The organism is Marinomonas sp. TI.3.20 (assembly GCF_038155025.1).
Classification (GTDB): domain Bacteria; phylum Pseudomonadota; class Gammaproteobacteria; order Pseudomonadales; family Marinomonadaceae; genus Marinomonas; species Marinomonas flavescens.
The window spans coordinates 1-56,627 of sequence record NZ_JBAKAS010000014.1 but is presented as its reverse complement, the minus strand read 5'-3'; the positions used below and the strand labels follow the sequence as shown (position 1 = coordinate 56,627).

General features: G+C 41.9%; 60 protein-coding genes, 5 tRNA genes and 1 rRNA gene (1 of these 66 running past the window's edge). 34 read left to right on the top strand and 32 right to left on the bottom strand.

Going from position 1 to position 56,627, the window contains the following annotated elements:
- Positions 1-1,477, bottom strand: partial view of a bifunctional tRNA (5-methylaminomethyl-2-thiouridine)(34)-methyltransferase MnmD/FAD-dependent 5-carboxymethylaminomethyl-2-thiouridine(34) oxidoreductase MnmC gene (mnmC, locus tag V6259_RS14020; RefSeq protein WP_341585038.1) — the 5' portion only. Its footprint begins 560 nt before the window's first position; the window shows 1,477 of its 2,037 coding nt (coding positions 1-1,477); its start codon is at positions 1,475-1,477; its stop codon lies off the left edge, out of view.
- Positions 1,467-2,018 carry a peptidylprolyl isomerase gene (locus tag V6259_RS14015; protein WP_133011723.1) on the bottom strand — a complete coding sequence of 184 codons (552 nt, stop codon included), beginning with the start codon at positions 2,016-2,018 and terminating at the stop codon, positions 1,467-1,469. The genes mnmC and V6259_RS14015 overlap by 11 nt, the downstream gene beginning before the upstream one ends.
- A 101-nt stretch (positions 2,019-2,119) precedes the next feature.
- Here V6259_RS14015 and V6259_RS14010 point away from each other — a divergent pair, with 101 nt between their 5' ends.
- On the top strand, positions 2,120-2,407 hold the full coding sequence (locus tag V6259_RS14010; RefSeq protein ID WP_341585037.1) for a SelT/SelW/SelH family protein: 288 nt from the start codon (positions 2,120-2,122) through the stop codon (positions 2,405-2,407).
- 55 nt (positions 2,408-2,462) lie between these two features.
- On the opposite strand, the gene V6259_RS14005 is transcribed toward V6259_RS14010, so the two are convergent.
- Positions 2,463-2,765, bottom strand: coding sequence for a YciI family protein (locus tag V6259_RS14005; RefSeq protein ID WP_341585036.1), 303 nt, complete (start codon positions 2,763-2,765; stop codon positions 2,463-2,465).
- 2 nt (positions 2,766-2,767) lie between these two features.
- Complete coding sequence (locus V6259_RS14000) at positions 2,768-3,304, bottom strand: septation protein A (protein ID WP_341585035.1); 537 nt, start codon at positions 3,302-3,304, stop codon at positions 2,768-2,770.
- A 66-nt stretch (positions 3,305-3,370) separates the two neighbouring features.
- On the opposite strand from V6259_RS14000, the gene V6259_RS13995 reads away from it, so the two are divergent.
- The 6 genes from V6259_RS13995 (at position 3,371) to V6259_RS13970 (ending at position 8,726) form a co-directional block, all read left to right on the top strand.
- Positions 3,371-4,222: a PHP domain-containing protein gene (locus V6259_RS13995; RefSeq protein ID WP_341585034.1), complete on the top strand. Its 852-nt coding sequence runs from the start codon at positions 3,371-3,373 to the stop codon at positions 4,220-4,222.
- 92 nt (positions 4,223-4,314) lie between these two features.
- Positions 4,315-4,935, top strand: coding sequence for an L-threonylcarbamoyladenylate synthase (locus V6259_RS13990; RefSeq protein ID WP_133011718.1), 621 nt, complete (start codon positions 4,315-4,317; stop codon positions 4,933-4,935).
- 108 nt (positions 4,936-5,043) lie between these two features.
- Positions 5,044-5,937 carry a 23S rRNA pseudouridine(2605) synthase RluB gene (gene rluB, locus V6259_RS13985; RefSeq protein WP_341585033.1) on the top strand — a complete coding sequence of 298 codons (894 nt, stop codon included), beginning with the start codon at positions 5,044-5,046 and terminating at the stop codon, positions 5,935-5,937.
- 29 nt (positions 5,938-5,966) lie between these two features.
- Positions 5,967-6,422, top strand: coding sequence for a DUF1499 domain-containing protein (locus V6259_RS13980; RefSeq protein ID WP_341585032.1), 456 nt, complete (start codon positions 5,967-5,969; stop codon positions 6,420-6,422).
- A gap of 65 nt (positions 6,423-6,487) precedes the next feature.
- A complete protein-coding gene (locus tag V6259_RS13975; protein WP_133011715.1) occupies positions 6,488-7,210 on the top strand; it encodes a winged helix-turn-helix domain-containing protein in 723 nt (240 codons plus the stop codon).
- A 7-nt stretch (positions 7,211-7,217) separates the two neighbouring features.
- On the top strand, positions 7,218-8,726 hold the full coding sequence (locus V6259_RS13970; RefSeq protein WP_341585031.1) for an ATP-binding protein: 1,509 nt from the start codon (positions 7,218-7,220) through the stop codon (positions 8,724-8,726).
- 23 nt (positions 8,727-8,749) lie between these two features.
- Here V6259_RS13970 and V6259_RS13965 read toward each other — a convergent pair whose 3' ends face one another.
- On the bottom strand, positions 8,750-9,676 hold the full coding sequence (locus V6259_RS13965) for a LysR family transcriptional regulator (RefSeq protein WP_341585030.1): 927 nt from the start codon (positions 9,674-9,676) through the stop codon (positions 8,750-8,752).
- 88 nt (positions 9,677-9,764) lie between these two features.
- Entirely contained in the window at positions 9,765-10,670 is a 906-nt protein-coding gene (gene argF / locus V6259_RS13960) for an ornithine carbamoyltransferase (RefSeq protein ID WP_133011712.1), read from the bottom strand.
- A 222-nt stretch (positions 10,671-10,892) separates the two neighbouring features.
- Here argF and grxD point away from each other — a divergent pair, with 222 nt between their 5' ends.
- Positions 10,893-11,222: a Grx4 family monothiol glutaredoxin gene (gene grxD / locus V6259_RS13955; RefSeq protein ID WP_341585029.1), complete on the top strand. Its 330-nt coding sequence runs from the start codon at positions 10,893-10,895 to the stop codon at positions 11,220-11,222.
- A 72-nt stretch (positions 11,223-11,294) separates the two neighbouring features.
- Positions 11,295-11,918 (top strand): peroxiredoxin, encoded by a 624-nt coding sequence (locus V6259_RS13950; RefSeq protein ID WP_341585028.1) that lies wholly within the window; start codon positions 11,295-11,297, stop codon positions 11,916-11,918.
- Positions 11,919-11,983: 65 nt separating this feature from the next.
- On the opposite strand, the gene gloA2 is transcribed toward V6259_RS13950, so the two are convergent.
- Positions 11,984-12,376 (bottom strand): SMU1112c/YaeR family gloxylase I-like metalloprotein, encoded by a 393-nt coding sequence (gene gloA2 / locus V6259_RS13945; protein WP_341585027.1) that lies wholly within the window; start codon positions 12,374-12,376, stop codon positions 11,984-11,986.
- Positions 12,377-12,384: 8 nt separating this feature from the next.
- On the bottom strand, positions 12,385-13,338 hold the full coding sequence (locus V6259_RS13940; RefSeq protein WP_133011708.1) for a LysR family transcriptional regulator: 954 nt from the start codon (positions 13,336-13,338) through the stop codon (positions 12,385-12,387).
- Positions 13,339-13,612: 274 nt separating this feature from the next.
- Between V6259_RS13940 and V6259_RS13935 the strand changes: the two genes are divergently transcribed.
- The gene (locus V6259_RS13935; protein WP_165942884.1) at positions 13,613-14,005 is read left to right on the top strand and encodes a GFA family protein; all 393 of its coding nucleotides are present in this window, start codon (positions 13,613-13,615) and stop codon (positions 14,003-14,005) included.
- A 33-nt stretch (positions 14,006-14,038) separates the two neighbouring features.
- Here the strand turns inward: V6259_RS13935 and V6259_RS13930 are convergent, their stop codons facing one another.
- Positions 14,039-14,917 (bottom strand): LysR substrate-binding domain-containing protein, encoded by an 879-nt coding sequence (locus tag V6259_RS13930; protein WP_341585026.1) that lies wholly within the window; start codon positions 14,915-14,917, stop codon positions 14,039-14,041.
- A 41-nt stretch (positions 14,918-14,958) separates the two neighbouring features.
- The gene (locus tag V6259_RS13925) at positions 14,959-15,954 is read right to left on the bottom strand and encodes a 2-hydroxyacid dehydrogenase (protein WP_341585025.1); all 996 of its coding nucleotides are present in this window, start codon (positions 15,952-15,954) and stop codon (positions 14,959-14,961) included.
- 352 nt (positions 15,955-16,306) lie between these two features.
- Between V6259_RS13925 and V6259_RS13920 the strand changes: the two genes are divergently transcribed.
- The 4 genes from V6259_RS13920 (at position 16,307) to V6259_RS13905 (ending at position 19,558) form a co-directional block, all read left to right on the top strand.
- Complete coding sequence (locus V6259_RS13920) at positions 16,307-16,516, top strand: cold-shock protein (protein WP_024024079.1); 210 nt, start codon at positions 16,307-16,309, stop codon at positions 16,514-16,516.
- Positions 16,517-16,680: 164 nt separating this feature from the next.
- Complete coding sequence (locus tag V6259_RS13915; RefSeq protein WP_341585024.1) at positions 16,681-17,232, top strand: DUF2058 domain-containing protein; 552 nt, start codon at positions 16,681-16,683, stop codon at positions 17,230-17,232.
- Positions 17,233-17,679: 447 nt separating this feature from the next.
- On the top strand, positions 17,680-18,579 hold the full coding sequence (locus V6259_RS13910) for a porin (protein ID WP_341585023.1): 900 nt from the start codon (positions 17,680-17,682) through the stop codon (positions 18,577-18,579).
- A 271-nt stretch (positions 18,580-18,850) separates the two neighbouring features.
- Complete coding sequence (locus V6259_RS13905) at positions 18,851-19,558, top strand: fumarylacetoacetate hydrolase family protein (protein WP_341585022.1); 708 nt, start codon at positions 18,851-18,853, stop codon at positions 19,556-19,558.
- On the opposite strand, the gene V6259_RS13900 is transcribed toward V6259_RS13905, so the two are convergent.
- A complete protein-coding gene (locus V6259_RS13900; protein ID WP_341585021.1) occupies positions 19,548-20,027 on the bottom strand; it encodes a tRNA-uridine aminocarboxypropyltransferase in 480 nt (159 codons plus the stop codon). The genes V6259_RS13905 and V6259_RS13900 overlap by 11 nt on opposite strands.
- A gap of 277 nt (positions 20,028-20,304) precedes the next feature.
- On the opposite strand from V6259_RS13900, the gene V6259_RS13895 reads away from it, so the two are divergent.
- On the top strand, positions 20,305-20,517 hold the full coding sequence (locus V6259_RS13895) for a cold-shock protein (RefSeq protein ID WP_133011700.1): 213 nt from the start codon (positions 20,305-20,307) through the stop codon (positions 20,515-20,517).
- A gap of 121 nt (positions 20,518-20,638) precedes the next feature.
- Complete coding sequence (locus tag V6259_RS13890; protein ID WP_341585020.1) at positions 20,639-21,295, top strand: glutathione S-transferase; 657 nt, start codon at positions 20,639-20,641, stop codon at positions 21,293-21,295.
- A 67-nt stretch (positions 21,296-21,362) separates the two neighbouring features.
- On the opposite strand, the gene V6259_RS13885 is transcribed toward V6259_RS13890, so the two are convergent.
- Positions 21,363-22,205: an outer membrane protein assembly factor BamD gene (locus V6259_RS13885; protein ID WP_341585019.1), complete on the bottom strand. Its 843-nt coding sequence runs from the start codon at positions 22,203-22,205 to the stop codon at positions 21,363-21,365.
- A gap of 158 nt (positions 22,206-22,363) precedes the next feature.
- Between V6259_RS13885 and rluD the strand changes: the two genes are divergently transcribed.
- From rluD to clpB, 3 genes are all read left to right on the top strand, one after another.
- Positions 22,364-23,347, top strand: coding sequence for a 23S rRNA pseudouridine(1911/1915/1917) synthase RluD (rluD, locus tag V6259_RS13880; RefSeq protein ID WP_341585018.1), 984 nt, complete (start codon positions 22,364-22,366; stop codon positions 23,345-23,347).
- Between the two features lie 91 nt (positions 23,348-23,438).
- Positions 23,439-24,197 (top strand): peptidoglycan editing factor PgeF, encoded by a 759-nt coding sequence (gene pgeF / locus V6259_RS13875; protein WP_341585017.1) that lies wholly within the window; start codon positions 23,439-23,441, stop codon positions 24,195-24,197.
- A 117-nt stretch (positions 24,198-24,314) separates the two neighbouring features.
- Entirely contained in the window at positions 24,315-26,897 is a 2,583-nt protein-coding gene (clpB, locus tag V6259_RS13870) for an ATP-dependent chaperone ClpB (protein ID WP_341585016.1), read from the top strand.
- Positions 26,898-26,980: 83 nt separating this feature from the next.
- On the opposite strand, the gene V6259_RS13865 is transcribed toward clpB, so the two are convergent.
- The 13 genes from V6259_RS13865 to V6259_RS13805 form a co-directional block, all read right to left on the bottom strand.
- The gene (locus tag V6259_RS13865; RefSeq protein WP_341585015.1) at positions 26,981-27,658 is read right to left on the bottom strand and encodes a TIGR04219 family outer membrane beta-barrel protein; all 678 of its coding nucleotides are present in this window, start codon (positions 27,656-27,658) and stop codon (positions 26,981-26,983) included.
- 156 nt (positions 27,659-27,814) lie between these two features.
- A tRNA-Gln gene (locus V6259_RS13860) sits at positions 27,815-27,889 on the bottom strand.
- A 20-nt stretch (positions 27,890-27,909) separates the two neighbouring features.
- A tRNA-Met gene (locus tag V6259_RS13855) sits at positions 27,910-27,986 on the bottom strand.
- 30 nt (positions 27,987-28,016) lie between these two features.
- Positions 28,017-28,091, bottom strand: a tRNA-Gln gene (locus tag V6259_RS13850).
- A 12-nt stretch (positions 28,092-28,103) separates the two neighbouring features.
- Positions 28,104-28,180 (bottom strand) — tRNA-Met (locus V6259_RS13845).
- A 9-nt stretch (positions 28,181-28,189) separates the two neighbouring features.
- Positions 28,190-28,264: transfer RNA gene (locus V6259_RS13840), tRNA-Gln, on the bottom strand.
- A gap of 112 nt (positions 28,265-28,376) precedes the next feature.
- Positions 28,377-29,468: a redox-regulated ATPase YchF gene (gene ychF, locus V6259_RS13835; RefSeq protein ID WP_133011694.1), complete on the bottom strand. Its 1,092-nt coding sequence runs from the start codon at positions 29,466-29,468 to the stop codon at positions 28,377-28,379.
- Between the two features lie 26 nt (positions 29,469-29,494).
- Complete coding sequence (gene pth / locus V6259_RS13830; RefSeq protein WP_133011693.1) at positions 29,495-30,079, bottom strand: aminoacyl-tRNA hydrolase; 585 nt, start codon at positions 30,077-30,079, stop codon at positions 29,495-29,497.
- A 25-nt stretch (positions 30,080-30,104) separates the two neighbouring features.
- Positions 30,105-30,677 (bottom strand): 50S ribosomal protein L25/general stress protein Ctc, encoded by a 573-nt coding sequence (locus V6259_RS13825; RefSeq protein WP_133011692.1) that lies wholly within the window; start codon positions 30,675-30,677, stop codon positions 30,105-30,107.
- A gap of 68 nt (positions 30,678-30,745) precedes the next feature.
- The gene (locus tag V6259_RS13820) at positions 30,746-31,693 is read right to left on the bottom strand and encodes a ribose-phosphate diphosphokinase (RefSeq protein ID WP_133011691.1); all 948 of its coding nucleotides are present in this window, start codon (positions 31,691-31,693) and stop codon (positions 30,746-30,748) included.
- Positions 31,694-31,763: 70 nt separating this feature from the next.
- Positions 31,764-32,618, bottom strand: a complete 855-nt coding sequence (ispE, locus tag V6259_RS13815) for a 4-(cytidine 5'-diphospho)-2-C-methyl-D-erythritol kinase (RefSeq protein ID WP_341585014.1) — start codon at positions 32,616-32,618, stop codon at positions 31,764-31,766.
- A gap of 5 nt (positions 32,619-32,623) precedes the next feature.
- The gene (gene lolB / locus V6259_RS13810) at positions 32,624-33,202 is read right to left on the bottom strand and encodes a lipoprotein insertase outer membrane protein LolB (protein WP_240537021.1); all 579 of its coding nucleotides are present in this window, start codon (positions 33,200-33,202) and stop codon (positions 32,624-32,626) included.
- Positions 33,202-34,992 carry a hypothetical protein gene (locus V6259_RS13805; RefSeq protein ID WP_341585013.1) on the bottom strand — a complete coding sequence of 597 codons (1,791 nt, stop codon included), beginning with the start codon at positions 34,990-34,992 and terminating at the stop codon, positions 33,202-33,204. The genes lolB and V6259_RS13805 overlap by 1 nt, the downstream gene beginning before the upstream one ends.
- Before the next feature lie 224 nt (positions 34,993-35,216).
- On the opposite strand from V6259_RS13805, the gene hemA reads away from it, so the two are divergent.
- The 3 genes from hemA to prmC are packed head-to-tail and all read left to right on the top strand — an operon-like array spanning position 35,217 to position 38,458.
- Positions 35,217-36,485 (top strand): glutamyl-tRNA reductase, encoded by a 1,269-nt coding sequence (gene hemA, locus V6259_RS13800; protein WP_341585012.1) that lies wholly within the window; start codon positions 35,217-35,219, stop codon positions 36,483-36,485.
- A gap of 2 nt (positions 36,486-36,487) precedes the next feature.
- A complete protein-coding gene (gene prfA / locus V6259_RS13795) occupies positions 36,488-37,576 on the top strand; it encodes a peptide chain release factor 1 (RefSeq protein WP_133011687.1) in 1,089 nt (362 codons plus the stop codon).
- Positions 37,577-37,618: 42 nt separating this feature from the next.
- Positions 37,619-38,458, top strand: a complete 840-nt coding sequence (gene prmC, locus V6259_RS13790) for a peptide chain release factor N(5)-glutamine methyltransferase (RefSeq protein WP_341585011.1) — start codon at positions 37,619-37,621, stop codon at positions 38,456-38,458.
- Between the two features lie 48 nt (positions 38,459-38,506).
- Here prmC and yaaA read toward each other — a convergent pair whose 3' ends face one another.
- Positions 38,507-39,289, bottom strand: coding sequence for a peroxide stress protein YaaA (gene yaaA / locus V6259_RS13785; RefSeq protein ID WP_341585010.1), 783 nt, complete (start codon positions 39,287-39,289; stop codon positions 38,507-38,509).
- Positions 39,290-39,380: 91 nt separating this feature from the next.
- Between yaaA and V6259_RS13780 the strand changes: the two genes are divergently transcribed.
- From V6259_RS13780 to V6259_RS13770, 3 genes are all read left to right on the top strand, one after another.
- Positions 39,381-39,566, top strand: a complete 186-nt coding sequence (locus tag V6259_RS13780) for a hypothetical protein (protein WP_133011684.1) — start codon at positions 39,381-39,383, stop codon at positions 39,564-39,566.
- A 49-nt stretch (positions 39,567-39,615) separates the two neighbouring features.
- Complete coding sequence (locus V6259_RS13775) at positions 39,616-40,521, top strand: hypothetical protein (RefSeq protein WP_341585009.1); 906 nt, start codon at positions 39,616-39,618, stop codon at positions 40,519-40,521.
- Between the two features lie 98 nt (positions 40,522-40,619).
- Positions 40,620-42,170 carry a methyl-accepting chemotaxis protein gene (locus V6259_RS13770; protein WP_341585008.1) on the top strand — a complete coding sequence of 517 codons (1,551 nt, stop codon included), beginning with the start codon at positions 40,620-40,622 and terminating at the stop codon, positions 42,168-42,170.
- Between the two features lie 101 nt (positions 42,171-42,271).
- On the opposite strand, the gene V6259_RS13765 is transcribed toward V6259_RS13770, so the two are convergent.
- From V6259_RS13765 to hemC, 4 genes are read right to left on the bottom strand one after another with little or no spacing between them, the layout of a single operon-like run.
- Entirely contained in the window at positions 42,272-43,510 is a 1,239-nt protein-coding gene (locus V6259_RS13765; protein ID WP_341585007.1) for a heme biosynthesis HemY N-terminal domain-containing protein, read from the bottom strand.
- Entirely contained in the window at positions 43,507-44,808 is a 1,302-nt protein-coding gene (locus V6259_RS13760) for a uroporphyrinogen-III C-methyltransferase (RefSeq protein WP_341585006.1), read from the bottom strand. The genes V6259_RS13765 and V6259_RS13760 overlap by 4 nt, the downstream gene beginning before the upstream one ends.
- Positions 44,792-45,562 carry a uroporphyrinogen-III synthase gene (locus V6259_RS13755; RefSeq protein ID WP_133011679.1) on the bottom strand — a complete coding sequence of 257 codons (771 nt, stop codon included), beginning with the start codon at positions 45,560-45,562 and terminating at the stop codon, positions 44,792-44,794. The genes V6259_RS13760 and V6259_RS13755 overlap by 17 nt, the downstream gene beginning before the upstream one ends.
- Positions 45,563-45,595: 33 nt before the next feature.
- A complete protein-coding gene (gene hemC, locus V6259_RS13750; protein WP_133011678.1) occupies positions 45,596-46,519 on the bottom strand; it encodes a hydroxymethylbilane synthase in 924 nt (307 codons plus the stop codon).
- Positions 46,520-46,679: 160 nt separating this feature from the next.
- Between hemC and argH the strand changes: the two genes are divergently transcribed.
- Positions 46,680-48,080 (top strand): argininosuccinate lyase, encoded by a 1,401-nt coding sequence (argH, locus tag V6259_RS13745; RefSeq protein WP_133011677.1) that lies wholly within the window; start codon positions 46,680-46,682, stop codon positions 48,078-48,080.
- A 49-nt stretch (positions 48,081-48,129) separates the two neighbouring features.
- Here the strand turns inward: argH and V6259_RS13740 are convergent, their stop codons facing one another.
- Positions 48,130-48,930, bottom strand: a complete 801-nt coding sequence (locus V6259_RS13740; protein ID WP_341585005.1) for a hypothetical protein — start codon at positions 48,928-48,930, stop codon at positions 48,130-48,132.
- A gap of 202 nt (positions 48,931-49,132) precedes the next feature.
- Between V6259_RS13740 and lptM the strand changes: the two genes are divergently transcribed.
- The 6 genes from lptM (at position 49,133) to trxA (ending at position 53,169) form a co-directional block, all read left to right on the top strand.
- Entirely contained in the window at positions 49,133-49,252 is a 120-nt protein-coding gene (gene lptM, locus V6259_RS20055; RefSeq protein ID WP_133011675.1) for an LPS translocon maturation chaperone LptM, read from the top strand.
- A 10-nt stretch (positions 49,253-49,262) separates the two neighbouring features.
- Positions 49,263-50,516: a diaminopimelate decarboxylase gene (gene lysA, locus V6259_RS13735; protein WP_341585004.1), complete on the top strand. Its 1,254-nt coding sequence runs from the start codon at positions 49,263-49,265 to the stop codon at positions 50,514-50,516.
- A 10-nt stretch (positions 50,517-50,526) separates the two neighbouring features.
- The gene (gene dapF, locus V6259_RS13730) at positions 50,527-51,357 is read left to right on the top strand and encodes a diaminopimelate epimerase (RefSeq protein WP_133011673.1); all 831 of its coding nucleotides are present in this window, start codon (positions 50,527-50,529) and stop codon (positions 51,355-51,357) included.
- Between the two features lie 7 nt (positions 51,358-51,364).
- Entirely contained in the window at positions 51,365-52,030 is a 666-nt protein-coding gene (locus V6259_RS13725) for a DUF484 family protein (RefSeq protein ID WP_341585003.1), read from the top strand.
- Positions 52,027-52,740, top strand: a complete 714-nt coding sequence (locus tag V6259_RS13720) for an HAD family hydrolase (protein ID WP_341585002.1) — start codon at positions 52,027-52,029, stop codon at positions 52,738-52,740. Before V6259_RS13725 ends, V6259_RS13720 begins: the two co-directional genes overlap by 4 nt.
- A 102-nt stretch (positions 52,741-52,842) precedes the next feature.
- Positions 52,843-53,169 carry a thioredoxin TrxA gene (trxA, locus tag V6259_RS13715; protein WP_341585001.1) on the top strand — a complete coding sequence of 109 codons (327 nt, stop codon included), beginning with the start codon at positions 52,843-52,845 and terminating at the stop codon, positions 53,167-53,169.
- 99 nt (positions 53,170-53,268) lie between these two features.
- Here the strand turns inward: trxA and V6259_RS13710 are convergent, their stop codons facing one another.
- A complete protein-coding gene (locus V6259_RS13710) occupies positions 53,269-54,723 on the bottom strand; it encodes a peptidoglycan DD-metalloendopeptidase family protein (protein WP_341585000.1) in 1,455 nt (484 codons plus the stop codon).
- Positions 54,724-54,827: 104 nt separating this feature from the next.
- Here V6259_RS13710 and tyrS point away from each other — a divergent pair, with 104 nt between their 5' ends.
- Entirely contained in the window at positions 54,828-56,132 is a 1,305-nt protein-coding gene (tyrS, locus tag V6259_RS13705) for a tyrosine--tRNA ligase (RefSeq protein ID WP_341584999.1), read from the top strand.
- Positions 56,133-56,551: 419 nt separating this feature from the next.
- Positions 56,552-56,627 (top strand): 16S ribosomal RNA (locus tag V6259_RS13700); the annotation flags it as partial.

Here is a 56,627-nt window from a genome sequence, read left to right as displayed (position 1 = left end):
GTAAGTACGATACTTGACCACGAATAGGGTAAGCCGGTGTTTTTGGTAAGAAGCTCAAATCATGAGTGTCATTGGCAGTACAGATAACCACATGAGAGAAACGTTCTTGCGGTATTTTATCATTGGCTGGCTGATGACTGGCTAACCACGGGTGAGGCGCGTTATCGTCTTTCTCTAATCCTTCTAAACGTGTCATTAATCGCACATTAATTAAAGGATGATCAAGCAGTTTTTGGCAGAGGTCGGTTAGTACAACCCAACCAGATAAAGGTAAGAATAAGCTGCCGTTCTCACCGTGTTTATGCACGATAGAGGCTGGGTAAAGTTTGTTTTCTAGCAAGTTGGTGAAACGTTGCTTTTCTTTCTCGTTTGTTGGGCGTTGCTCTAGGCCGCATTGCTGCCAAAAGACCGCGCTATCATCAAGCTTAGAGTAGAGTTTGCTTGCGTATAAATAAGAACTTAAATAAAAACGATTTACCGGAGTGTCCTGACTGGCAAGCTTAGGGTAAAGCATGCCTTGAGGGTTACCAGAGGCTTTACAAGCAACGGTTTTACCTTGTTCCCACACTGTCACCTTAATACCTTGTTCAGCGAGTGCGTGAGCTGTGGTGGCGCCTGCGAGCCCAGCGCCAACCACCAATACGTGTTTTGGATGGTGCTCTTCATGGCCACTGTGCTGGGATGGATTTTGTCGTACATTAAACCAAGCTTCGCCTTGTGCCATGCGTTCAGTAAACGTTAGAGGTTGTTCGTTCAGCTCACCAACAACCATTTCTCGCTTTTGGCCAAAACCTTTTACTTTTTTAACCTCAAAGCCGACGTCTTTTAGGCCTCGACGCACTATGCCAGCAGCGGTAAATGTTGCACACGTAGTGCCTTGGTGGCTGAGTCTATGGATGTGCTTAAATAAGTTTGGTGTCCACATTTCTGGGTTTTTGCTGGGAGCAAATCCGTCTAAGAACCAAGCATCTACGCTAGCATTTAATGCCGCAAAGCCCTCTTCCGCTTCGCCAAACCATAGGGTCAGCTGAATACGACCTTGAGCTAATTCAATACGATGAAAGCCATGGGTGAGCTCAGGGTAATGGGCAATCAACTGTTGGCTGTATTCTTTTAGAGACGGCCACATAGTTAGCGCGTTAGTGAGCATATCTTTTGTTAAAGGAAACTTTTCAACGGAAACGAAATGCAGGGTGGTATCGGTGGGGGCGTCTTCTAAAAAAGCTTTCCATGCGCAGAGAAAATTTAACCCTGTACCGAATCCAGTTTCTGCAATGGTAAAGTGATCTTGACAAGGCTGAGCGCTGGATAGGTTTTTCCAACGCTCATTTAAATGGTTATTTTGAAGAAAAACATACCGTTTTTCTTCAAGCCCAGCGTCTTTATCAAAATACACATCGTCAAACTTTTCAGAGTGAGGGGCACCATCTTCCCCCCAATTTAGCTTGGGTGTTTCTAAACAATAACTAGTTAACACGTTTGATGCTCTCAATCACAATAGGGGTAGAGGGAACATTTTGGTAGGGACCCATAGAATGAGTAGGAAGCTTAGTAATATTGTCTACTACGTCCATACCAGAAATTACATGACCAAAGACGGTATAGCCAGGAGCGCCGCGAGCGCCATCGTTTAGAAAACTGTTGTCCGCTTGGTTTATAAAAAACTGAGACGTGGCACTGTCGGGGTTTTGAGTGCGGGCCATGGCAATAGTGCCTCGATTATTCGCTAGACCATTGTCACCTTCATAAGGAATCGCTGCATGGGTTGGTTTTTGTGTCATGTCAGGAGTAAAACCACCGCCCTGAATCATAAAACCTGGAATGACGCGGTGAAAAATAGTGCCATTATAAAAACCTTCTTCCACATAACTTAGAAAGTTTTTAACCGTATTAGGAGCCGCTTTATCATTCAAATCGATGCGAATAGCGCCTTGATTCGTTGTAATATCCACTTCTGTTGCATTGGCTTGAGAGCAAAGTGCGGTAAACATAAGGCCAGCAATGAAAATTTTACGCATAATAGGATTTCCTTAAAGAATGAATGGCCCAATAGTATTGGGAGCATGGCTGCAGGCCAAGTGGTTTTGACGTATTTATAGACATTATACAGGAGAGATTGATGCGAACGGCGGTTATAGAGATTGAATATTGTACATTGTGTCGCTGGATGTTGCGTGCGGCATGGCTGTCTCAGGAATTACTGACGACCTTTGATGATGACATTAAAAGTGTCACCTTGATTCCTACGCAAGGCGGGATTTTTAAAGTTAGAGTAAACGGTGAAGAGGTATGGTGCCGTAAAGCGGAGAATGGTTTTCCAGAGGCAAAAGTGCTTAAGCAAAGAGTGCGAGATGTCATCGATCCGGAGCGAGATTTAGGTCATTCTGATGTGAAAACAGACGCATAATAAAAAACCGCTCGTTGCAATGGAGCGGCTTTTAAAATACCGGAGATGAAAGTGATCAGTTCGGAAAGACTTGTTTGAAAGGCTTCACTGTTACATTTTCGTAAACTCCAGCAGCTATGTAAGGGTCTGCATCGGCCCATGCTTGTGCTGCTTCTAAAGAGGAGAATTCTGCGACGACAACGCTGCCAGTGAATCCCGCATCACCAGGGTTATCTGAGTCTATTGCAGGGTTTGGCCCTGCCAAAACTAACTTACCGTCATCTAAAAGTTGCTGTAAGCGCGCAAGATGGGCTGGACGTGCTTGTTGGCGTGCCGCTAAGCTATTTTCTACATCGTTACTAATGATGGAGTAAAGCATGATTATTCCTTGTTTTGAATTTGTGATGAAAGGTAGATGCCTTGTAAAATGATAAAGACAATCGTCATACCAAGTAGGCCAAATAGTTTGAAATCTACCCAGGTTTCTTCGCTAAAAGAGAAGGCGACGTAAAGATTTACAACACCTGAAAGAATGAAAAAGGCGACCCAAGCAATATTCAGCGTACGCCAAACTTTAAATGGTAGCTCGATTTTATCTCCCATCATTCGTTCAATGATGTTTCTTTCGCCAATAAACTGGCTTCCTAAGAAAGCGAGAGCAAATAAACCATTTACAATGGTTGGCTTCCATTTGATGAACTCGCTGTTACCAAATATAACCGTTGCGCCACCTAATAAAATAACCAATGCCAAAGAAACAAGGTGCATTTTTTCCACTTTTTTATAGCGGAGCCAATTATAACCAACTTGTAATATGCTGGCAGGAATCAAAACAGCGGTAGCGAGTATGATGTTTCCAGAGAGTTTGTAGACTACGAAGAAAACAAGGATAGGAAGAAAGTCGAATAATATTTTCATATAAAAACCAATTTATGTATGCTGAACCCATGATAACCACCATTTCTTTTAAAGAACAGCCTATCTATGCCTGAAGCCGCTTGTTACCGTAAAGTTGATCTACATTCTCATTCCAATTTCTCAGACGGGCGATTATCGCCAACTGAATTAGTGGATTTAGCCGTTGAGCAAGGTGTTACGCTCTTCTCACTTACAGATCACGACACCTTAGATGGATTGCCTGAAGCGCGTCAGAGGGCAAAAGAACATCAGTTAAGCTTTTTGAATGGCGTTGAGCTTTCTACACAGTGGAAGGGGATTCCTCTTCACATGGTGGCGTTGAATTTTGATCCAAATAATGCCGCCTTATTATCTATCGTTCAGAAAAACCAACATATTCGTTTAGACCGAGCCCGTTGTATCGCTGACTTATTAGTGAAGCAAGGATTGCCTGACTTATTTGATGAGGCTGTTGCATTGGCGGGAAATAGCCAACTAGGGCGACCTCATTTCGCGACCTTGATGGTAGAGAAAGGGCTAGTGAAAGATGCGAATAAAGCTTTTGACCGTTATTTAGGCAATAAACGTCTTGGTAGTCTTAGAGATGTTTGGCCAGAGCTGGATGTTGTCTTAGGTGTGTTGAAAGATGAAAATATGGCTTTGATATTAGCTCATCCCAAACGCTATCCGTTAACGGTGACTAAATTAAAACGCTTATTAGCAGACTTTAAAGCATGGGGTGGTACGGCAATGGAAGTTGCCTCAGGTAATGAACGCCCGGATCACGTTCGCCTTATGGAACGACTTTCTCAAGAGTTTGCTTTGAACGCCTCAGTGGGGAGCGATTATCACGGGCCCTTTGGTCCTTGGACGCAGGTAGGGCGCTTTACTCAGATACATGAAAGTGAAGTGGATCTAGTGTGGCGAGATTGGGTTTAGTTTTTTGAGTTGAGTCTTATGCCTCGAATGGTCTAGTATGTTGTTGATATGGCGTATTTTTAAACGCCTTCTTATTATAAATGGAGTGTATTTTGAGTCAGTTTTTTCAAATTCATCCAGAAAATCCACAAACACGTTTGGTGAAACAAGCTGCTCAAGTTATTCGTGATGGAGGAGTTGTTGCCTATCCTACAGATTGTGGTTATTCATTAGGGTGTCGTTTAGGTGATAAATCGGCAATGGATAAGATTAAAGCCATTCGTCGTTTGGATGATAAACATAATTTTACATTGGTATGTCGAGATTTGTCTGAGATATCGACTTACGCCCGTTTTGATAACCATCTTTATCGTTTGCTTAAAAATAATACGCCTGGGCCATATACTTTTATTTTCCACGCAACGTCTGTTGTTCCTAGGCGTTTAATGCACCCTAAGCGTAAAACGATAGGGATTCGGATTCCTGATAGTCGCATCGTTTCTGCGTTATTGGATGAACTAGGAGAGCCTTTGATGAGCGTGTCTCTTATTTTACCAGGTGAAACTGAGCCGATGACAGATCCTTATGACATTCGCGACACGCTAGAATACGCTTTAGATTTGGTTATTGATGGCGGTTTTTGTGGCTTAGAGCCAACCACTGTCGTGATGATGGATTCAGAAAAAATAGAGGTTGTACGCATTGGCGCGGGTGATCCTGCGCCTTTTATGTAAATAGTTAGGAATGTCGCTGTCAAGCACCGCTATGTATGACTATAATGCCCAAAATTTTGTGTTTAAAAAACTGGGTTGCTGAGAAGCATTCCCTCTAAGAGGTTCGTAATGGACGAGAAGTTACAAAAAGTTTTAGCTAGAGCGGGTCAAGGCTCACGTCGTGAAATGGAAACCCGTATTCGTGACGGGCGTGTCATTGTGAATGGCGCTGTTGCGACGCTGGGCGACCGAGTTAGCGTTAGTGATATTATTGAGCTGGATGGTTATCCTGTAAAACTGACCGAAGCAGGCGAAGGCCGTCGAGTCATTATTTATAATAAGCCAGAAGGTGAGGTATGTACTCGCAAGGATCCAGAAGGCCGTCCTACTGTCTTTGATAACCTTCCTAAATTACGTGGTGAACGCTGGATTGCGGTTGGCCGACTAGACATTAATACCTCTGGTTTGTTGTTATTCACCACTGATGGTGAATTAGCCAATCGATTGATGCACCCTTCAACAGAGATTGACCGTGAATATTTGGTCCGTGTAATGGGTGAAGTCACTGAAGAAAATATAGCGACCCTTAAAAAAGGCATCAATTTAGACGAAGGTATCGCTAAATTCACTGACATCGTTGATGGTGGTGGCGAAGGTATTAACCGTTGGTTTTACGTTTGCTTGATGGAAGGTCGTAACCGTGAAGTTCGACGTTTGTGGGAATCTCAAGGCGTAAAAGTAAACCGTTTGAAACGAGTGCGTTTTGGCCCTGTCTTTTTACCTTCTAAAGCCAAAGTTGGCCGTTGGGTAGAAATGGAAGAAGCTGACGTTAATTCACTGTGTGCCATGGTAGATCTGAAAGTATCTGCTATTGCGCAAAAAACACAGCAGCAAAAGCTGGATGTGAAGCGTACTAAGAATAAGCATACTGGTGGCGCTCGTCGTCCAAAAGGCTTTGACTGGCAGAGTACAGACAAGCCTGAATTCAAGCCTAAAAAGCCAGGTAAACGTACATTTAGGTAGTAGTCACATTTTTTAGGAGTCGTACTGGCATGGTTCGTTGGATAAGCCTTTTTGTTGTTGTTTTAGTAATAGGTTTTTTTGCTTACATCAAAATAAATAATCGGCCACCTGAGGGTTTAGGGGTGACTGCGGAATTATTAAAACCGTGCCCTACGTCTCCTAATTGTGTTTCTAGTCAGGCAGAAAAAAGTGATGCAGCGCACTATATAGAGCCAATTATTTATCATGGAAGCCGTATGGATACACAGCTTTCTATTGAGTCTTACTTTCTAAATCAGGGTAATGCTCAGATTATTAATAGCCAATTAGGGTATGTTCATATTCAAGTTAAAAGCCGTTATTTAGGTTTTATTGATGATGTTGAATTTTATTTGCCTGAGGCTGATAGCATAGTTGATGTTCGCTCTGCTTCGCGTGTTGGTTACTCTGATTTGGATGTTAATCGCGATCGTATTGAAAAACTTAGAAGCTATCTTGCTCATTAGTTTTTACAGAAAGATGCATTTATTTATATAAAAATAGAGAACATATATTAGGAAGAGGATTGCTTATGAATACGGATGACAACTACTCAATTTTAATTGTTGAAGACGATGAGCGGCTAGCCTTACTTACTCAAGAGTATTTAATTAAGAATGGTTTCTTGGTTAATGTTGAGTCGGATGGACGAGCGGCTATCTCTCGTATTATTGAAGAACAACCCTCTCTTGTTATTTTGGATCTTATGCTTCCTGGTGCTGATGGTTTTACTGTCTGTCGTAGTGTGCGTAATGATTACAAAGGTCCTATTCTAATGCTGACCGCGCGCAGTGATGATGTAGACCAAATACTTGGCTTGGAAATTGGCGCTGACGATTACGTCTCTAAGCCAGTAAAACCACGAGTGTTATTAGCTCGAGTTCAATCGCTGTTACGACGTAGTACACAAGATGTAGATTTATTGGCTGCAGCAGAGAAGAAGCCAGAACAAACGTTAACGTTTGGTCCTTTGGTTATTGATAACTCGCGCCGTGAAGCTTGGCTTTCTACTGAAGAAGTTGAATTAACAAGTGCAGAGTTTGATCTTCTTTGGTTGCTTGCTAGTCAAGCGGGAAGAATTCTAAGCCGAGAAGAAATTTTTGGTGAATTACGTGGTATTGAATACGATGGACAAGATCGTTCAGTAGATGTTCGTATTTCTCGCATTCGTTCTAAAATAGGGGATGATCCTATTCATCCTCGCCGGATTAAAACAATCCGCAGCAAAGGTTACCTTTTTGTAAAAGAGGTTTAATCGTCCAATGCAAAAAGAAATATGGCGGTTATTTCAACACCTGATTGTGGGTTGTTTAATCATACTCGTTTGTTGTTATGCCGCCGTTGAATTTGCAGATTATCGTTTTAGTCAAGCAAAGCGTGATCAGCTTTTATGTGTTGATGCTGAGCTCAGTGTTGCAGTACTGGCAAGTGGCATCACAAGGTCACTCCCAGATTCTCAATTTAATTGGAAATCGGCTAATTTATCCCTTAACGCTCCTCAAGTGACGGCTTTGTTAGCGACAAAAAGAGGGGCTTATTTGCCAAATGGGGACTATCAGCTGTCATTTGGTCCGCTCTCACATCCCAGTTTAGTCGGTGTTGTTTCAGCAAAAAGTTATATGTTTCATCTAGAGGCATTACTTAAAACACTGCTTCTTTCCCCTCTTTCATATGCAGATAAGCAATCTTTATTGAAAAGCATATCGTGCTTGAAGGTAGAGAAAATCTCTTCTCCAATGACGCTTACAGTCGATGACGTTACCTTAGTTCACGCAGAACATAACTATTATGGCTTTTTGTGGAAGGGGGAAGTATCAGGTGATGTAAATTACATTTCTATTGATCACGTTAGCCCTGTCTCTTTAACGTTTATTGTTGTTGTTATTGTTGCCATTGCAATTATCGCTATGCTTATTTTAATTTGGCGAGAGCTGTTTTATCTCGATGAAAAAAGAGAAATATTTGAGGATATGACTCGTCAGATTGCACGAGGGCTAAGTGGTTTGCCTACAGAAATATCTGACAGTAGTGGAACATTAAAAGAGTTGGCGTATTCTTTTGACTCTATGTCGTCGCATATTCAAAGATTGCTTAAAGTACAAAGAGACATGATCAATGCCATTTCACATGAGCTGAGAACGCCAATTGCTAGGCTTCGATTTGGCTTAGAAGTTGTCAAAGACGAAGTCGATCCATCCGTTGTGCACACTGTTATTGCTCTAGAAGATGATGTAGAAGAGCTAAATACATTAGTGGATGAAGTACTGACCTATGGAAAATTAGAAGAAGGTACGCTAGCGCTAAATTTCCACCCATTCGGGATTAAGCAATTAGTAGACTCTATTTTGCAGAATAATGAGTCGTTACTAAAACACTTGAAAGTAAATGTGGATATTTCTGAAAAAGATGTCGTCATTGCTGATGAACATCATTTGCATAGAGCACTGCAAAACTTAATCCTAAATGCTTCAAAATATGCCACCAGTCAAATTGCTATTATTTTTTCATACGATGAGGATCGCTGGCAGCTTGATATCGAAGACGATGGGCCAGGAATTTCTTTTGAAGATCGTGATAAGGTATTTATTCCATTTCAGCGCTTAGATAACAGTCGGACGCGCGCTTCGGGTGGCTATGGATTAGGGTTAGCAATCGTACAACGCATCGCTTTTTGGCATGGTGGTGCAGTGCTGGTGGATGAAAGCAGTCTTGGTGGGGCTAAATTTAGTTTGATTTGGTCCCGTAATCAACGTCAGGATAATTTGTCCTGATGTTGATTACGGGCTTTGTAAAATTAAAGGTCTGGCGATAAGATGCCTTTTAAGTTTTTAAAGCATGTTTTCGATGCGGTATTAATCAAGTCTTCCATATAGGCATTATTGCGCTGATCTTTTCTTATTGCTAAGTAAAGCTTGCACCAAACACCTTCTTCGCCCAATGATTTTGTAATTACATATTGTCTATTTGAATACTCGGTTAACGCCCAATTAGGGATGCAACAAACGCCACGGCCACTGGCCACTAACTGCATCATCATTAAGGTTAATTCACTGTGGCGAATTTTTGCAGGCGCAATTCCAGCGGGCATTAGAAAATGTTTAAAAATATCCAAACGCTCAGATTCAACAGGATAAGTTATCAGAGTTTCTTCTTTAAAATCTTCAGGTTCTAAAAATTCTTTCTTTGCTAATCGGTGGTGTCGAGATAAGGCTACTTGGGCCTCATACTGGAATAAAGGAATGTATTCCAGATTGGGTAGATCTTGAGGATCTGAAGTAACCACTAAATCTAAATCACCGCGAGCAAGTGCAGGCAATGGCATAAAGCTAAAGGCTGTGGACAAGTCCAGCTCAACATCTGGCCAATGTTCGCGGAAATGATCAATGGTTGGCATTAGCCATTCATAACAGCTGTGACACTCAATAGCGATATGAAGACGTCCACTTTCACCTTCTGCAAAACGTTGTATGTCTCTTTGTGCCGAGCGAAATGATAATAAGACATCATCCGCCAGTTGCAATAGTCTAAGGCCAGCGCTAGTGAATCTAACAGGTTTAGTTTTACGGATGAATAAGGAGCAGCCGAGCTTTTCTTCTAGATCTTTAAGTTGGTGAGAAAGCGCGGATTGGGTTAAATGAACCCGCTCAGCCGCTTCTACTAAGCTGCCAGTTTCTCGAAGTGCTGTTAGTGTTTTTAAGTGTCTAACTTCAATAATACTCATAATAATTTACAGTACGTGAGTTTAATTCAGTGAATGAGATAGAAAAAAACCATGATATAAAATACATCACGGTTTTTTAAAGATTCTTTTATTTACACAATAAAAATTCGAGAAGGGCTTTTTGTGCATGCAGACGATTTTCTGCTTCGTCCCAGACAACAGACTCAGGATCATCGATAACATCTGCAGAGACTTCTTCACCGCGATGGGCTGGGAGGCAGTGCATAAATAAGGCATCAGTATTTGCTAACGCCATTAATTCTGTATTCACTTGGAATCCATCGAAGTCTTTTAGCCTTTGTTCTTGCTCATCTTCTTGTCCCATAGAGGCAAAAACGTCGGTTACGATAAGGTCTGCCTCTTTGGCTGCTGCTTGAGCGTCATGTAATACAGTGACTCGATCTTGATGCTCTGCAACCAATTCAGGGCTAGGTTCATAGCCTTTAGGGCAAGCGATAACCAATTTAAAATCCAGCAATGCAGCAGCATTGATGTAGGAATTACACATATTGTTTCCATCACCAACCCATACGACTTTTTTGCCTTCTATTGAGCCTCTGTGCTCTTGATAGGTTTGCATGTCGGCAAGTAATTGGCATGGATGGTAATCGTCTGTAAGCGCATTGATGACGGGCACAGACGAGTATTTAGCGAAGGTTTCAACAATGCTATGTTCAAAAGTACGAATCATTACTGCATCAACCATGCTAGAGATAACGCGAGCACTGTCTTCGATGGGTTCACCGCGTCCCAGTTGCGTATCACGAGACGACAAAAATAAAGCATGACCACCAAATTGAGCCATACCAGACTCGAATGAAACCCGAGTTCGGGTTGATGATTTTTCGAAAATCATCCCCAAAACACGATTTTTAAGCGGTTCGTATAGTGTGCCTTCGTGATGAATTTTCTTAAGTTCTGAAGCTCGAGATAGTAGCTGTTTTAACTCTGCAGACGAAAGGTCTTTGAGAGTAAGAAAATGCCTTGGCGACACGCTAAACTCCTTAACGGTTATTTAAAAAAGGGTAATCGTCCAATCTAATACACTCACGGGAGTGAGTAAAGCGTAATTCGCATTTGAAAGAACAAAGGAAACCATCAAATTGGGGTTGTAAATAGTAGGTCAACCCCCATAAACTGGGTCAAGTTGATTCATTTACCGTAATATTATTTTTGACGGTTATCACAAAAAGACGAGACAGGGTGAGGTTTTATAATGAGCAGTACAATTGAGACAATTAAAGAACAAGTAGCAAGTAACGATATTCTTCTTTATATGAAGGGTAATCCTCGCGCGCCACAGTGTGGTTTTTCATCGCAAGCAGTGCAAGCCCTTATGGCATGTGGCGAGCGTTTTGCTTTTGTTAATATTTTAGACAACCCTGATATTCGTGCTGAATTGCCAAAATACGCCAATTGGCCAACGTTCCCACAACTATGGGTTAAAGGCGAATTAGTCGGTGGTTGCGATATCATTATGGAAATGGCATCAAATGGTGAGCTTCAAACGCTAATAAATGAAGCGGTAGGCTCTACAGAAGAGTAACTGTGCTATCTATTTTTTAGTAGGTAGTTTACGCAAAATTCAACATTCGTATATTCAAGAGGATTTAATATCATGTCTATTCTAGTTGGTAAAAAAGCGCCAGACTTTATGGCTCCAGCGGTACTTGCTGATGGCCAGATTGTTGACTCATTTAGCTTGTCTGAAACGATTAAAGGAAAATACGCCATCGTATTTTTCTATCCATTGGATTTCACCTTTGTTTGTCCTTCTGAGATCATTGCAATGTCTCATCGTATGGATAAATTCCGTGAAATGGGTGTGGAAGTTGTTGGTGTGTCCATCGATTCTCATTTTACCCATAATGCGTGGCGCAATACTCCAGTAGAAGAAGGCGGGATTGGTCCGGTTGAATATACGCTAGTTGGTGATATGGATCATTCCGTTGCAAAGGCTTACGGTATTGAAGCTGAAGCTGGCGATTCTTATTACCCAGTAGGCGTTGCTATGCGTGCTTCTTTTATTATTGACCAAAAAGGTATTGTTCGTTCACAAATCGTGAACGATGAGCCAATCGGTCGTAATATGGATGAGTTGGTTCGTATTGTTGATGCGCTTCAGTTTTTTGAAGAGCACGGTCAAGTTTGTCCGGCTGGCTGGAATAAAGGCGACAAAGGCATGGTAAACACACCTGAAGGTGTTGCATCTTACTTGTCAGAAAGTGGTAATGCGCTTTAGTCGTTATTAATTAGGTACATGAAAGCACGTATTGGTTTAGCTAATGCGTGCTTTTTTTTGATTTTTTATGTTATTTCGTAGAGTTCTAACGGCAGGTTATCAGGGTCGGCAAAAAAGGTGAAGCGTTGGCCTGTAAGATGGTCTGTGCGTATATCTTCTACTTCAATTTTGTTCTCTTTCAGGTGTTTTACGCAGGCGTCTAAGTCACTGACTGCAAAAGCAAGGTGCCTTAAACCTTGCGCTTCTGGGTGGGAAGGACGTATTGGTGGATGAGGAAATGAAAACAGTTCAATTTGTTCATTCTCATTAATTTTTAAATCTAGCTTAAAAGATTGTCGTTCTTCTCGATAAGTTTCTCGAATAATGTCGAAACCTAACAGTTCGCTGTAAAAGAATTTAGATATTTTGTAGTCTGAGCAAATAATAGCCACATGATGGATGTGTGAAATATTAAACATAGTAGCGCTCATTTTGGATTTATTTTTTTAAGCTCATTTGCAAGTTCAATTACTTGCCTTCTAAACCAAATATGGCTAGCGTCATGATGTAGCAAGGCGCTCCAAATCATTTTAAGCTCTATCTTAGGTATCTTGAAAGGGGGTTCCAGAATGACAAGGTCTGGGTTGTTTCGATTGATCATGGCAACCTTTCTCGGCAGTGTGGCAATGAGGTCTTGTTCAAGCGCAAGATGCATTGCAGTATGGTAGCTTCTAGTGAAAACACGGATACTGCGCTTTCTATTGATGCTTTGCAGGGCTTCATCAACCCAGCCTAGCTTTTGTACGTCGTTCGGGTCCATGCCAACACCAACGCCAAATCCTGTTTTGCTGACCCAAATATGCTGAGACTGTAAGTAGCTTTCAAGATTGAAATTGTTTCTTACCGCATTGTCAGTGCTCATCATGCAGACGAAATCATCATGCCAAACGCTTTTCTCATGAAAGGATTGTGGCAGTTCTTCAAAGCGATTAATCGCCATGTCAATTTTACCAGCTTCCACATCATGAAAGGTAACATCACTTGGTGTCATTATATCAAGAGTAATGCCTGGTGCATTTTCACGTAATCGATTTAAAAGTCTCGGAATTACGGTGGAAGCGGCGTAGTCACTGGCCATTATGCGAAAGACTCGGGTACTTGTTCGTTCGTTAAAGTCCGCTTCAGGTTGTAAGGCTTCTTCGAGTTCTAGTAATACTTTACGAACGATTGGCTGTAACCGAAGCGCTTTTTCAGTGGGTTTCATTCCTTCGCTAGTTCGGACTAATAATGGGTCGTTAAGTAAATCCCTTAGTCTCTTTAGTCCATTACTCATAGCTGGTTGTGTAATGTGTAATTTACTCGCCGCTCGAGTGACGTTACATTCTCGCAATAAGACATCTAAATAAATAAGTAGGTTTAAGTCTATTTTGTTTATATTCATCTTGGTTATGGCAGCCAGCTAGATTGTCGCTTTAGGGTGTTGATTGTATTGACCTTAACGCAAAGTATAACTGAGTATTACTGTTTCTTGAGAACTTTTTAAGAGCGATAGGAAAAGCATTGGCAAGTGGGTTGGTCGGCTTACTCGCTTCTGGCATAATGCAGTCATTCTGATAAGGCTCGTTAGTGCATGTGAAGTTGGTCTAGGGTTGTTTTGTTGCCCTATTGCCTTTTTAGTGTGTTTGTACGGCTTTATGACTTTTTATGGGGTAATAATGAAAGCTTCATGTTTATGTGGTTCTGTTACGTTTACGATAACTTCTCCTTTTATAAGCGCCAGTATTTGCCATTGTAGCCAGTGTAGAAAAACACATGGTGGTACTGGAGCGGCTTATGGTACTTGCTTAAAAGAAGACGTAGAGTGGATTTCGTCGAAAAAAAGAGTGCGTCGCTTTGCGTCATCGGAACGAGTTAGGCGTGGGTTTTGTAAGGATTGCGGTAGTCCAATTTACTATTATCATAAGGATTTCCCTAACCACATTGAAATTTCGTTAGGGGTTTTGGATGAAGAGCCAACTATGGCGCCTGATCACCATTTATTTGTCTCCAGTAAGCCTGATTGGTATGACATAAATGATGATTTAACTCAATATCCAGAGCTTAAGTGAGATTGTGTTGATTGTTAGTTATTCCATTGCTTCTTATAAGGAAGTAATGGAATAACATTGATCGACAAAACTTTGTGCGTTTTTAGTAAGGGCTGTATTTTTCGGGGTGATAATGAGTAGGTTTCGATTGAGCTCCAAAGGCGTTTGGTAAAGTTTAATCAAACCAGAGCTGAGCTCTTGAGATAGGGCTATTCTCGACAAGCAACCTAATCCCATTTTATGAATAACTGCTTGCTTTACCGCTTCCATATGTGCGAGTGAAATAACCACATTCAGCTGTGTTATATTTTTCCCCATTGCTTGTTCAAGTATGTTTCTGGTGCCAGATCCTGCCTCTCTCATGACCCAATCCGCTTCTTGTAAATCATTCCAAGACAGGCTTTCTGGGCGAATTTCTTGTGCTGATCCAAAGACCACTAATTCATCTTTTAACCAGACTTTCGTCATTAGCTCTGCGTGTTGGCAATAACCCTCAATAAAGCCAACTTCCGCTTTGCCTGTTAATAATTGTTGGATTACGTGCTGTGTATTACCAATATCTAAATTAAATCTTATATTGGGGTGTTGTTGTTTAAATATCGACATCTGTTCTGGAAGTAGATAGTTCCCAACACTTACACTGGCCGCAATATGGAGCGATCCGCTTAGCTCGTCATCACTTCCCATGCTTTCTATTTGTTCTATCTGGCTTAGAACGGCTCGCGCTTGAGGTAAAAGATGCCTAGCCTGAGGCGTAATTTGTAAGCGCTTTCCATGCCTTCTAAAAAGTGACTGCCCCAATAATGCTTCTAGTTCACGCAAGGCCTGGCTGGCGGCTGGTTGGCTAATAGATACCATTTCGGCGGCAGCGGTCACTGAACCGGTATGGACTACGGCTTCAAAAATTTGTAATTGTCTTAAAGTTATTCTCATGGGCTCATTGTATCCGCATTTGGATTTTGATGAGTAGCCATTTAAGCATTTAATAAACGCGAGCAGGGATCGCCTTTAGCATGCAATATTAAATTATCTACAGTGGTTGCAGCGATATGCTCTAACGCTTCTTGGGTAAAAAAGCCTTGGTGCCCAGTAACAACAACATTCGGGAAGGTCAGCATTAGCTGAAAGACGCTGTCCTGGATGATGTGTGAAGACATATCCTCAAAGAATATTGCATTTTCTTGCTCATAAACATCCAGTCCTAAATAGCCAATTTTACCTGTATAGAGCGCATCGATGGCTTCTTGTGCATTGACTAAAGCGCCTCGGCTGGTATTAATAATCATGACGCCGTCTTTCATTTCAGCCAGACTGTTTTTGCCAATTAAATGATGAGTGGAGGCATTGAGAGGACAGTGCAAACTAATAATATCACTTTCGTTATAAAGCGTTTCTAGGTCTGTATATTCACACCCTGCTTCTAGTAGTGCTTCGTTAGGTGTTACATCGTAACAAATGACCCTACAGCCAAAGCCTTTCATAATACGGCAAAAAGCTTGCCCTATGCGTCCGGTGCCAATGCAGCCAACGGTTCTGCTTTGGATATTGAAGCCGAGCAGGCCTTCAAGAGCAAAGTTACCTTCTTTTACTCTATGATAGGCAATGTGCGTTTTTCTATTTAGCGTCATGATGAGCGCAACCGCGTGTTCTGCCACGGAAGTAGGGCTGTAATCAGGGACATGATAGACCTTAATTCCAGCTGCTTTAGCGGCGGATAAATCCACATTGTTGAATCCTGCACAACGTAGCGCGATGGCGGTGAGCCCATGTGCTGCTAAATAGTCAATTACGTGACAATTAATATCGTCGTTTACAAAACAAGAAACCGCGTCAAAGCCTTTTGCTAGTGCCATCGTCTCTGGGCTAAGTCTACTTTCTAAATAGACTAATTCGATCGCTGGTGTTTTTGTCACAGCATCGGACAGTGTTCTTTTGTCGTAAGGTTTGCATGAAAAAACAGCCACTTTCATAATTGTTAGCTCCAATAGCGCTTTGTTTAGGGTTTAAAAAGTATACTAAGGTGGTTGGGAAAGAAACTATTCGATTCTTTGTTTCTTTATAGAGTATTGATTTGACTCAAGATAACTACTTTTAGCCATTATCTTGATAAAAATTGTTGAAAACTTGATTGACCTGATGACGGAAAGCGGACTACAATCAATTTCGTTTAAAAGAGTTGGCAATATTTATGTCCAGAGTTGCGAATACTACGTCATGTATGTTCCGTCCTGTTAAGTCATAAGTAATACCGAGTTTTTTTAGCACAACAACGTATGATGATAACATCTACGTGTAAATTAACTTACCTACAGGAAAACAGACATGTCTGACGTAGTAACTGGTACAGTAAAGTTCTTCAACGAAACTAAAGGTTTCGGTTTCATTACTCAGGATTCAGGTCCTGATGTTTTTGTTCACTTCTCTGCAATCAACACTTCTGGTTTCAAAACTTTGGCTGAAGGCCAAAAAGTTGAATTCCAAGTAGCTCAAGGCAAAAAAGGCCCTGAAGCTCAAAACGTTACACCTTTATAAGGTAACGTTGCTGAGGTTGATCTCAGCAGTGCGAATGCTAAAAAGCGACTTTTAAGTCGCTTTTTTTGTTTTTGTCCAAAATGGAAAACTTAACTTTACGTTACTCGAATACAAGATTTGATTATTATCGAATGTGTTACTTAGCATAGAAAAGAGGTGATTTGATGGCGGCTAAATCATTGCAGGAGCAGCTCTTAGGAGCGGGGCTTGTTAATAAAAAGAAAGCAAATAAGCTAAAAGCGGAAAAACTGCAACATAAACAGAAAGTAAAAAATGGCAAAGCGGCTGCTCAAGATGATAGTGAGCGCCAGTTAGAGCTAAAAAAACAGCGTGAAGAAAAAGCAGAGAAAGATCGTCAGCTGAATTTAGAGAAGCAAAAAGAGCTCGAGAAAAAGGCGATACAAGGCCAAATACGTCAAATGATTGTGCAAAATAAAATCATCAAGCAAAACGGTGATATTGCCTATCATTTTACCGATGAAAAAAAGGTTAAGAAGCTTTATGTTAATCAAGCGATGCACGATGACTTAACAAAAGGACGTTTAGCTATTGCTAAGCTAGACAGCGGCTATGAGCTTATCCCTGAGCCTGTTGCGCTAAAGATTATAGAGCGAGACGAGCAGTATATTCTTGTTTGTAATAGCCGCACTGAGAGGGTCGAGGATGAAGAGGATCCTTATGCAGATTTTCAGATCCCAGATGACCTTATGTGGTAATGAACACAGTCTCTTTCTCCGGTGTTTGCTCAAAACACCGGAAATACCTAGATAACGCGCATTTAAAAGCTCTGCTATAAATACACATCTCTCAATCTTCTGTTCTTTTTTAGGATCATTGTTGATTTTCAAGAAAATGACATATTTTTTCTTTATTACCTTATTTCTTGCGAATATGGTGGTATATTAGCCTCTGCACGGTGTGGAAATTATGCAAATAACGACTATAAATACCTGATTTATATTGCATTTATATTAATTTAAGAAGAAGTCTTCACATCTTTTTAAAACTGTGTATATAATAATGACGAAATAAGGATAAATTGTGCAACATAATGCCTTGTTGTTGCCTATTTCGTAAGAATGTTTAGATTGTTTGATTGTTGCTTGCACATATCAAGCGCTCATAATAAAGAACGCAATACATCATCTATAAGGGAAACGAGAATGAAAAAATCAATTGTCGCTCTTGCAGTTACTAGCGCTGCTTTTGCCTCTATCTCTGCTTACGCAGCAGATACTACAACGGCTAATTTTTACGGTAATATTCAATACGGCTTCCAAGATACAAAAGGCGGCGGTGAAGTTTTTGATAACGGTTCAGCGTTAGGTTTTAATGGCGAGTCAGTTATTGATGATTCAACTACTGCCTTTTTTAACATTAAATACAAAGTGCCATTAATTAAACAAGGTTATCAAAAGGTAAAATTGGACACTGCTGAAGTAGGCGTTAAAGGTAACTTTGGTAAAGTTCGTGTAGGTACTTTTGATGGTATCTATAATGATGCTGTTCAAGATGGTATCGACAACTCTGAAGCTTTATCTTGGGACTCTAATGACGTTTCTCCTGAAGGTGATACTGTTGCGTATTACTCTCCATCTATGAATGGCTTTGAATTTCAAGTGTCGCTTCAAGGTTCTGGTTCAAATAGTTCAGTAGGCGGTTCAACAGGTAATTCGGCTATGGCTGTTGTTAAATACTCTACAGATATGTTCACTGTAGCGGCAGCTTACGATGCTCGTAAAAATGCGACAACTGCTGTTGACAAATCGACTACTGGTATTAAATTAACTGTAGCGCCTATGGAAAATGTTACTCTAGCGCTTAACTACGAAAGCCTACAAGATACTCAAAAAGTAACTGGTCTAGGTGCAACGTACGGTTACGGTATGGGTACTATTTACGCGGCTGTTGGACATGTTAGTCCAAACGGTTCTGCATCTAGCTACGGCCAATCTGAAATTGGTGCTAACTACAGCATAAACAGCTCTATGTATGTTTATCTTGAAACTGGATCAGTTAATAGTATCTCTACTTCAAATGTTGGTGTAGTTTACTCTTTCTAAGATTCTCGTAGCCTAACTTTAGGTGATGTGAAACTTTATACTTTATGAGACTTTTTATTTAAGTTTTATATTAAAAGCATCAGTTTACTGATGCTTTTTTTTGTCTGTATGAAAGTTGGCTGCTCTTTTTTAGTTGTTTATTTAGTAATATTCTGAATATACTGACTATTTCTTACTGCACGATAAGAAGCGAGTAATTGGCTTTACTAATAATCCTCTCCCTCTTATGCTACTTCATAATAAAAACATCTAAAGAGTCGCGAGGAATGTAATGAAGTATATCGTCGAAAAGCAACCTGCTGTGTTGTTGCCAGTCACTAATAGCGATGATCTTTTTCCAGTCGGTCGAGTGTATTGCGTAGGGCGAAACTATGCTGAGCATTCTCGTGAAATGGGTGATGATCCAGACCGTGATCCTCCTTTCTTTTTTTGTAAAGATGCTTCTTGTGTTTTTCCTGTGTCTTATGGTGTAAACAATACCATCCGTTATCCTATGGCAACCTCTCAGTTTGAGTATGAGGTTGAGTTGGTGGTTGCCCTTGGTAAAGGAGGGATGAATTTATCTCTCGATCAGGCTAAAGACTCGGTTCTTGGTTATGCGGTTGGCTTGGACATGACGCGTCGTGATCTGCAGGGGCAAGCTAAGAAACAAGGACGACCATGGGAGGTGGGTAAATCGTTTGATCAGTCTGCGCCGATTGGTCCTATTACTCTTCACAGCCCTGAGTTGGCCGTTAGTGTTGCTTCAAGTGCTATATCCTTATCAGTAAATGGCGAGATAAAGCAAACTAGTAGCGTGGCTAATTTGACTTGGTCTATAGAAGAAGTGATTTGTAAGCTATCAGAGGTGTTTGAGTTGCGACCTGGGGATCTTATTATGACGGGGACGCCGGAGAATGTAGGCCCTGTCGTGATGGGTGATAGTATGTTGGCTAGCATTGATATGCTGGGTGATATTACCGTTTCTGTTACTGGTTAAACTCTAGAAACCTCTCTTTTAGTGCTGCTGCTTGTGGGTATTTCGCTTTATTTAAAAGATGGATGACCACTTCTGCAGTGCAAAGGCCTGCTTCTTTTTGATTTTTACGTTTTGTGTAAATTGATTTTTCTCCTTGGATTTCATAATGAGGGAAGTTTTTTAGGTAGGGGGATTGGTTGTACATTTTTCTGGCCTGCTGCCAGGTTCCATCTAAGATGATTATATTTTGAATGCTTGAAAAAGTGTCGCTTTCAAGGGTAGGAGAATCCTGATTGACTAAATAGACGATGGCGGTTGTGCTGGGGTTCAATGCCAATAGCTCAGGATGTGGGTTTTTTCTAGCCCATTCAATCATTCTACATTGGGCCATTAATACTTCTTGTACTAATTTCCCCGTTCCCGTTTTTTTCTTTCTCTCTTCACTGTGTGTTAATAACCAAATATTCATATTGGATGTCTTTACCCTCATTTTTGTTTTTCTATTATAATGGTATTTAATGGGAAATATTGAATTCGATCCTGATAAGTTATTAGTTTTTATATAAATCTTACATTTAATTACAAACTTTTTTGTAATGGGCTTCCCATTTGTTTTTCTTCGTCATATGATCAAAGCCTTAGTGTGTTTTTTAATCTATTTTCAGGTTTATAGATTGAGCGCTTTTAGATAGACTAAAAGATTATATTCTTTTAGTTTTAAATAAGGTGTTAAATTAATAGCACCATAAAAGAGAAATGAGGTTTTTATGTCAGGTCAATTAGTTTCCGGAATTGTTAAATGGTTTAATGACGAGAAAGGTTTTGGGTTCATTGAGCGTGAAGGTGGTCCAGATGTGTTTGTTCATTTTCGTTCAATTAACGGTGACGGCCGTAAAACTTTGACAGAAGGTCAAAAAGTCTCTTTTGAAGTAACTCAAGGCCAGAAAGGTCCTCAAGCTGAGAACGTAACCGCTATCTAGGTAATGAGCGATAGAGGTCACTTTAGCGATTTAAAAAGCCATGCCCTTGTGTGGTTTTTTTATGTCTCTCTTTTGCTGTATATTCAAACGTATATTGAGTTACAGGTCTTGTGAGCAGATTTTGAATCCTATTTTATATTCCTTTCGTCGTTGTCCTTACGCGATAAGAGCAAGATATTGCCTTGCTATCTTAGATGTTCGTGTAGAAATAAGAGAAGTTGTTTTAAAAAATAAACCTGATGCTTTGTTGTTGCTCGGTGGTCGTACCAGTGTTCCTCAGCTGATTGACTCAAGGGGGCAGCGTTTTGCTGAAAGTTTAGATATTATTTTTTGGTCATTGGAAAATACAAATAACCAAACGTTAGTAAATTCTTTATGGCCGTGCGAGCGTACTAGGCAGCAAAAATTATTGTCTTGGATACATTATAATGACCATTTCTTTAAATATTGGTTAGATCGTTATAAATACGCAGACCGTTATCCAGAGTTTTCAGAGGAATATTATCGTTGTCGCGCAGAGGTGTTTCTGCGTAGGTTAGAGGGTCGATTAAAAAGCCATGCTTTTATAATGAGTGATTCATTGTCTCTTGCTGATATTTGTCTTTTTCCTTTTGTTCGTCAGTTTGCTGCTGTTGATCATGCCTGGTTTAACGGTAGTCGTTATGTAGAAGTGAGGCGCTGGCTGTCAGAGTTTTTGGCATCGGAGCTATTTTCTATTGTTATGAGAAAATATGAAAAGTGGGAAAATGGACAGCAGATGCGGACTTTTCCTGATTGAGGTTTTGTAAAAAGCTAACAGCAGAAGTTGTGCGCTGTTAGCTTTTTGTTTGCTAGTTTTTTATTTTCTAGTCACTGAGGCCAAAACTTACCCAATACCAAAAGCTTGGGTTTGCGTCACTTGGCAATGGTAGTGGTATGAAATTCCCTTCTTTATTAAGGTGAGGGGAGTTTGGGTAATTGTTCTTCAGCACGGATAAGTTTAATTGTGCTAAATCAGTGAGATTAAGGTCATTATAAGACTGAATCGTGATTGCTAAAGCCTCTTCCACTGATGTTGACGTTGGATAGTGGTCGATAACCGCCTGACCTCGACGTAAAGCCGAAAGAGGGGCTTTGCGTTTTAGATAGTAACGAGCAACTTGTAACTCATGGCGAGCGATTGTGTTGCGCAAGAAGATCATGCGCGCTTTGCCGTCAGGTGCGTACTTGCTGTTAGGGTATCTTTGTAAGAAGTCTCCCATTTCTCTAAAGGCTTTTTGCAGCTCTTGTGAATCTGTTTTACTAGGATCGCTATCTAGATAGCGTTGGAGAAGACTTTCAGATCCGGTATAAGTCGATAAAGCTCGCATGTAATACGCATAGTCAATGGCATCATGGTCTGGGTGGTTTTTTATAAAACGCTCAGCTGTTGAGTGAGCGGAAATATAATCTCCAGATTCGTATTGCGCGTAGATTAGATCCAGCTCTGCGCGAGTACTAAACTCGCCAAATGGATAGCGAGAGTCTAAATCTTGTAGATTTTTGACTGCCGTTGCTGGAAGATTTTCGGCGAAAGCTTGTTGAGCTTTTTCATAATAAGCATGTTCTGGGAGGTCCGGTTCTTGAACCTGTTTGCTTGAACATGCCGCAAGAAGTAAAGAAAAACTGGCGATTCCTGCGAATCGGAGCAGCGAGCGATTAAATCCCATGTATAATCAAAACCTTGAAGTGGTAAATTAGCCTCTATCGGCATTTTGTAGCGTTCTATTGCGAAATCAAAGTAAAAGGCAAGATGCTACACGTTTTTTCACATTCAGATCTTATGATAAAATCAAAGGTCTGAAAACAACAGATTGAAATACATTGTATGGCAGAGCGCATAGTAAAAGAAGCCCAGGTCCCTTTTGATTTGGGTGGTACTCGTTTCGACCAAGTAGCGACTGAGCTATTTAATGATTATTCCCGTTCGAGAATCAAGATTTGGATAAAAGAGGGAACCCTTCTTGTCGATGGTAAAATCACCAAACCAAAAGAGAAGTTGTTTGGTGGTGAAGTGATAACGCTTGACGTTGTTCTTGAGGACCAGGAAGACCATGAGGCACAAGAAATGCCACTGGATATCATTTATGAAGATGATGATATTATTATTGTAAATAAACCGGCAGGCTTGGTAGTTCACCCTGCTGTGGGTAACCGAGATGGCACGTTAATGAATGCCATTTTGCACCACGCGCCAGAAACAGCCCATGTGCCTAGAGCGGGTATTGTTCATCGTCTAGACAAAGAAACAACCGGTTTGATGGTAGTTGCAAAAACTTTGGCGGCGCAAACAGATCTAGTGGCTCAGCTGCAAGAGCGTAGCATGGGGCGTGAGTATGAGGCTGTTGCTATTGGTGAGATGACTGGTGGTGGGGTTGTTGATGAGCCTATTGGGCGTCATCCTCATAACCGTCAGAAAATGGCGGTTGAGCCGGTGCATGGTAAAGACGCTGTGACTCACTATCGATTAGTGAAGCGTTTTAAAAACCATACGCACATACGTCTTAAGCTTGAAACAGGGCGTACACACCAGATTCGTGTTCATATGGCGTATATTCAATATCCGTTACTTGGTGATCCACAATATGGTGGACGCCTTAAAATGCCAAAAGCGTGTACGCCAGGCTTACAAGAGGCATTACGAGGGTTTCGCCGTCAGGCGCTGCATGCCAAAAAGCTAGAGTTATCACACCCTATTACGGGGGAGTGGATGCAATGGGAGATTGATCTTCCTGAGGATATGCAGTTGCTATTAGATGCCTTGAAAAAGGATCTGAAAGAATCGGACAGCGATGACTCGGAATATTTCTAATAAAAAAGCAGCTTCGGCTGCTTTTTTTTGCCCTGTTTTATTGCTCTGCTTTACTCTCTGTTCTTAATGGATTTTTTTATTGGAGAAAAATGTGACCGGCAAATCATCTCAAGCTTATTTAACCCCTTCATGGCCAGTGCCAGCTAATGTAAAGGCGTATGTATCAACGCGAAAGGGCGGTGTCAGTCAGGGAGAGTTTAGTTCGCTTAATTTAGGGGCGCATGTTGGTGATAAAATGAGTGATGTGCAAACTAACCGCCAACTTTTTTCGTCTATTGTTGCTATGCCAGACAGTTTGATCTGGCTTAATCAGGTGCATGGAATTGATGTTGCTGTGTTACCTAATGATTGTGGCTCTATTGCTGCTGATGCTGCGACTACGACAGAGCTAGGGCAGGTCTGTGCAGTATTGACAGCTGACTGTCTCCCCGTATTTTTTTGTAATAAGTCGGGTACTCAAGTTGCAGTTGCTCATGCTGGCTGGCGCAGTTTGTGCTCTGGTGTCCTAGAGGAAACTTTGAGCCACTTCAATGTATCGGATGACATTGTAGTTTGGTTGGGACCAGCTATCGGTCCTGAAGCCTTTGAAGTAGGGGGCGAGGTTCGAGACGCTTTTATTGAGCGGCAGAAAGAGGCAGAAGCGGCATTTACACTTCAGAATAATGGAAAGTGGTTAGGTGATCTTTATTTGTTGGCTCGCCAAAGGTTGGTCGCCCAAGGTGTGACTGAAGTGTATGGTGGCGATTTTTGTACTTATCAAAATGAAGATCAATTCTTTTCTTATCGGCGCGATGGTAAGACTGGAAGAATGGCCTCGGTTATTTGGTTGGAAGAGTTGTTCAGCGTGTGAAAAATTGTTTTTTTTATTGATGAGTGTCAAAAAAATGACACTCCCCTATTGAAAAGGCATTAAGCGGACCTATTTAATCAGTAACAAAAGATATTTCCCTTTTTCAAGGAGGTCAAAATGCAAATCGACCATTTAACGAGCAAGCTTCAGTTGGCACTTTCCGATGCACAATCCATTGCGCTTGGGCAGGATCATTCTTATATAGAACCTCTTCACTTAATTATTGCTTTGATGGATCAGCAGGGCGGTAGCACTCGTCCGATTCTCCAGCAAGCGGGTATTCAGGTAGCGAAATTTCGAGAAGGCTTAAACGCCCTGCTAGATCGTTTACCGAAAGTGAATGACCATGATGGCAATGTGCAGATCTCACCTGAATTGGGGCGTCTGTTTAACTTAGCGGATAAAGAGTCACAAAAACGAAAAGATCAATTTATTTCATCTGAATTGGTCTTAATGGTCATGTTTGATGGTAAAGATGATTTAGCAAAAGCATTAAAAGCGACAGGTGTGACGAAGGCTGATATTGCTTCGGTTATTGATAATGTTCGTGGTGGCGATTCAGTTGATGACCCAAATGCTGAGGAGAATCGTCAGGCACTTGATAAATATACTGTGGATCTAACCGCTAAAGCGGCTGAAGGTAAATTGGATCCTGTGATTGGTCGAGATGATGAAATTCGTCGCACTATTCAGGTGCTTCAGCGTCGTCGCAAAAACAACCCTGTGCTTATTGGTGAGCCCGGTGTTGGTAAGACCGCTATTGTGGAAGGTTTAGCGCAGCGCATTATTAATGGCGAAGTTCCAGAAGGATTGAAAAATAAACGAGTCCTATCGTTAGATATGGGTACCTTGATTGCTGGCGCGAAATTTCGTGGTGAATTTGAAGAGCGCCTGAAAGCGGTGCTGAATGAGTTGTCTAAGCAAGAAGGGCAAATCATCCTGTTTATTGATGAGATTCACACCATGGTTGGGGCTGGTAAAGCGGAAGGCTCTATGGATGCGGGTAATATGCTGAAGCCAGCATTGGCTCGCGGTGAGCTTCATTGTGTAGGCGCGACCACACTAAATGAATATCGCCAGTATATTGAAAAAGATGCTGCTCTTGAGCGTCGTTTTCAAAAAGTCTTAGTCGAAGAGCCTACGGTGCTGGATTCGATTGCGATTTTGCGTGGTTTGAAAGAACGTTATGAAGTGCATCACGGTGTGGATATTACTGATGCAGCGATTATTGCGGCGGCCAAGTTGTCCCAGCGTTATATTACGGATCGCCAATTGCCTGATAAGGCCATTGATTTGATCGATGAGGCGGCGAGTCGAATTCGCATGGAAATGGATTCTAAGCCTGAGGATATGGATCGCCTAGAGCGCCGTTTGATTCAATTAAAAATTGAGAAAGAAGCGCTTAAGAAAGAAAAAGACAAGGCTTCTAAGGTGCGCTTAGGAGAATTGGAGGAAGAAATTGAGGTGCTGCAGAAGCAGTATTCTGATTTAGAAGAGATTTGGAATGCTGAAAAAGCCTCTCTTCAGGGGGCGCAAAAATTAAAAGAAGAGTTGGAGTCTGTCAAGCAGGAAATGGAAGAAGCTCGTCGTAAAGGTGATTTGGCAAAAATGTCAGAACTGCAATACGGTGTTATTCCAATGCTGGAAGCGGAGATCGTAAAAGCGGGTCAAGCTGAAGAGCAGGCTGAAACGACGCTGTTGAAAAATCGAGTGACAGAAGAAGAAATTGCTACGGTCGTGTCTCGTTGGACTGGTATTCCAGTAGATAAGATGCTGGAAGGCGAAAGGGATCGTTTGTTGCGCATGGAAGATGCGTTGCATGAGTCTGTTATTGGACAAGATGAGGCCGTTCATGCTGTTTCTAATGCGGTAAGGCGCTCCCGTTCTGGATTGGCAGATCCTGATCGCCCTAATGGCTCATTTCTCTTTCTAGGGCCTACTGGTGTCGGTAAAACCGAGTTATGTAAGTCATTGGCCACGTTCTTATTTGATACTGAGCAGGCGATGGTGCGAATTGATATGTCTGAGTTTATGGAGAAGCACTCTGTGGCTCGATTGATCGGTGCGCCTCCAGGCTATGTTGGCTATGAAGAAGGCGGTTATTTGACCGAGGCAGTAAGGCGACGTCCGTACTCTGTGTTGTTGCTTGATGAAATAGAAAAGGCGCATCCAGATGTATTTAATATTTTACTTCAAGTGTTGGATGATGGTCGTTTAACAGATGGCCAAGGTAGAACGGTGGACTTTAGAAATACCGTTATTGTTATGACGTCGAATCTTGGCTCTGATGTTATTCAAGGGTACCAATCCGATGATCAATATGAAGAAATTAAGTCTAAAGTGATGGAAGTGGTGGGTATGCACTTCAGGCCTGAATTTATTAACCGCATAGATGAGACGGTCGTTTTCCATCCATTAATGCAGGCGCAAATTAAAGGCATTGCTAAAATTCAATTGGCGCATCTAAATGATCGATTGAGTGAAATGGGGATGACTTTGACCTTGTCAGAGCCTGCGTCAGATCAGTTGGCGGAGATAGGTTATGATCCTATTTACGGAGCTCGACCTTTGAAGCGAGCTATACAGCAATGGATAGAGAATCCATTAGCGAACCAATTGTTGTCTGGGGACTTTGTTTCAGGCGATCATATTCTTGCGAATGTCGTAGACAAAAAAATTGTTTTTACTAAGTCTGCTTAATTTATTCGAGTAATCGTTTTACTTATTGTTTAGCTAAAAAAAGCCTCGCTGATTCAGCGAGGCTTTTTTATGCAGTCGCTTTTTTAGAAATCGACAAAAGCACCGATAAAGACGCCAGAGAAATCGCTTTTAACGTTTTTCCCGCCGATGTCGCTTAGGTCTAGGTTCATTTTGCGATAGCCGCCTTCGATACCGACTAAGAAAGGCGTTTCGTATTTTACTTTTAAAGTAGTGTCTGTGATGCTTGAGCCATCGAAACCGCCAGCTTTCACTTCACCACCAAAGGATAGGCGAGTACCTGGGACAGTGACGTATCCAGAAAGGTAGCCAAGTGGGTAAGAGTCAGATAAATCTGTTTTAGAGCCTGCTATCGTCACAGAACCATCAAATTTACGTAGGGTTAGGCCGGCGTCTAGGTCGATCCAAAGAAGCCCATCAAGAAATTCGTAGTAAAGTGTGTAATCTTGGTGAGAAAGGTCTAACTTGGCAGATGAACCACCAACTGATCCGTTTGCTTTCAAGCTAAGGCTTTGGAATCGAACGTTAGGGATGATAGGTAGCGGGTGTTCAAAAGCAATACCAAAATAGGTGCCGCTTTTTCCATCAAGATCGGCAGACTGTTTGCTGCTACCGTGATTGTTGATAAAGCTATTATCGGCGCTTGGAGAGTAAGAACCAACCTCGGCGGTAAGACCAAGAACATCGGCATGCGCTGCGCCTGCTAGTAAAGCAGTGGTAAGGACTAGGGCTGATTTCATCATAATGTAGCATCCATAAATGAAAGATTGACAAATTTCTTCCATTATAGGTCTTCAGGTAACAAAATCCAGAAAAATAAGGAGTAAGAAAGAAGTAATGAGGATGTCAGTATGGAGTTAATGCATTATGAGGTGGTGGTGTGTGCGATGTGGATATGATGGCTGGGGTAGCAGGATTCGAACCTACGCATGACAGGATCAAAACCTGTTGCCTTACCGCTTGGCTATACCCCAAAAATCATATTATCGTCGAGTGGTGGCTATGACTAGATTCGAACTAGTGACCCCATCATTATGAGTGATGTGCTCTAACCAACTGAGCTACATAGCCTAAACTCTATTTTTGTACTTTGTCTTTCGATGGCTGGGGTAGCAGGATTCGAACCTACGCATGACAGGATCAAAACCTGTTGCCTTACCGCTTGGCTATACCCCAATATCGAATTGTTGGTGGCTATGACTAGATTCGAACTAGTGACCCCATCATTATGAGTGATGTGCTCTAACCAACTGAGCTACATAGCCGTCGTCTATTGGCTGGGGTAGCAGGATTCGAACCTACGCATGACAGGATCAAAACCTGTTGCCTTACCGCTTGGCTATACCCCAATAGACTATCACAAGGACAGTTTTCGTATTACGATCTGCTGTCTCTGTGGCGCGATATTATTCATATAAGTCGTTAATGGGTCAAGTCTTTTCTAGATTTTTTTCTAATAAATCAAACGTTAAAACGAAAATGCATCACATCGCCATCTTTCACGATGTACTCTTTTCCTTCTAAACGCCATTTACCAGCTTCTTTCGCGCCACTTTCACCTTTATATTGGATGAAATCATCATAAGCAACGACTTCTGCGCGGATAAAGCCTTTTTCAAAGTCTGTATGGATCACACCGGCTGCCTGTGGGCCAGTTGCGCCTTGTTTGACTGTCCATGCACGAACTTCTTTAACGCCTGCTGTGAAGTAGGTCTGAAGGCCTAAGAGCTCATAGCCTGCGCGAATGACTCGGTCGAGTCCTGGCTCTGTCATGCCCATTTCATCTAGAAACTCTTGCATCTCTTCTAGGTCCAGTTCAGAGATTTCTGCTTCTAGTTGATTGCAAATGGGAACTACCATGGCACCTTCTGCGGCGGCAATTTCACGGACTTGATCTAGATGTGGGTTGTTTTCAAATCCATCTTCAGCAACGTTAGCAATGTACATCGTTGGTTTGGTGGTTAAGAGGTGAAATGCCTTTACTTCTTTTTCTTGATCTTCGGACATTTCCATTGCGCGAACAGGTAAGCCGTTTTCTAGGTGATCTTTAATACTTTCTAGAAATGCTTTGTGGGCAATGGCGTCTTTGTTACCACTTTTTGCATTTTTTCCTGTGCGGAATATTTGCTTCTCTATAGATTCTAGATCTGCAAAGATTAATTCTAAATTAATGACTTCAATGTCTGCTTTAGGGTCTACTTTGTTTGATACATGGATGACGTTGTCATCTTCAAAGCATCGAACTACGTGAGCAATAGCGTCTGTTTCACGAATATTGGCAAGGAATTTATTGCCAAGACCTTCGCCTTTTGATGCGCCTTCTACAAGGCCAGCAATATCAACAAATTCCATTGTGGTGGCAAGTACGCGTTCAGGCTTCACTATTTCAGAGAGAGCGTCTAAACGAGGATCAGGCATGGCGACGACGCCGGCATTTGGCTCAATAGTACAAAAGGGGAAGTTTTCTGCACCTATGCCTGCTTTGGTTAGGGCGTTAAAAAGAGTTGATTTACCAACGTTAGGTAGCCCTACGATGCCGCAATTAAAACCCATAGTGATATTCCTGAATAATTAAGTGGTTATGCTTTGAAGCTATGTAAATGATTCATCACGGGATTGAGGTTGCCGAGTACAATATCATCCACATAGCGTAACGATTCATCGATCGTTTGCTGTATTTTGCTGTAGTCATCTGGTGAGGCTTTTTTAAGAACATAATTAGCCACTTGGCTGGCATGTCCGGGGTGGCCAATGCCTATTCGTAATCGCCCAAAATCTCGATTATTTGCCAGTTTTGCTATGATGTCTTTTAAGCCGTTGTGGCCGCCGTGGCCGCCACCTTTTTTAAGCTTAACTGTGCCAGGGGGGATATCAAGTTCATCATGAATGACAAGAACTTCTTCTGGAGGGATTTTATAAAACTGACAAACGGCTTGTACCGCTTTCCCGCTTAAATTCATATAGGTGGTGGGAATAAGTAAGTAGCATTCTTCACCAGCTATAGAAACTTTGCCAAATTGGCCTGAGAATTTTTTTTCAGTACGTAAAAGGCATTGGCTCTGACGAGCCAATGCCTCAATCCACTGTGCACCTGCATTGTGACGAGTATTCTCGTATTCGCTACCTGGATTACCCAGACCGACTAATAATTTGAAACCTGCCACAATACTACACCTTTAATGGTTTTTACTATTTCACTTTACCGATACGAGCGATAGGTTGGTCGTGATCTTCGCCTTTAAGTAAAGCGATTAACTCAACGCCTTCAGGGATAGTCGTATCAGATAGGTGGAAAATCTGACCGAATTGGCCGTTGATAGCATCAACAACTAGTTCAGTTGGAAGGTTTGCTGGTAGGCAACGAACTTCCGCTAGTTTAGCTTCAACAGTCAAGCGACCGCCAGCTTTAACGCCGTCGCTTTTAGCTGCGTTGATGAAAGTTAAAGGAACACGAGTCGTGATCGTTTGGTCTTCAGCAATACGTAGCATATCCATGTGCATTACGTTGCCTGTTGCTGGATGGCGTTGAAGTGCTTTAACAAGTACTTTTTCCGCTTTTCCGTCAACAGATACTTCTACAATGCTAGTTAGGAAACCAGGCGTTGTAACAGCTTTCAGTATTTCGTTGTCTTTAAACGTAATGGATTTTGGTTCTGCGCTGCCACCGTAGATTACGGCAGGCACTAGGCCTTCTTTACGAAGGCGGCGGCTCGCACCTTTACCTTCTAGAGTACGGGCAGCGGCATTAACAGATAATGTCATGGTATTATTCCTAATAAATAGTAAGTTGTGCCCAGAACTGCGACCCGTTCCGAGCGAATGTGTTTGGATTAGGCCCCAAACATGGCACTGATAGACTCTTCGTTGCATACGCGACGAACAGCCTCCGCCATAATGTCAGACATCGACAATTGGCGTATTTGAGGGCAATTAAGCGCCTCTTGTGTCAATGGGATGGTATCAGTCACGACCAACTCATCAAGCACGGAATTTTTTATATTTTCGATCGCTTTGCCAGATAATACAGGGTGAGTGCAGTAAGCTAATACTTTCGCAGCACCATGTTCTTTTAAGGCTTTGGCAGCGGCGCATAAAGTGCCACCGGTGTCACACATATCATCGATAAGTACGCAGGTTTTGCCAGCAACATCACCAATCAAATGCATGATTTGTGCTTCATTAGCGCGAGGTCGGCGTTTGTCAATGATGGCCAGATCTGCATCGTCTAACAATTTTGCAAAAGCGCGTGCGCGAACAACACCACCCACATCAGGCGAGACAACGGCGATATTCTCGTGGCCTTGGCGCTGTAGGTCATCTAGTAATAATGGCGTAGCATAAACGTTATCCACAGGGATATCGAAAAAGCCTTGAATCTGATCGGCATGTAGGTCGACCGTTAATACACGGTTAATGCCCACCGCAGAAATCATATCAGCAACCACTTTTGCGGTGATTGGAACGCGGGCAGATCGAACGCGTCGATCTTGTCGAGCATAACCAAAGTAAGGAATGACTGCCGTTACGCGAGAAGCGGATGCGCGACGCAGAGCGTCTGCCATCACAATCAATTCCATTAAATTATCATTACTAGGAGCGCAAGTGGACTGGATGATAAAAACGTCTTTACCTCGAACGTTTTCATTAATCTCAACCGCAATTTCACCGTCGCTAAATTTACCTACGGTTGCATTTCCGATGGGTAAGCCTAAGCGGCGAACTACCCTGCGAGCGAGCTCAGGGTTTGCATTACCGGTAAAAACCATTAACTTAGACACTGTTATACCCTTTGTATTTTGAAACGATGAACATAGAACAGCTGGGTAGATTAGCGAGTAACTTGGCTAACTATCCCTTATTTTTCTCAATCCATTGGTTTAGCGCAGTGTGAGTTGGAGAGATGTTGCAGCCTCGACAAACCCGAGCTTGCCATTTCTCAGGTGTAGACGCTTTTAATTGCTCAGCGTCTTTCTGGTCATCAAATGCCAAAAACAGACAAGCTCCCGTTCCGGTCAATTTGGCATCCCCATGATTTTTAAGCCATAAGTACGCTTCATTTACTTCAGAATTGTGCTTTATCACCACGTCTAAACAATCATTGTGCCCACCCAGCTCTAAGGCGTGCGATATTTTGATGGGAGGAGTGTCTCTTGTCAAATGTTTATCGGTAAATATTTGAACAGTGGATACGTGGCAATTGGGTTTTATGATTAAAAAATAAGGTGTCTCTAATTGAATGGGTTGGAGTCTTTCGCCAACACCCTCTGCAAAAGCAGATTCCCCCATAACAAAGACGGGGACGTCTGCACCTAATTGAAGACCTATTTCAGCGAGTTTCTCCAAGGGTAAATCACAATGCCATAGCGTATTAAGTGCCAATAAAGTGGTCGCGGCGTTAGAGCTACCGCCACCAATTCCTCCCCCCATAGGTAGTTGTTTTTCTAACACAATATCAACCCCAAAGCATAAGTTTTGGCGATAAGGCATTAGTAGTTTTGCCGCTTTAAAGATAAGGTTCTCTTCAAGGGGCAGCTCAGCTATTTCTGGTGATATGCTGATACGATCTTCTTCGTTTATCACGAACTCTAGCGTGTCGCAGAAATCGGTGAGTTGAAAAAGAGTTTGCAAATTATGATAGCCGTCATCACGTCGACCTGTAATATGCAAAAAAAGATTTAATTTCGCCGGAGAGGGGAGTTTCATGCGATTTACTGAATAGTCCATTGGGTAATAATTAGATTAACTCGATAAGGCGGGTGAGATATCTGCATTTTTTGTGGCAGAGATAAGCCTCGAATGTCTGAAAATCTTTCGTAAGAAATGCTCCAACCATCTTGAGTTATTTGACTCGGAAGGTCGCTTTTGAATTGTTTGGTGATTTTGTAGGGAGTATTTGGGTACGGCAACCCTCGTATCCAATAGGCGACTTGGCGTACAGGGAAACGCCAGCCTAGGCGTTGTTTCAGTAGCTGTTCAGCATCAGAACCTTCTATTTTTTTACCTTCATAGGCTAATACGACTCGGCCTTCCTTATTTTTGCTAAGCTCGGTGCTTCCTTGTCCGAATGGGCCGTATATTCTTAGGTCGAATGTATTTGGTGTGTGGCTCCAGCTAAAATTACCAGATACCGCGTCTTGTTCTGTTCTAATGCCAACACGACCTTGCGCAGCCCATTTTTGAATAGCATTAACGCTAGAGGGTGGAGGTGTTTGTATTTGCGGTTGGCTAGAGCAGGCCGCCAACAACATCGTAAATAGCGCTAAGAGGACGAAACGGAAGAGCATCATTAATTATCCTTAATTTCTGATTGGTTGTTCTCTAATAGAGAAGGATGTAACCGTTTAATTGTTTCTAATAATAAAGTATTGTTTGGATTGTTACTAAGCGCTTCTTTCCAAATATCAATGGCTTGCTGATTGGCTTTTTGTTGCCATAAAACTTCACCATAGTGAGCACCAATTTCAGCATCGTTTAATATATCCCAAGCTTTTTTGAGATAAAAGGACGCTCTTGATAGCTTATCCTGTAAGAAAAACCCCCAGCCTAAACTATCAACGATCGCCGGATCCTCTGGGTCTTGTTGGTAGGCTTTTTCTATGTAGCTCATTGCCTTCGTTGTATCGTGAGTGTGTGTTAGAAGCGTATAGCCTAGAGCATTCAAGTATTGAGTGTTTTGTGGACTTTTATGCAGCAGGAATTTCAGTTCGACAATCGTATTTTTCCAGTTTCCCATTGTGTCTTCAAGTAGTGCTTTACGATAGCGTAATGCATCTGATTGAGGGTAGATTTGTAGTGTTTTTCTTAATAGCTCTAATGATAGGTCGTTGTGTTTATTTTCTTCGTGCAAACGGCAAATGGCAGTGACAACTTCCGGAATGTGCTCTCTAGAGGTGCGTTGTAATACCATGTTGTTAATTTGTTTTTCTTGGTCTTCGTCATAGAGCCAAAGTGCTATTTGGTTAGTTGCGTGGGTGTTTAATATGCCAGTAACCTTGTTCATTTCTTTAATTGCTTGGCCTTTTTTACCAAGGTCGGATAAAGCATTGGCAATTAAATAATGGATTTGATCTTCAAAGCCATATTGTTTTTCTGGTAACTGATTCAATGTTGATAATGCTGCACCAGGGTATCCGTTGGAAAGTAGGGTGTTGCTAAAGTTGATACCAGCTTGAATGCGATCCACGTGGTTTAGTTTGGCTTCTTTATACGTTTTAGACGCTTTGTCCAATTGTTTTGATTGCACTAAAAATTCTAGCAAAGGGGTTAATAGTCGAGTGCTTTGTGGAAAACGGGTGCGGCCTTTTTCGATTGAAGAAATGGCTGTGTTTTTATTCCCGAGCTGGTCTTGGCTATAAGCTAGAATCAGAAAAAGCGGTTCTGTGTCGGTGGTGTTTTTATTTGCTAATAACTCGCTGCTTGTTTGTATCGCCGATTGATAGTTGCCTGAACTAAATTGGACGCGAGCATCGCTGGCTTTAATAAAGAGGTTTTTGTGGTCCTCATTAGGGAGCTGCTTTAAGGTAGCGGCTACTGTATTCATTAAGTCGTTGTTGCGGATGTTTTTATCGATAAAAAGAGGTAGGAACTTAATAGATATCCCTTTTTTGAGCGCTGTTACGATAACCGCTGATGCATCATTAGGGCGATTTGATTGCATTAGCATTTGCAGTTTTAGAGCGTAGGCTTGTTCGTCGTTTGGAGAAATGGAAATCAGCAGATCTGTACTTTTCTCAATGTTGGTATTATTTTGGCTGGCAACCGCAATGTGAACGAGTCTTTCTGCTAGCGCTTTATCTTTGGTTTTTTGAGTGATTTTATAAAATGGCAAAAAAGCTTGGCTGGGGCCTTCTCTTTGCAGTGTAAATTCGGCTTCAAGTAGTTCTTTGATTTGGTCATCTGGGTACGTGGTGGCAAGAGTACTTGTATTATCCTGCTCTTTTGGCGTATCACTGGATTGATGCACTGAGCTGCAACCAAATAAAGTAAAGGAGCTCGCAATAAGAATGAATGTAGCGACTAGCCTTACTTTAGACAATTTAGTGCGTGCACAGATAAAGGTGTGCAAATAAGGAGGCATGTGTGTTCTCGATGCTAAATTCATATAACCCTTATGGTATCGTTAACCGGTAGGTTGTGTCAGCCACAACTATAAACTAATCCTATTACTTTTATTGATCCTATGGGGTGCGAAAATAAGCTAATTTCTCGTATAATGTGTCCTCTTTATGTAAAGAGCCGTGCTGGAATGCTTATTCCTTTTCTCCTTGTGCTGTGATCCCGATCCTTGAAAAGAGTTTCTTAATGCCGCTAATTACCGTGGGTGTCAACCATAAAACAGCCCCTGTAGGGATTCGTGAACGAGTCGCCTTTGCTCCTGAAAAAATGGTGGAGGCTTTGTCTTCTCTGGTTTCTAATCAAAAAGCCAATGAAGCGGTCATCGTATCTACATGTAATCGTACAGAGCTATATTGTTCCGTTGATAATGTAGAAGATGCGAATGAGATTATTCGCTGGCTTGGTAATTACCATGGGCTGGACTTTGATGATCTCAAGCAATATTGCTACACACATTTAAACGATGACAGCGTGCGCCATATCATGCGGGTTGCTTCTGGTTTGGATTCTTTGATCTTAGGGGAGCCTCAAATTTTAGGGCAGGTTAAATCAGCCTATGCGGTTTCTCAAGAAGGGACTTGTATTGGCCCTGACTTACAATCTCTTTTTCAACGAACGTTTTCTATTGCTAAGCGCGTACGAACCGATACCGCGATTGGTGAAAACCCAGTATCGATCGCTTTTGCCGCGGTGAGTTTAGCGCAACGCATTTTCGCAGATATTAAAAAAAATACGGCATTATTGATAGGTGCAGGACAAACGATAGAGTTAGTCGCTAGACATCTTAAAGAGCAGGGTGTTAAGCGAATTATTATTGCTAATAGAACGTTAGCTCGTGCTGAAACATTGGCTAATGATCTGAATGCTGAAGCGATTATGTTAGGTGACATAGGCGATTATCTTGCTGAAGCGGACATCGTTATTTCATCGACGGCGAGCCAATTACCGATTATCGGCAAGGGAATGGTGGAGCGTGCTTCATCCAAACGCCGCCATAAACCAATGTTGCTTATTGATATTGCTGTGCCTAGGGATATTGAGCCAGAAGTAGAAGAGGTGAAAGATATTTACCTCTATACGGTCGACGACTTGCATTCTGTGATTGAAGAAAATGTCAGAGCAAGGCAAGATGCAGCCAAAGCGGCTGAGTTGATCATTGAAGAAGGGGTCGATTCTTACCGACGAATTGTGGAATCGCGTAAAGTATCGGATTTGATTGTTGACTATCGACATACTGCTGAAGATATCAAAAATATTGAACTGGTCAAGGCGCTGAAAAGTTTAGAGTCTGGCCACTCGCCAGAGCAAGTGATTAACAAGCTTGCTCATGGTCTTATGAATAAATTGATCCATGCTCCGACTCGCTACCTACGAGATGCCGGAGCCGATGCAGATCAAGACGCATTAACCATTGCCGCAAATGTTTTGGGCATTTATGAAGATAAAGATAATTAAAAATGAAAGATTCAATAAAATTAAAATTAGAAAGCTTGTCTGATCGTTACGATGAACTTGCTGTGCAGTTAAGTGAAGCTGAAGTTATTATGGATCAGGATTTATTTCGTTCTTACTCAAAAGAGTATGCGGAATTAGAGCCGGTTGTAAAATGCTTTAATGAGTATCAGCAAGTCGCAGATAACATTGAAGAGGCTGAGCTGATGATGACAGATTCCGACCCTGATATTAAAGAGATGGGTGTGGAAGAAATGAAAGCTGGTCAGCAACAGCAAGAAGCATTGCAGTTGGTTCTACAAAAACTGTTATTGCCTAAAGATCCTAACGATTCGCGCAACGTTTTCTTGGAAGTTCGTGCTGGAACGGGTGGCGATGAAGCGTCGATTTTCTCTGGTGATTTATTTCGCATGTATTCACGCTATGCGGAAACGCAACGTTGGAAAGTTGAAATTGTCAGTGCGAACGAAGGCGACCATGGCGGCTATAAAGAAGTCATTGCAAGAATCGTTGGTGACGGCGCTTATTCAAAGCTTAAATTCGAATCGGGCGTACACCGAGTGCAGCGTGTGCCTGCGACAGAATCACAAGGCCGTATTCATACTTCAGCTTGTACCGTAGCGGTTATGCCTGAAATGGACGAAGTTGCTGATATCATCATTAATAAAGGTGATTTACGTGTTGATACTTTCCGTGCTTCTGGTGCGGGTGGTCAGCACGTTAACAAAACAGATTCTGCCATTCGTTTGACCCATATTCCGACCGGTGTGGTTGTTGAGTGTCAGGAAGAGCGTTCACAGCATAAAAACCGTGCTAAAGCGATGTCGTTGTTGGCGTCTCGTTTGTTGGCGGCAGAGCAAGAAAAAGCGGCAAGCGAGCAATCCGAAGAGCGTAAGTCTCTTGTCGGCAGTGGCGATCGCTCTGAACGAATTCGTACTTATAATTACCCACAAGGCCGTGTTACCGATCATCGTATCAATTTGACACTGTACAAGTTGGATGAAATTGTGGCTGGGGAATTGAATGTTTTGGTCAATCCTCTTGTTAATGAATTCCAAGCGGAGCAATTAGCTGCGTTGAGTTCAGACAGTTAATCGGCTTGTTATATTGGTCGACAGATAGGGTTTATATCGCACATGCGAATTGATGAATTACTAAAAGGCGCTTACGAGCGCCTTACTTTTGTTTCTGATACCGCACAACTGGATGCTCAGCTTTTGCTTGCGCATGTTTTGGGTGTGACGACCGCTTATTTCTACACCTGGCCTGATAAAATAGTGGCAGATGAGCACCTTGCTGAATTTGAAAGGTTAATTTGTCGGCGAGAGCAGGGCGAGCCGATTGCTTATATTATTAAGCATCAGGCTTTCTGGACACTGGATCTGGAAGTGGCCAGTTCTACCTTGATTCCGCGAGCAGATACTGAGCGTTTGGTGGAAGTTGCATTAGATTTGATTGATGTGAGTCGAGCTAACCAAATTTTAGATTTAGGTACTGGGAGTGGAGCAATTGCGCTTGCGTTAGCATCAGAAAGCCCAAGCTCGACGGTCATCGGAGTCGATTTGATTGACGATGCCGTGGCGTTGGCTAAGCGTAATGCGGTTATCAACCAATTAGATGTAGAATTTATACAGAGCAGTTGGTTTGATCAATTAGATAGTGCAAAAACATTTGATCTCATTGTGTCTAATCCGCCTTATATTGATCCAGACGACATGCATTTGTCTCAAGGTGATGTGCGCTTTGAGCCTAAAAGTGCATTAGTTTCAGAGCAACATGGTCTCGCTGATATTTTACATATCATTAACACCGCGCCAATGTATTTATCAAAAGATGCTTTTTTAGTCTTCGAACATGGCTATGATCAAGGGGAAGCTGTGCGTCAGGCTTTTCTTGAAAAAAATTACACCAAGGTGGAAACCTATCAAGACCTAGGTGGAAATGATCGAATTACTCAAGGTTGTCGTCCAATATAATCGGTCTTGATCTACATGGAGTTAAATGACTCCATGTAGATCAAGGTTTTATTTTTGCGGCTGAGCGCTTTCTGGGCGAATAAAAATAGGTGTGTTTTCAGAGGAGCGCTCTGCATCGTAACGATAGCCCGCAAGATCAAATTGTTTTAATTCTTCTAGTGTTTCACAGCGGTTTTCAATCAGGTAACGAGTCATTAATCCTCGTGCTTTTTTCGCATAAAAGCTAATTACCTTAAACTGGCCATTTTTTTCATCTAGAAAATTAGGGCTAATTAGTGTGGTTTTGAGCTGTTTTACATTGACGGCTTTAAAATATTCATTAGAGGCAAGGTTGACTAGTAGCTCATTGTCGTTTAATTCGCTGTTTAGCGAATCAATTATAATGTTGCCCCAAAATTGATACAGGTTTGATCCTTTAGGGTTTTCAAGTCTTGTGCCCATTTCTAAGCGATAGGCTTGCATGAGATCTAATGGCTTTAATACGCCATACAAACCGCTAAGGATTCTAAGGTGTTGTTGGGCATAGGCAATGTCGTTGTCTTTTAGTGAATAGGCATCAAGTCCGGTATAAACATCTCCCATAAATGTGTATATAGCTGGGCGGCTATTGTGGGTTGTATGGTTTTTCTCCCAGGCTTGATAGCGTTCGACATTGAGTGTCGATAGCTTGTCACTTAGTTTCATCAGAGACGCAACCTGTGCTGGAGTGTATGGCTTGATCGTATTGATAAGCTGCTGCGATTGCTCTAAAAATTGAGGTTGGCTGAATTCAGTGACACTCGGAGAGGATGTCATGTCTAGCGTTTTTGCTGGCGATATTAAAAACTTCATAGGGATTCCATTGGCTCTATTATTGCGTTTGTTAAAGATTATCCATAGAGTGTCGATAGATATCTAGAGGGCGAACCAATAGAGAAAGGTTATGAATGATAATCTGATATTATTTCCGAAAATAGAAAGAGTAGAAAGTACTAATTCAAAAAAATCCGCGTCAAGCCTTGAGCTTAAGGAATTGCGTGATGCTTTTGATCGAGCTCGCGAAAGCTGGCCTATCGAAATTGCTGAATTGCCAGAAGCAAATAAGATATACTCTCATAGTAAAAAATAATCATTTCAGCTTTCTATTTGAAAGTTCATATCTCAAGGATGTAAGTTACATGTTTGCTTTCCTCATTCGCCACTCCCTATTGTTTATGTTTTTGGCGGCTATTCTAGGTTTTTTGCTCCCTTCTTTGTCGCTCACTATCTTTCCATTTCTTTCCTATGTTTTGTTCTCCCTTATGACGTTAACATTGCTTGGTATTAAGCAAAATGCGTTAATCCTTAGGTTAAGAGATAAAAAAATTTGGGGATATGCGTTATTACACGCGGTATTTTACATGCTTTTTATCGGTGCTATTGGTTGGCTTTTTTCTGCTAATGCGTCACTTCAGTTGGCGATGGTTTCTGTTGCTGCGACAGGGTCATTGTTTGCAACGCCTGCTATTGTTAGGGCGCTTGGCTTTGACAGCGTCGAGGCGATGGCAATGACGATAGCTACTACGCTTTTTCTACCGGTCGTTATTTTTATAACGTTACTTTTTTATCAAGGCGATAGCGTTCACCTTGATCTTGTTGCGTATTTTTTACGATTAGTCATATTTGTTTTCGGGCCGATGGCTTTTTCTTTTGTCGTGCATACTTTTGCTCCCCGAGAAGCGCTCGATCGTATGTTGCTGAAAATTTCGCCTTATACTATTTTGCTCGTATTTGTTTTTCCTTTCGGACTAATTGGAAGTTTTAGGGTTCTTTATAATACAGATCCAATGGCCGCTCTTAATTATCTTCTTATAGCGACTGGCTTATGTGTGCTTTTCTTCTTTGTCTCGCTTGCTATGTATTGGCGTAGCGGAAAAGAAATGGCGCTTATTGCCGCCATTACTTCAGGTAATCGAAATGTTCTACTAACTTACAGTATCGCAGGTGCTTTATTGGGGCCTGCATTCCTTCCTCTTGCGGGAGCGTTGCAGCTGCCAACCTCTCTTCTTCCGATAATGACTCGTTGGTTAAATAAGAGGTTGTAGTTGTTTTTTTAATATTAATAACGTCTTTCAGAAACTAGAAAACTAGTGATAAGAAATATCTTATCAAATAATAGCCATGTCTTAGGGAAAGGCGTTCTATGCGTAAAAATCTTCACACCACTGATAATGAAAGAACTTTTGATGCAAAGGAAAAGCTTATTTCTACAACAGATTTAAGTGGTCGAATCTTGCATTGTAATAAAGCATTTGTGGCAATTAGTGGCTTTGATTATGAAGAATTGATTGGTAGCCCACATAATATGATTCGCCATCCGGATATGCCGAAAGAAGCATTTTCTATTATGTGGGAGCATCTCAAGCAAGGTAAACCTTGGATGGGCTTGGTTAAAAATCGTTGTAAAAACGGTGATTTTTATTGGGTTGATGCTTATATGACTCCGGTGACAGAGAATGGCAAAGTCATTGGGTATGAGTCCGTTCGTACGGTTCCAGCTCGATCTGATGTTAAAAGAGCAGATAAACTTTATACGCGCATTAATGCGGGTAAAAAAATTACGTCAAGTGGTGCTTTTTCTAAGCTAATACTCTTGCTATTACTGAGCATGGTATTTGGCGCTACTGCTTGGAAAATGGGCGGTATGGCTTATGGTTTAGGCGCTTTATTGGCTTTTAGTCTATTGGGTAATGCCTTGTCGTTATTCAGTAAAAATCAGCAAGAACGCTCTCTGAAAGAAAAGTTAGCAACAGCTTTCATGCATCCTTTAGCGGCGATGAGCTATTCAGATAGTGGATTAGCGACAGGAATATTGGAAGTAGGAATAAAAAGCCAGCAGGCTCGATTAGAAACGGTATTGACCAGAATAGAAGATGAATCATCCAAGGTGTCGGAAAAGTCTACTATTGGTTTGTCTTTGACGGTTGAGTCAACGGAGAAAATGACTCGACAGCAGACTGAAACACAAGATGTTGCAGCGGCTATGCATCAAATGACAATGACGATCAACGATGTGTCATCACATGTACAAAATACCGCTGATAGTGCTAAATCCTCTTTAGTTTCTGCGCAAGAAGGCCGTGTATTTATTGAGCAGACGAGACATTCTATAGAAGAATTGAGCGTTACGGTAAATGAGATTAGTGAGACCGTAGTTGATTTGTCGAATCAATCAGAGAAAATTGCTCAAGTTGCACAGATGATTGACCAAATTGCTGAGCAGACAAACTTGCTGGCCCTAAACGCAGCCATTGAAGCTGCCCGCGCAGGAGAGCATGGTCGCGGTTTTGCTGTTGTTGCCGATGAAGTTAGGCAGCTTGCTCAGCGAACTCAGGGTTCTACAAAAGAAATTCATCAAATAATTGAAACCTTACGTAGCGGTGCTCAGCGCTCGGTAGACACGGCTAATCAAGGCAAGCTAGATGCTGAGACGGGTGTTAAGCAAATGCTAGAAGCGGAGTCTACATTGCAGTCGATAGTTTCTGGTGTTGATACTATTGCTGATATGGCAACGCAAATGGCGGCAGCGGTTGAAGAGCAAGCTCATGTGTCTGAAGATATTAATTCGCAAATAGTCCGAATTTCGGATCTGGCGACGGACAGTTTATCTAAAGCTAATATGTCCAGTGATAGCATTCGTGAATTACAAGCAGTGTCATTAGAGTTGCATGAACTTGTCGTGCGTTTCAGATAAATTGCTTAAGCAGGCTATTTAGAAAAAAGACCGTTACTAATTAATTAGTAACGGTCTTTTTTTGAGTCTCATTATTAGGAAACAATAACATGGTGCCTAAATTAATGTTCTTGAGGAAGTGGTAGTGTTTTCAGTCGATTACTCGCTTGGTTAAGGCTGACCATTACAATGTCCTGACTTGCTTTCGTGTCCCCCATTGCTTTGAGTAGACGGCTTAGCTCAGCAAGGGCTTCATTTTGGCTGTCTAATGAAAAAGCTTGCTCGTAGTAATCTTTGGCTTTTCCCCAAAGGCGAAGCGATTGACTTAAGCGCCCACATACAAGTAATAAATTGGCACTACTGGTTTCTTTTTTAAGCCAGTTTTCACAGTTAGCTAACAGTTTTTTTGCCGCTAGTTCGCGTAGGTTTCCATATTCATAAATTAAGTCATTTGACCATTTTTTGTTTAAACTATGGCGAATAAAGCTTTCTGCTTTTTCTTCATCTTTAAAGCTAATAAGTGTTTGAGTATACAGTTGTCGCATATGGTCATCTTGAGAAAGCGTATCTAGTTTATTCCATAATTTTTCTACATCAGTGACAAGTTCTTTATTGCTTTCACCTAGTTTGTTGCGGAAGGTTATCTTATTTAATAAAGCCAAAAACGCATTTTTCTCCAATTCAAGCATGTTGTCGTTATCGAAAATGCCTTCTTTTTTGAGTGTTGGAGTGAGTTCGAGCAATGCATCCCAGTCTTTCAGTTTGGTATAAACGGCAACTAACATTTTTAAGATTTGTCTGTGCTTTGGTTTTAATTTTTGTAAACGAATTAAAGAAGCGAGAGCACCTTCATAATGCCCTTGCCTCATTTGTATCTGACTTTGTGCGAAGCCAATGGCAAATTCAGCCTCGGGTGAGGATTTGTGTGCTGTTCTTAATAAGGCTTTAGAGCGTTCGTGTTCGTCTTGTTCATTAGCTGCATAAGCGGCACCAATGTAGTTTATCAGGGGATAAGCGACATTGTTTGCACTGTTTGTTAATAGCTTCTCAGCTTTACGCCAGTTACCTCCGACCAGCTCAAGCATGCCTCGAATTGTGTTTTTTGTGGCGCGTTTACTGGCCAAATTATCTGTAATCCTAGACAGGGAGTTGCTCGGTCTAAGGATAATGAAAAGAATGCGTTTCACCCAACTTAATACGAATAGGGCAACAATCAAAGCGGCAACTAACACCCATACGCTGGTTTCAATGGTGATACCGTTGTATGCAATTAAGACATAACCACTGTCTTGTCGCATTAGTAATCCTAGTACGCCACCAATTGCCATCACGATGACAAGAATAAAGAGAAGCTTTCTCATGCTTGTTCTCCTGCCGCTTTGTCTTCAGTGATTTTTTTATCAGATTCACCTGAAAGTGGTGTGACTTTATCTTTTGCTGATTGCTTTGTGCTCTCTTGTGGAGGCTCATTCAAGGTAGAGGGGGTTGTATCTGGCGTTGAATCAGCTTTTGGAATAGAGCGGGTATTCCATTCTTTCATAAGTTTTTTCATGGCATTGAGAGAGTCTCTGGGTAGAGGGAGCTCTGGAGCCGGATTAACTTGTTGTAATGAGGTTAAGCTGGTCATGAAGGCAATGACGCTTTGAGATCGAGTATCAAAATGTTCGGTGATGGCATTGGCAACCCGAGATAATGCTTTTTGATAGATAGATGTTTCGCCTTTCACCATAGCAACTTGGGCGACATCAATTTGTAATTGTAGCCCAGTGACTAACTCTTGATATTCGGCTGGTGGTAATAACGTTTTAATCGGTTTGTGATTGTAGTTTATAACAACAAGAGACTTAATAGAGTCCCATATTTTTGCCAGTGTGCTACTTACTTCGGCAGTCGTTTGTTTTAATTTGCTTTGCTGCTCTTTTTTATTGGCTTCTAACCATTTTTCAGAAGGTTCGCGTTGCGGCAGCTGGCTTACTTGGTCGTAAAGCGCGCCTAATTGTAAGTAGCGTCCTTCTACATCAAAGTGTGTGGTTGATTTTAGTGCTTGGATATCACGCGCAATGGCTTTTCTTGCATCAAAGAAGAGAGGGTCTTGCAGTTCAGCAAGAATACTGTCGGCATTGCTTAATAATGCTTCGGCACCATTAAGGTCAGATTCAAGCAGTAGTCTTTGATTGGCTAAGCGAACAAGGTATTCCACTTCTGCTAGTTTCCAGTCTTCTTTGCTCGCACTGTTTATTTGGCGCATGCGATTTTCAAGCGAAATCAACTGGTTCTGCTGTGTGGTTTGTTGAGCTTGTAGCGATCTTGTTTGTTGTTTGGTGTTTTGCTCTGATTTAGCAACTTGATCGGAAAGTTTAGTGAGCTGATTGTAGGTATTATTGTGTGCGTTAAGTTCTGAATTAAAATTATCTTGCTGATTTTTTAAGGCGGCTAACTTGGCTTGAGTATTATTTTGTTCACTTTGATAAAACAACCAACCCGCAGCGCCTAAAGCAATCAAAGAAATAACGAGCGAAGTGGCTATTAATGTTTTGTTAAGGGCGGCAGGGTCTTTCGTTCCACCAGAGTTCTTTTTTGACGGCTCTGATGTGTCTTTTTTAAATTCTTCGTCAATCGCCGTTTTAGGTTCTGAGGCTTTCTTATTGATCTCTATCATTCTTGTGTCCTGTGTGAAATTCCGTCGCCGTTATAAGACTCGCGTCATCTGCGCCATTCGCGCAAATCGCATTCTGCCACCCCATATCCTTTGCCAATCTGTTCACTCTTTCGCTTGGCGTTAGAATTAACAGTGATTTATGGCTGGGCTTATATTGTTCTATGTAACTATTTAAGTTTATTAAACTTTCGCCACTGGTTGTCCATATTAGGTCAATATCAGGTAGTAATGCGAAGGTTTGAGCCTGATAAACCGGCTTTTTTCGTTCATAAAGGGAAAGATAACGTACTTGTGCGCCTCTTTGCTCTAATTGATTGCCTAATTCTGGTCGTCCCCCTTCCCCGCGAACTATTAAAACTTTCATTCCTCTCATTTTTGCAGGCTTTAGCCATTTCAAAAGTGCTTCGCTTGTATGGCCAGGGTTGGCGATAGCGGGAATGTTTTCTTTAATTAATTCTTCAGTTGTGCCTTGCCCGATTCCGATCCAATGAGTGTCAATAGGCAGCATCGGCCAGCAATTATAAATCCATTCTGCCGCTGCTCTAGCCGCATTTTTACTGACGAATATCACGTATTGATATTCGTCAATATTGAAAACATGTGAGCGAATGGCGGCGACTTTCCTTGTGTCGTTAATAGGTACTATATCTAGCATTGGAAGAGCAATGCCATGAAAACCTTGCCGAATTACTCTTTCGCAGCTAAGTGCGTTTTCAGGTTCAGGTCGGGTGATTAGAATGTTTAATTTACTCACCAAGGTTAGTTGCCTTTATTCGCTATTTTGTTATTAATGGTAAATAGAGGCTAGGATAATGTCAGCGCCACGTTTTAGTAAATCATCTGCGAGTTGAACGCCTAAATGCTTAGCGTCATCTTTATGACCAGTGATTTCGCCTTCAATGATGGTTTTTCCATCTGGGCTGCCAACTAAGCCGCGCACAAATAACTGGTCGCCATCTAATGTAGCAAAGCAAGCAATAGGAGCTTGGCAACCGCCATTTAAGCGCTCATTGATCGCGCGTTCCGCGGTGACTCGAATCGCAGTTTCTTCATGTTGAAGAGGCTCAAGTAATGTTAAAAGTTCTAAATCATCAGAACGACACTCAATCCCCATGGCTCCTTGGCCGCCAGCAGGTAAGCTGATGCTGTCAGGAATTCTTAGTTTGATGCGATCTTGCATCTCTAGTCGCAATAGCCCCGCAGTCGCTAGAATGATGGCATCGTATTCGCCGTTATCTAGTTTTCGTAGTCGAGTATTGACGTTGCCACGAAGGTCTTTCACTACAAGATCCGGTCTTTTCATGCGTAACTGGCTAGATCGTCTCAGGCTGGAGGTGCCAACGACACTGCCAAGAGGCAGTTCATCTATTGAACTGAAATTATTAGATACAAATGCATCTGTAGGGTCTTCTCGTTCGCAGATAACCGCAAGGCCAAGGCCTTCAGGGAATGCCATAGGAACGTCTTTCATCGAATGAACGGCGATATCTGCGCGACCATCCAGTAAGGCGGTTTCGAGCTCTTTTACGAACAGACCTTTTCCTCCAATTTTGGAAAGAGGCGAGTCTAAAATTTGATCGCCTTTGGTCGTCATACCAAGTAACTCAACCTTGATCTCTGGGTAGAGTGATTCTAATTGGGCTTTAACGTTATTGGCTTGCCATAGGGCGAGTTGGCTTTCACGCGTAGCAATCACAATTTTCTCTTTCACAGATACTCCTAGTAAGACTTCGGAAGAAAAAGTATTCTTCGTTGATATATAAGCTTAATCATACTCGTTAAGAGTAGGGGCGTCATCCTTCTGTGCTTTATATGTATGGGCGCTTGAGGTACTCTTGGCAGCTGTTTGAATTTGTGTGGGAACCGATTGAATGACTGATACTAATAAAACCACGAACCAGCAATGGGGTGGTCGTTTTTCTGAGCCTGTTGATGCTTTTGTAGCACGTTTTACGGCTTCTGTTGAGTTTGATCAACGAATGGCCAAACAAGATATTCAAGGATCAATTGCCCATGGCAAAATGCTGGCTAGTGTTGGCGTTTTGACGGAAGAAGAGCGTGATCAGATTATTCAAGGTTTGACTGAAATCGAAGAAGAAATCGCACGCGGTGAATTTGCTTGGTCGATTGAATTAGAAGATGTTCATATGAACATTGAAGCTCGATTGACTCAAAAAATTGGCATTACTGGTAAGAAACTTCATACCGGTCGTTCACGTAATGACCAAGTCGCAACGGACATTCGTTTGTACCTGCGTGATGAAGTGGATTTCTTGCTAGAAGAAGTAACTCGTCTGCAGCAGGGTATTTTGAGTTTGGCTGAAAAAGAAGCTAATACTATTATGCCAGGCTTTACGCACTTACAAACGGCTCAACCTGTGACTTTTGGTCATCATTTGATGGCGTGGTACGAAATGATGCAGCGTGATTACGAGCGTCTAGTTGATTGTCGTAAACGTATTAATATTTTGCCATTGGGTGCCGCGGCACTGGCTGGTACTACGTATCCAATCGATCGTAATATGACAGCGGAATTGTTAGGTTTTGAGCGCCCAACTTATAATTCATTAGACTCGGTTAGTGACCGTGACTTTGCTATCGAATTTACCTCAGCAGCTTCCATTATCATGATGCACATGTCTCGTTGGGCAGAAGAAATGGTGATGTGGGCATCTGCGCAGTTTAATTTCATCTACCTACCAGATCGTTTTTGTACTGGTTCGTCGATTATGCCGCAAAAGAAAAATCCTGATGTACCAGAGTTAGTGCGTGGTAAAACAGGTCGTGTTTATGGTCACCTAATGGGGCTATTAACATTAATGAAATCTCAGTGCTTGGCGTACAACAAAGACAACCAAGAAGACAAAGAGCCGCTGTTTGATACTGTTGATACATTACGAGGGTCGTTACGTGCTTTCGCGGACATGATTCCAGCCATTGAGTCTCGTAAAGACAACATGTATGAAGCTGCGCGTCGTGGTTTCTCCACCGCAACTGATTTAGCGGATTATTTGGTTCGTAAAGGTGCTGCTTTTCGTGATGCTCATGAAGTGGTAGGTAAAGCGGTTGGTTATGGCGTGAAAGAAGGTAAAGACCTTTCTGAAATGACCTTGCAAGAACTGAAAAGCTTTGGCGAGATGATAGAGCAAGATGTTTTTGATGTATTAACGCTAGAGGGGTCAGTGGCCGCTCGAGATCATATTGGTGGAACCGCTCCCGCTCAAGTCATTAAAGCGGTAACTCGCGCTAAGCAGGAGTTAGCCGTGCGCTAATTATTGTTTCCTAGAGTGAGTAATTAAAACGGCGCATTAGGCGCCGTTTTTATTTTTCTAGGGTAAAGGGTGAGTCAGGCCCAAGTAACTCATTGGTTAACATACTTGGGCTGATATTTAGCTCAAAGTTAAAAGATTTACTCTTCAAGCCACAGCCATCAAAAACAATAGCCCAGCCGCTGTTGGTTCTATTGTTACTTGAATTCTTGGGCATTCGCCAGCAAACCCCTTTTATATTGACATAACGTGTGCCGTCAGCGTCCTCAGTGATTGGGTAACTGGTTTCTCTTTTTGTCCCTTTTAAATAGTTTTTTTGGGCTTGTTTAGAGGCGGCTATTTTTTTCTGTAGTTCTTTAGAGAAAATTTTCTCGGTCACTTCATCATCAATATCTGGAGAAAGCGAAATTTTGGATAAATCTAACACCGATGATTTCGTTGATACATCGCCATGATTTTGCTGTGCGTTGTCATGATCTAATAGTGAATCATCTGTAACCTTGGTAGTTGATTGCGATTGAAGGTCATTTGGGGTGACATGGTTATCGCTTGGTTGAGTGTTGAAAAAATGGTCTTTCTCATCCTGTGTCTTGGTGTTTTTAGAGGGAGCCTCTGGAGTTCTTGTTTCTAAAGGTGTTTCGTTCGTTACTTCTGGCGTTGTTGAGGGGTGTGTTTGTTCTTTTGAAGCAACAAGTGTGATTTCTAATTTTGGGGTTATTGCTGTGCTTTTAATGTCTTTAGTCGCAAACCAGCCTGCTGAGTAGATTGAGGCGATAGCAATAGCGTGCAGGGCAAGCGCGAAAATAAGTGCAATTACCCAAGCAGGGATGTGCTGTTTGCTTTTTTGAATCAAAGCGATTGCCCAATTGCGATTGAAAATAACGACCCCCTGTCTAAATATTCATCTTTCTATAAATTGACGCAAATATAGTAAATTCAAGCCCTGAGTGGTTATATTATTAGTAAAGAATATTGCTATTAATAGTGCACGAGGGTTGGGAAACGCTTAGCCTACCAGTATACTGTTGTCATCAAAAATTGAAGAGATTAAGACGATGTTCAAATGGCTTACAGTACTTATCCTAGCTACGTTTCTTATAGCGTGTGGTAATAAAGGCGCGCTTTATTTGCCGACTGATAAGACTGTGTCACAACAAGAATCGTCTACTAATTGAGGATACCCCTTTGGACTTTTTTAATTATTCAAACCAGATGTTGCAAGCTGAAAATGTCGCATTGTCTGATGTTGCAAAACAATACGGAACCCCTTGTTATGTCTACTCTCGAGCAACCTTAGAGCGACATTACACGGCTTATTCGGAAGCGTTTTCATCCCACCCAACGTTGATTTGTTATGCTGTGAAAGCGTGTTCGAATATTGCTATTTTGAATGTGCTTGCTCGATTAGGTTCGGGTTTCGATATTGTTTCTATCGGCGAATTGGAGCGCGTGCTTAAAGCTGGCGGAGATCCAGCCAAAGTCATGTTCTCTGGTTTAGGGAAACAAGCGGTAGAAATGCGTAGAGCGTTGGAAGTGGGTATCCATTGTTTCAATGTGGAATCTGAGGCTGAATTGTATCGGTTGGATCAAGTCGCTGGCGAAATGGGTAAAATTGCGCCCGTGTCACTGCGTGTAAATCCAGATGTGGATGCAAAAACACACCCGTATATCTCGACCGGTTTGAAAGAAAATAAATTTGGTATCGATATTCAAGATGCGGTTCGCATCTATCAAATTGCTCACAAATTACCAAACTTAAACGTCATGGGCGTGGATTGTCACATCGGCTCTCAATTGACAGAATTGAAACCTTTCCTCGACACCTTTGATCGTTTAATTGGTTTGGTAGATCAGTTGGCGGGCGTTGGCATTGAGATTAAGCACCTTGATTTAGGGGGCGGTTTAGGCGTGCGTTATCGCGATGAAGTGCCGCCGGAGCCTGCTGAGTATGCCAAGCTTATTTTAGAAAAAGTAAAGGGTCGTAATGTTACTTTAGCGTTTGAGCCAGGCCGCTCTATTGCAGCGAATGCTGGTATCTTATTGACTCAAGTTGAATTTTTAAAATGCACGGCACACAAGAATTTTGCGATCATTGATGGTGCTATGAATGACTTAATTCGTCCTTCTTTGTACGGTGCTTGGATGAATATTGTGCCTGTTTCTCTTGCGCCGACATCGGAAGGCGTTCGTACCTATGATTTGGTAGGCCCTATTTGCGAGACTGGGGATTTTTTAGGTAAAGATCGAGAGTTGGATATTCAGTCAGGTGATTTATTGGCAGTGCGCTCTGCTGGTGCTTATGGTTTTACCATGTCTTCAAATTATAATAGTCGCAACCGTGCGGCTGAAATAATGGTAGATGGCGATAAAACGTATCTTATACGCGCTCGTGAAACGATAGAGCATCAATTAGCCGGCGAGCAAGTATTGCCCGACTAAGGAGCCTATTGTGTTATTAAAATTTACAAAAATGCATGGTCTCGGCAATGATTTTATTGTTGTTGATGCCGTGTCTCGAAAAGTGTTTTTTAACCAAAAACAAATACAGCGGTTAAGCGATCGTAACTTTGGTATCGGTTTTGACCAATTATTAATGGTAGAGCCGCCAACCAATCCAGATATGGATTTTCGCTATCGTATTTATAATGCGGACGGGTCTGAAGTTGAGCATTGTGGTAATGGTGCGCGTTGCTTTGCGAAATTTGTGTTGGATCGCGAACTAACGAATAAACGCGTTATTAACGTTGAAACGAAAGGTGGTCCAATTCAGCTTCGCGTTGTGGATGGCGGGTTGGTAACCGTTGATATGGGAATGCCGCGTTTTGAGCCTAAGGATTTGCCTTTTATCGCAGAACCTTCTGCCGCGTTATATCCGCTTAGTGCTGGTGGTCAAGATTATGAAATCACGCCGGTTTCTGTTGGCAATCCGCATGCTGTGTTACGAGTTGATGCATTGCAAGACGATGAAGTTTTAACGGTAGGTGCGCTGATAGAGTGTCATGAAAGGTTTCCTAAGAAGGTCAATGTTGGCTTTATGCAGGTGCTAAACGAAGGCGAAATTAACCTTCGTGTTTATGAACGTGGTGCAGGTGAAACTAAAGCTTGTGGTACCGGCGCTTGTGCGGCTGTAGTCGCTGGCATTAAGCAAGGTTGGTTAGGTCATAAGGTGACAGCGCATTTGCGCGGTGGCGATTTACATATTGAATGGCAAGGTGAGGGTCACCCCATTCTTATGACAGGTCCTGCAGAGAAAGTTTTTGAAGGACAGATCTACCTATAGAGGTGTTATGAACGAAGCGGACGTTATTCAGTATTTATCAAATAAACAGGATTTTTTTGTGAAAAATCCTGAGTTGTTGGAAAGCTTAACGCTTCCGCATCCAGTTCATGGCAACACAATTTCTTTGCTTGAATATCAAGTCAATTTATTAAGAAAATCTACGGTTGGCTATCGTCAGGAATTTGAACGTTTAGTCGAGGTGGCTCGTGAAAATGAGGCCATCATGCAAAAAACTCGACGACTTATTCTGGCTGGTTTGAAGTGTGCTACGTTGGATGAGTTCGCCGTTATAGTTGACGATATGGTAAGAGATGATTTTGCTGCTTCTCATCATACTTTTTTGCTCTTTGGCGATGATCATGGGTCTTCTATTCGAGGCTGCTCAACAGAGGATGTGTCAAAATATCTTACTAATGCTTCTCGAATGAAAAAATCAGCTTGTGGTACTTTATCAAAAAAAGCATTGGCTTATTTGTTTCAGGAAGAGGCCGCGAGCATTCGTTCCCACGCCGTGCTTCCAATGATTCACCTTCATGGTGATAAAAAATATACGGCTGGATTGTTAGTTCTTGGGGCAGAGTCGGAAAAAATCTTCTCTAAAGAAAGAGAGACCTTGTTTCTAGAATACACGGCAGAATTACTAAGTGTATTAATTCAAAGGTTGTCATCATGAAAAAAGTAGTCGCTTTCGACCTAGATAACACATTATGGGATGTTGATCCTGTGATCGTGAGAGCAGAATACGCTATGGAGACTTGGTTTGAGGCGCGCTTCCCTGGCTTTAATTCGCGTTACCCATTTGCGGTACGACAAGATATTCGAAAAGTGCTAATTGATGAACAGCCTTCTTTGTTGGCCAATATTTCAGCGGCTCGCTATGAAGTATATAAAAACACCTTGAAGCAGTTTGGGTTGCCGACAGAAGAAGCGGATTCGGTGGCTCAAGCTGCGCTGTCTTATTTTTCTGAATGGCGTCAAAAAGTCGATTTGTACCCGCATGTGAAAGAAGTGCTCGAACGTCTTCAGTCTGACTATTCTCTGATTGCGATTACCAATGGCAATGCGGATGTATTTCATCCTTATGTTGGTATTGGGCAGTATTTCGATTTCGCGATTCGTGCCGATCAAGTAGGTGTTGCTAAGCCAGACAGCAGGCTGTTTTCGATGGCCGCAGAGAGGGCGGGTGTCTCGGTAGAACATATGGTTCACATTGGCGATCATCCTATTGATGATGTTGCAGGAGCTGCTAGAGCAGGAATTAAAAGTATTTGGTTTAACCGGCACGGTGCTCGGCGCTGGGATGATCAATGGTCCTTGCGCTCAGATTCTGAAGTACATTCTATATTGGAGTTGCCTGAAGCAGTGCGTTCGCTGCTGTTATAGTGTTTTTCTATTGCCTTAGTAGATGGAACTTATTTTTACCCAAATAGTTTAGTGTTACACTAGGCTCATTCATTAGTTAAAACCGATTTTAAGGAAAATGTTATGAGTGATAAAATAGCTCACATTAGCGATGCTCAATTTTCAGAAGAAGTATTGAATTCTGATGTACCTGTTATTGTTGATTTTTGGGCACCTTGGTGTGGACCTTGTAAAATGATTGCACCAGTATTGGAAGATATTGCTGCTGAATTTGAAGGCCGAGTTAAAGTGGTTAAGTTAAATGTTGACGAAAACACTGAAACAGCGCCAAAGTACAATGTTCGTGGTATTCCAACGCTATTAGTTGTGAAGGGCGGAGAAGTGGTTGCTACTAAAGTAGGCGCTGTATCTAAGTCTCAACTAACTGAATTCGTAAACGGCGCTATCTAATATTAGTCGCTCTGTTTATATGAAAAAGCAGCCTGATGGCTGCTTTTTTTTTGTCTACTATTTATGTACCTAGCGATAGTCTGTCTTATTTACGGACTATCAATCTTTAAGTAGGGCTAATCTTTGTGAAAACTCTGCAGAGTTGGAGTTCGTCAAATCCGCAACCACAGCTTGAGCATAAGGTAGGTATTTCTTTAAGTCTGCTTTCGGCATTGGATCGTCATTGGGTAACTTCACGGTTACAGGGTTTTTATGGACGCCATTTACTCTGAACTCGTAATGAAGGTGTGGCCCTGTTGCCCAGCCGGTTTGCCCAACATAGGCAACAATGCTCCCCTGGTTCACTTTTTTACCCTTACGCATGCCACGTGCAAAGCCGCGTAGGTGGGCATATAGGGTTTGATAGCCTTTCCCGTGATTGATAATAAGTACATTGCCGTAACCATTTTTTTTGCCTGCAAAAGAGACTTTGCCATCTCCTGCTGCTTTAACGGGTGTGCCGCTGGCCGCGGCATAGTCTACGCCACGATGAGGGCGACTAGTTTTGAATATTGGGTGCAGTCGGTTCGGATTGAACTTGGATGATATTCGAGTGAAGTCTACAGGTGTTCGGATGAATGCTTTGCGCATTGCGAGGCCATCAGGGGTGTAATAGCTCGCTCCCTTTTTCGTCTCGTAGCGAATAGCCTGAAAAGTACGGCCGTTATTAATGAACTGTGCGGCAAGAATTTTTCCATTAGCAATTTTTTCACCATCTAAAAACTTCTCTTCGTATAGCAGGCTAAAGCGATCGCCTTTACGAATATCGAGAGCGAAATCGATGTCCCAGCCAAAAATATTCGCCAGCTCAATGAGGAGGGGCTGATCAATGTTTGCATTCATGCCGTCCACAAATAAAGAGTTATTGATTACCGCTTCTTTGTAGGTTTGAGAAATATCCGGCGTTCGGCTGGTTTCACCGCGCTCGAATTGATCGTCCTTGCGTTCGAAATTGATGCTTTGCAGTCGATTTAGCACCAGACTTAAATGTTGGAGTGAGCCAGATGGTTGCTTTATTGCAAACTCAAGGTGTTGTCCTGGCCTCATGCGTAACAAGCTTTTTTGCTTTTTATCAGCGCTGGATACCTTGTAAATATCATTGGCAGATATTTTGTAGCTAGACAGTACTTTAGAAAGGGAGTCGCCTTCTTTAATTTGTACTGAGTGTTTCTCTAGAGTGAATGTTGGGCTCGAATTAATGGGTGATGATTGTTTTGAACTTGTTGTATCTTGATGAGAGTCACCACTATTATTTGATTTATTATCAATAACATAGGCTGAGCCATTACCAGAAGGCGAACTGTCGGTAGCCTGAGTATTGACGCTACTTAATGAGGACGAGTCGCTCTTAAATAAAGTCAGTTCAGATTCCTTAATAACTTGTGGCGTTATTGTTAAGGAAATGTGCTGCGTGTCTTTTGATGCGTCTGTTGGAAAAGCAAAAAACACAATTGCTAGAAAGGCACAGACAATGCCGATCAGTAAAAGATGCTTCGCTGGTATAAGTTTAAACAAAATGAGTACCCAAAATTCTTTATTAAAGCCTTATAATCGTACCAACATTACTTTTATAATTGAATGCTTTAATCAAACTAACTCTCAGGAAATGGATCTAACAAATGACAGTAAGCAGTAACGACCTTTTAAAAGACTTACAGGCTCGTGGTCTAATCGCCCAAATGACGGCAGAAGAAGAGCTTAAATCTCATCTAGCTGGTGGAAGTCGTACGCTTTATTGTGGTTTTGATCCAACTGCAGATAGTCTGCATTTAGGGCATCTTGTTCCTTTGCTTGTGCTAAAGCGTTTTCAAGATGCGGGGCATAACCCTATTGCTCTAGTCGGTGGCGCAACAGGTTTAATTGGTGATCCAAGCTTTAAAGCCGCAGAGCGTCAGTTGAATACCTCTGATGTAGTGGCAGATTGGGCGGAAAAAATCCGTGGTCAAGTCAGTCAGTTCGTAAAATTTGATGATGTGCCAAACCCAGCAAAGGTAGTGAATAACCTTGATTGGGCAGGTGAAATGAGCATGCTAGATTTCCTGCGTGACATTGGTAAGCACTTTTCAGTTAATGCCATGATCAACAAAGAATCAGTACAGCAGCGTCTTAATAGAGAAGGTGCTGGTATTTCATTCACTGAGTTCTCGTATGCTTTGTTACAAGGTATGGACTTTGCTGAATTAAATCGCGCTTACGATTGTACGATTCAGGTAGGTGGTAGCGATCAATGGGGAAATATTGTTGGTGGGATCGATTTGTCACGCCGTCAGAATAAGTCACAAGCATTCGGTTTGACGGTTCCTCTAGTAACAAAGTCTGATGGTACTAAGTTCGGTAAAACAGAATCCGGTGCGGTTTGGTTGGATTCAGCCAAAACCAGTCAGTACGCTTTCTATCAATTTTGGATGAATACATCAGACGCAGATGTTTATAAATTCCTCAAATTCTTTACTTTCTTAAGCCTTGAAGACATTGAAGCGATTGAAAAGGCGGACCAAGAAAGTACAGGTAAACCTGAAGGGCAATCAATTCTTGCGCGCGAAGCTACAAAATTGGTTCATGGTGAAGATGGGTTGCAAGCTGCAGAGCGTATTACCAAAGCTTTGTTTAGTGGTCAGGCTGATGATCTAAGTGAACAAGATTTAGAGCAAATTCAGTTGGATGGTTTACCAAGTAGCTCATTGCAAGGGGTTGACCTAGCCGCTACGCCATTAACTTCTTTATTGGCTGATGCTGGATTGGCAGCAAGTGGCAAACAAGTAAAAGATGCATTGCAGCGTAATTCGGTTGTAGTTAATGGGCAAGCACAAGGTCTAGATAATAATATGGACGCGGCGAGTATCTTTGCAGCAGAAAACGGATACTACAATAAGTACTTCCTAGTGAAGCTAGGCAAGAAAAAGCATCATCTTTTTGTTCTTTAATAGGACGTTCACTTAGGTTACAAAAAAGGCGCTTCGGCGTCTTTTTTGATATGTGGTTAGATTTTTTAACAAACTATCAAAAAACTTTAAAAAAGCCCTTGCGCTAGAATTTTTACGATGTATTATACGCACCCACTGACACGGACAACGACGCAAACAACAGTTTGCAACTTAGCTTGCTAAGTAAGTCGACCAACACGTCAGACGCTCTTTAAAATAGATAATCAGATAATTTGTGTGGGCGCTCGCTGGAGTCTTCAGAAGATCATCGCCATTCGGTTTTACCGGAAGGTAGTTGGTCAAAAAAATTGAAGTCTTACGAGAGTCTACACGGCAATCGCTTTATGTTGGTTTGTTGCTTAGGCAATGAATCGATTAAGTTATAGTTAGTGTAATACGATTTGAGTGAGCAAGTTCTTTAACTGAAGAGTTTGATCATGGCTCAGATTGAACGCTGGCGGCAGGCTTAACACATGCAAGTCGAGCGGAAACGAT

Coding starts and splice junctions, on each gene's coding strand:
- prfA (WP_133011687.1), top strand. CDS start 36,488: ATGAAAGATTCAATAAAATTAAAATTAGAAAGCTTGTCTGATCGTTAC.
- rluD (WP_341585018.1), top strand. CDS start 22,364: ATGGCAGAGCGCATAGTAAAAGAAGCCCAGGTCCCTTTTGATTTGGGT.
- clpB (WP_341585016.1), top strand. CDS start 24,315: ATGCAAATCGACCATTTAACGAGCAAGCTTCAGTTGGCACTTTCCGAT.
- V6259_RS14015 (WP_133011723.1), bottom strand. CDS start 2,018: ATGCGTAAAATTTTCATTGCTGGCCTTATGTTTACCGCACTTTGCTCT.
- V6259_RS13935 (WP_165942884.1), top strand. CDS start 13,613: ATGAAAGCTTCATGTTTATGTGGTTCTGTTACGTTTACGATAACTTCT.
- V6259_RS13980 (WP_341585032.1), top strand. CDS start 5,967: ATGGTTCGTTGGATAAGCCTTTTTGTTGTTGTTTTAGTAATAGGTTTT.
- gloA2 (WP_341585027.1), bottom strand. CDS start 12,376: ATGTTTAATATTTCACACATCCATCATGTGGCTATTATTTGCTCAGAC.
- V6259_RS14005 (WP_341585036.1), bottom strand. CDS start 2,765: ATGCTTTACTCCATCATTAGTAACGATGTAGAAAATAGCTTAGCGGCA.
- V6259_RS13940 (WP_133011708.1), bottom strand. CDS start 13,338: ATGAATATAAACAAAATAGACTTAAACCTACTTATTTATTTAGATGTC.
- V6259_RS13995 (WP_341585034.1), top strand. CDS start 3,371: ATGCCTGAAGCCGCTTGTTACCGTAAAGTTGATCTACATTCTCATTCC.
- V6259_RS13760 (WP_341585006.1), bottom strand. CDS start 44,808: ATGATAGAGATCAATAAGAAAGCCTCAGAACCTAAAACGGCGATTGAC.
- V6259_RS13780 (WP_133011684.1), top strand. CDS start 39,381: ATGAATGATAATCTGATATTATTTCCGAAAATAGAAAGAGTAGAAAGT.
- ychF (WP_133011694.1), bottom strand. CDS start 29,468: ATGGGTTTTAATTGCGGCATCGTAGGGCTACCTAACGTTGGTAAATCA.
- V6259_RS13720 (WP_341585002.1), top strand. CDS start 52,027: ATGAAAAAAGTAGTCGCTTTCGACCTAGATAACACATTATGGGATGTT.
- lolB (WP_240537021.1), bottom strand. CDS start 33,202: ATGATGCTCTTCCGTTTCGTCCTCTTAGCGCTATTTACGATGTTGTTG.
- V6259_RS13905 (WP_341585022.1), top strand. CDS start 18,851: ATGAAGTATATCGTCGAAAAGCAACCTGCTGTGTTGTTGCCAGTCACT.
- V6259_RS13930 (WP_341585026.1), bottom strand. CDS start 14,917: ATGAGAATAACTTTAAGACAATTACAAATTTTTGAAGCCGTAGTCCAT.
- V6259_RS14010 (WP_341585037.1), top strand. CDS start 2,120: ATGCGAACGGCGGTTATAGAGATTGAATATTGTACATTGTGTCGCTGG.
- V6259_RS13925 (WP_341585025.1), bottom strand. CDS start 15,954: ATGAAAGTGGCTGTTTTTTCATGCAAACCTTACGACAAAAGAACACTG.
- argH (WP_133011677.1), top strand. CDS start 46,680: ATGACTGATACTAATAAAACCACGAACCAGCAATGGGGTGGTCGTTTT.
- V6259_RS13910 (WP_341585023.1), top strand. CDS start 17,680: ATGAAAAAATCAATTGTCGCTCTTGCAGTTACTAGCGCTGCTTTTGCC.
- V6259_RS13970 (WP_341585031.1), top strand. CDS start 7,218: ATGCAAAAAGAAATATGGCGGTTATTTCAACACCTGATTGTGGGTTGT.
- V6259_RS13865 (WP_341585015.1), bottom strand. CDS start 27,658: ATGATGAAATCAGCCCTAGTCCTTACCACTGCTTTACTAGCAGGCGCA.
- ispE (WP_341585014.1), bottom strand. CDS start 32,618: ATGAAACTCCCCTCTCCGGCGAAATTAAATCTTTTTTTGCATATTACA.
- V6259_RS13900 (WP_341585021.1), bottom strand. CDS start 20,027: ATGAGGGTAAAGACATCCAATATGAATATTTGGTTATTAACACACAGT.
- tyrS (WP_341584999.1), top strand. CDS start 54,828: ATGACAGTAAGCAGTAACGACCTTTTAAAAGACTTACAGGCTCGTGGT.
- grxD (WP_341585029.1), top strand. CDS start 10,893: ATGAGCAGTACAATTGAGACAATTAAAGAACAAGTAGCAAGTAACGAT.
- hemA (WP_341585012.1), top strand. CDS start 35,217: ATGCCGCTAATTACCGTGGGTGTCAACCATAAAACAGCCCCTGTAGGG.
- V6259_RS13895 (WP_133011700.1), top strand. CDS start 20,305: ATGTCAGGTCAATTAGTTTCCGGAATTGTTAAATGGTTTAATGACGAG.
- V6259_RS13965 (WP_341585030.1), bottom strand. CDS start 9,676: ATGAGTATTATTGAAGTTAGACACTTAAAAACACTAACAGCACTTCGA.
- V6259_RS13920 (WP_024024079.1), top strand. CDS start 16,307: ATGTCTGACGTAGTAACTGGTACAGTAAAGTTCTTCAACGAAACTAAA.
- V6259_RS13885 (WP_341585019.1), bottom strand. CDS start 22,205: ATGGGATTTAATCGCTCGCTGCTCCGATTCGCAGGAATCGCCAGTTTT.
- lptM (WP_133011675.1), top strand. CDS start 49,133: ATGTTCAAATGGCTTACAGTACTTATCCTAGCTACGTTTCTTATAGCG.
- V6259_RS13775 (WP_341585009.1), top strand. CDS start 39,616: ATGTTTGCTTTCCTCATTCGCCACTCCCTATTGTTTATGTTTTTGGCG.
- rluB (WP_341585033.1), top strand. CDS start 5,044: ATGGACGAGAAGTTACAAAAAGTTTTAGCTAGAGCGGGTCAAGGCTCA.
- V6259_RS13825 (WP_133011692.1), bottom strand. CDS start 30,677: ATGACATTATCTGTTAATGCCGCTGCCCGTACTCTAGAAGGTAAAGGT.
- V6259_RS13805 (WP_341585013.1), bottom strand. CDS start 34,992: ATGCCTCCTTATTTGCACACCTTTATCTGTGCACGCACTAAATTGTCT.
- V6259_RS13765 (WP_341585007.1), bottom strand. CDS start 43,510: ATGAGAAAGCTTCTCTTTATTCTTGTCATCGTGATGGCAATTGGTGGC.
- V6259_RS13950 (WP_341585028.1), top strand. CDS start 11,295: ATGTCTATTCTAGTTGGTAAAAAAGCGCCAGACTTTATGGCTCCAGCG.
- V6259_RS13915 (WP_341585024.1), top strand. CDS start 16,681: ATGGCGGCTAAATCATTGCAGGAGCAGCTCTTAGGAGCGGGGCTTGTT.
- V6259_RS13975 (WP_133011715.1), top strand. CDS start 6,488: ATGAATACGGATGACAACTACTCAATTTTAATTGTTGAAGACGATGAG.
- V6259_RS14000 (WP_341585035.1), bottom strand. CDS start 3,304: ATGAAAATATTATTCGACTTTCTTCCTATCCTTGTTTTCTTCGTAGTC.
- yaaA (WP_341585010.1), bottom strand. CDS start 39,289: ATGAAGTTTTTAATATCGCCAGCAAAAACGCTAGACATGACATCCTCT.
- V6259_RS13770 (WP_341585008.1), top strand. CDS start 40,620: ATGCGTAAAAATCTTCACACCACTGATAATGAAAGAACTTTTGATGCA.
- V6259_RS13725 (WP_341585003.1), top strand. CDS start 51,365: ATGAACGAAGCGGACGTTATTCAGTATTTATCAAATAAACAGGATTTT.
- trxA (WP_341585001.1), top strand. CDS start 52,843: ATGAGTGATAAAATAGCTCACATTAGCGATGCTCAATTTTCAGAAGAA.
- prmC (WP_341585011.1), top strand. CDS start 37,619: ATGCGAATTGATGAATTACTAAAAGGCGCTTACGAGCGCCTTACTTTT.